42 protein-coding genes (2 of these 42 running past the window's edge) are annotated in these 57,671 nt (G+C 59.7%); 32 read left to right on the forward strand and 10 right to left on the reverse strand.

Going from position 1 to position 57,671, the window contains the following annotated elements; all coding sequences use genetic code 11:
• Positions 1 to 752 carry the 5' portion of a TetR/AcrR family transcriptional regulator gene (locus BBDE_RS00885; RefSeq protein WP_012901805.1) on the reverse strand. Its footprint begins 4 nt before the window's first position, so only the first 752 of its 756 coding nucleotides appear in the window; the start codon lies at positions 750 to 752; its stop codon lies beyond the left edge, outside the window.
• Positions 753 to 1,016: 264 nt separating this feature from the next.
• Between BBDE_RS00885 and ftsY the strand changes: the two genes are divergently transcribed.
• Positions 1,017 to 2,213, forward strand: coding sequence for a signal recognition particle-docking protein FtsY (ftsY, locus tag BBDE_RS00890; protein WP_003837815.1), 1,197 nt, complete (start codon positions 1,017 to 1,019; stop codon positions 2,211 to 2,213).
• Between the two features lie 107 nt (positions 2,214 to 2,320).
• Here the strand turns inward: ftsY and BBDE_RS00895 are convergent, their stop codons facing one another.
• On the reverse strand, positions 2,321 to 3,520 hold the full coding sequence (locus BBDE_RS00895; protein ID WP_003837813.1) for a cation:proton antiporter: 1,200 nt from the start codon (positions 3,518 to 3,520) through the stop codon (positions 2,321 to 2,323).
• 413 nt (positions 3,521 to 3,933) lie between these two features.
• Here BBDE_RS00895 and BBDE_RS00900 point away from each other — a divergent pair, with 413 nt between their 5' ends.
• The 13 genes from BBDE_RS00900 (at position 3,934) to BBDE_RS00965 (ending at position 24,991) form a co-directional block, all read left to right on the forward strand.
• Positions 3,934 to 5,229, forward strand: a complete 1,296-nt coding sequence (locus BBDE_RS00900; protein WP_003837811.1) for an ammonium transporter — start codon at positions 3,934 to 3,936, stop codon at positions 5,227 to 5,229.
• Between the two features lies 1 nt (position 5,230).
• Positions 5,231 to 5,569 carry a P-II family nitrogen regulator gene (locus tag BBDE_RS00905; protein ID WP_003828096.1) on the forward strand — a complete coding sequence of 113 codons (339 nt, stop codon included), beginning with the start codon at positions 5,231 to 5,233 and terminating at the stop codon, positions 5,567 to 5,569.
• A 183-nt stretch (positions 5,570 to 5,752) separates the two neighbouring features.
• Entirely contained in the window at positions 5,753 to 7,579 is a 1,827-nt protein-coding gene (locus BBDE_RS00910; protein WP_003837809.1) for a nucleotidyltransferase domain-containing protein, read from the forward strand.
• Positions 7,580 to 8,073: 494 nt separating this feature from the next.
• The gene (gene dnaB, locus BBDE_RS00920; protein WP_033489148.1) at positions 8,074 to 9,519 is read left to right on the forward strand and encodes a replicative DNA helicase; all 1,446 of its coding nucleotides are present in this window, start codon (positions 8,074 to 8,076) and stop codon (positions 9,517 to 9,519) included.
• 1 nt (position 9,520) lies between these two features.
• On the forward strand, positions 9,521 to 11,095 hold the full coding sequence (locus BBDE_RS00925) for a Mur ligase family protein (protein WP_003837804.1): 1,575 nt from the start codon (positions 9,521 to 9,523) through the stop codon (positions 11,093 to 11,095).
• A gap of 18 nt (positions 11,096 to 11,113) precedes the next feature.
• Positions 11,114 to 11,872, forward strand: a complete 759-nt coding sequence (locus BBDE_RS00930; protein WP_003837803.1) for a type 1 glutamine amidotransferase — start codon at positions 11,114 to 11,116, stop codon at positions 11,870 to 11,872.
• Positions 11,873 to 12,141: 269 nt separating this feature from the next.
• The gene (locus tag BBDE_RS00935) at positions 12,142 to 12,378 is read left to right on the forward strand and encodes a phasin family protein (RefSeq protein WP_003837802.1); all 237 of its coding nucleotides are present in this window, start codon (positions 12,142 to 12,144) and stop codon (positions 12,376 to 12,378) included.
• 70 nt (positions 12,379 to 12,448) lie between these two features.
• On the forward strand, positions 12,449 to 14,281 hold the full coding sequence (locus tag BBDE_RS00940) for an ABC1 kinase family protein (RefSeq protein WP_003837800.1): 1,833 nt from the start codon (positions 12,449 to 12,451) through the stop codon (positions 14,279 to 14,281).
• 147 nt (positions 14,282 to 14,428) lie between these two features.
• Positions 14,429 to 15,415 (forward strand): class C sortase, encoded by a 987-nt coding sequence (locus tag BBDE_RS00945; protein WP_003837798.1) that lies wholly within the window; start codon positions 14,429 to 14,431, stop codon positions 15,413 to 15,415.
• Positions 15,416 to 15,767: 352 nt separating this feature from the next.
• Positions 15,768 to 19,286: a SpaA isopeptide-forming pilin-related protein gene (locus BBDE_RS11510; RefSeq protein ID WP_228369728.1), complete on the forward strand. Its 3,519-nt coding sequence runs from the start codon at positions 15,768 to 15,770 to the stop codon at positions 19,284 to 19,286.
• Positions 19,287 to 19,316: 30 nt separating this feature from the next.
• Complete coding sequence (locus BBDE_RS11515) at positions 19,317 to 21,665, forward strand: Spy0128 family protein (protein ID WP_228369729.1); 2,349 nt, start codon at positions 19,317 to 19,319, stop codon at positions 21,663 to 21,665.
• 154 nt (positions 21,666 to 21,819) lie between these two features.
• On the forward strand, positions 21,820 to 23,568 hold the full coding sequence (locus BBDE_RS00955) for a SpaA isopeptide-forming pilin-related protein (RefSeq protein WP_012901810.1): 1,749 nt from the start codon (positions 21,820 to 21,822) through the stop codon (positions 23,566 to 23,568).
• Positions 23,569 to 23,926: 358 nt separating this feature from the next.
• Positions 23,927 to 24,991 (forward strand): glycerophosphodiester phosphodiesterase family protein, encoded by a 1,065-nt coding sequence (locus tag BBDE_RS00965; RefSeq protein WP_003844567.1) that lies wholly within the window; start codon positions 23,927 to 23,929, stop codon positions 24,989 to 24,991.
• A gap of 44 nt (positions 24,992 to 25,035) precedes the next feature.
• Here BBDE_RS00965 and upp read toward each other — a convergent pair whose 3' ends face one another.
• The 4 genes from upp to BBDE_RS00985 form a co-directional block, all read right to left on the reverse strand.
• A complete protein-coding gene (gene upp, locus BBDE_RS00970; RefSeq protein ID WP_003837791.1) occupies positions 25,036 to 25,677 on the reverse strand; it encodes a uracil phosphoribosyltransferase in 642 nt (213 codons plus the stop codon).
• A gap of 247 nt (positions 25,678 to 25,924) precedes the next feature.
• Positions 25,925 to 26,641, reverse strand: coding sequence for a hypothetical protein (locus tag BBDE_RS00975; RefSeq protein WP_003842843.1), 717 nt, complete (start codon positions 26,639 to 26,641; stop codon positions 25,925 to 25,927).
• Between the two features lies 1 nt (position 26,642).
• Positions 26,643 to 27,740 (reverse strand): NUDIX hydrolase, encoded by a 1,098-nt coding sequence (locus tag BBDE_RS00980; protein WP_003837788.1) that lies wholly within the window; start codon positions 27,738 to 27,740, stop codon positions 26,643 to 26,645.
• Between the two features lie 81 nt (positions 27,741 to 27,821).
• Entirely contained in the window at positions 27,822 to 30,056 is a 2,235-nt protein-coding gene (locus tag BBDE_RS00985; RefSeq protein WP_003837786.1) for an RNA degradosome polyphosphate kinase, read from the reverse strand.
• 620 nt (positions 30,057 to 30,676) lie between these two features.
• On the opposite strand from BBDE_RS00985, the gene BBDE_RS00990 reads away from it, so the two are divergent.
• The 17 genes from BBDE_RS00990 (at position 30,677) to BBDE_RS01070 (ending at position 50,275) form a co-directional block, all read left to right on the forward strand.
• Positions 30,677 to 31,312, forward strand: coding sequence for a TetR/AcrR family transcriptional regulator (locus tag BBDE_RS00990; RefSeq protein ID WP_228369730.1), 636 nt, complete (start codon positions 30,677 to 30,679; stop codon positions 31,310 to 31,312).
• Between the two features lie 181 nt (positions 31,313 to 31,493).
• Positions 31,494 to 33,656 (forward strand): glycoside hydrolase family 3 protein, encoded by a 2,163-nt coding sequence (locus BBDE_RS00995; protein ID WP_012901814.1) that lies wholly within the window; start codon positions 31,494 to 31,496, stop codon positions 33,654 to 33,656.
• The gene (locus BBDE_RS01000; protein WP_003837781.1) at positions 33,653 to 34,915 is read left to right on the forward strand and encodes an MFS transporter; all 1,263 of its coding nucleotides are present in this window, start codon (positions 33,653 to 33,655) and stop codon (positions 34,913 to 34,915) included. The genes BBDE_RS00995 and BBDE_RS01000 overlap by 4 nt, the downstream gene beginning before the upstream one ends.
• A gap of 408 nt (positions 34,916 to 35,323) precedes the next feature.
• On the forward strand, positions 35,324 to 36,151 hold the full coding sequence (locus BBDE_RS01005) for a P-loop NTPase (RefSeq protein WP_003837779.1): 828 nt from the start codon (positions 35,324 to 35,326) through the stop codon (positions 36,149 to 36,151).
• The gene (locus BBDE_RS01010) at positions 36,132 to 37,121 is read left to right on the forward strand and encodes a CpaF family protein (protein WP_003837778.1); all 990 of its coding nucleotides are present in this window, start codon (positions 36,132 to 36,134) and stop codon (positions 37,119 to 37,121) included. The genes BBDE_RS01005 and BBDE_RS01010 overlap by 20 nt, the downstream gene beginning before the upstream one ends.
• Positions 37,118 to 37,930 (forward strand): type II secretion system F family protein, encoded by an 813-nt coding sequence (locus BBDE_RS01015; protein WP_003837775.1) that lies wholly within the window; start codon positions 37,118 to 37,120, stop codon positions 37,928 to 37,930. The genes BBDE_RS01010 and BBDE_RS01015 overlap by 4 nt, the downstream gene beginning before the upstream one ends.
• A 46-nt stretch (positions 37,931 to 37,976) precedes the next feature.
• Positions 37,977 to 38,492, forward strand: a complete 516-nt coding sequence (locus tag BBDE_RS01020; RefSeq protein WP_012901816.1) for a type II secretion system F family protein — start codon at positions 37,977 to 37,979, stop codon at positions 38,490 to 38,492.
• Between the two features lie 151 nt (positions 38,493 to 38,643).
• Positions 38,644 to 38,931: a DUF4244 domain-containing protein gene (locus BBDE_RS01025; RefSeq protein ID WP_003837767.1), complete on the forward strand. Its 288-nt coding sequence runs from the start codon at positions 38,644 to 38,646 to the stop codon at positions 38,929 to 38,931.
• Between the two features lie 6 nt (positions 38,932 to 38,937).
• Positions 38,938 to 39,297 (forward strand): TadE family protein, encoded by a 360-nt coding sequence (locus BBDE_RS01030; protein ID WP_003837765.1) that lies wholly within the window; start codon positions 38,938 to 38,940, stop codon positions 39,295 to 39,297.
• A gap of 44 nt (positions 39,298 to 39,341) precedes the next feature.
• Positions 39,342 to 39,746, forward strand: coding sequence for an Rv3654c family TadE-like protein (locus BBDE_RS01035; RefSeq protein WP_228369732.1), 405 nt, complete (start codon positions 39,342 to 39,344; stop codon positions 39,744 to 39,746).
• 110 nt (positions 39,747 to 39,856) lie between these two features.
• Positions 39,857 to 41,080 (forward strand): diacylglycerol/lipid kinase family protein, encoded by a 1,224-nt coding sequence (locus BBDE_RS01040; protein ID WP_012901817.1) that lies wholly within the window; start codon positions 39,857 to 39,859, stop codon positions 41,078 to 41,080.
• 114 nt (positions 41,081 to 41,194) lie between these two features.
• Positions 41,195 to 41,911 carry a LytR/AlgR family response regulator transcription factor gene (locus tag BBDE_RS01045; RefSeq protein ID WP_003837755.1) on the forward strand — a complete coding sequence of 239 codons (717 nt, stop codon included), beginning with the start codon at positions 41,195 to 41,197 and terminating at the stop codon, positions 41,909 to 41,911.
• A 43-nt stretch (positions 41,912 to 41,954) separates the two neighbouring features.
• On the forward strand, positions 41,955 to 43,253 hold the full coding sequence (locus BBDE_RS01050) for an ATP-binding protein (protein ID WP_003837753.1): 1,299 nt from the start codon (positions 41,955 to 41,957) through the stop codon (positions 43,251 to 43,253).
• Between the two features lie 163 nt (positions 43,254 to 43,416).
• A complete protein-coding gene (locus tag BBDE_RS01055; RefSeq protein WP_003837749.1) occupies positions 43,417 to 46,554 on the forward strand; it encodes a glycoside hydrolase family 3 C-terminal domain-containing protein in 3,138 nt (1,045 codons plus the stop codon).
• Between the two features lie 11 nt (positions 46,555 to 46,565).
• Positions 46,566 to 47,024 (forward strand): hypothetical protein, encoded by a 459-nt coding sequence (locus tag BBDE_RS01060; protein WP_003837747.1) that lies wholly within the window; start codon positions 46,566 to 46,568, stop codon positions 47,022 to 47,024.
• 141 nt (positions 47,025 to 47,165) lie between these two features.
• A complete protein-coding gene (locus BBDE_RS01065) occupies positions 47,166 to 49,676 on the forward strand; it encodes a glycoside hydrolase family 2 TIM barrel-domain containing protein (protein ID WP_012901818.1) in 2,511 nt (836 codons plus the stop codon).
• An 8-nt stretch (positions 49,677 to 49,684) separates the two neighbouring features.
• Positions 49,685 to 50,275, forward strand: a complete 591-nt coding sequence (locus BBDE_RS01070; RefSeq protein ID WP_228369733.1) for a hypothetical protein — start codon at positions 49,685 to 49,687, stop codon at positions 50,273 to 50,275.
• Positions 50,276 to 50,438: 163 nt separating this feature from the next.
• On the opposite strand, the gene BBDE_RS01075 is transcribed toward BBDE_RS01070, so the two are convergent.
• The 4 genes from BBDE_RS01075 to BBDE_RS01090 form a co-directional block, all read right to left on the reverse strand.
• Complete coding sequence (locus BBDE_RS01075) at positions 50,439 to 51,425, reverse strand: DUF5692 family protein (protein ID WP_003837742.1); 987 nt, start codon at positions 51,423 to 51,425, stop codon at positions 50,439 to 50,441.
• A 38-nt stretch (positions 51,426 to 51,463) separates the two neighbouring features.
• Complete coding sequence (locus tag BBDE_RS01080; RefSeq protein WP_003837739.1) at positions 51,464 to 52,063, reverse strand: TetR/AcrR family transcriptional regulator; 600 nt, start codon at positions 52,061 to 52,063, stop codon at positions 51,464 to 51,466.
• 202 nt (positions 52,064 to 52,265) lie between these two features.
• A complete protein-coding gene (locus BBDE_RS01085; RefSeq protein WP_012901819.1) occupies positions 52,266 to 53,144 on the reverse strand; it encodes an AraC family transcriptional regulator in 879 nt (292 codons plus the stop codon).
• Positions 53,145 to 53,286: 142 nt separating this feature from the next.
• Positions 53,287 to 55,551, reverse strand: a complete 2,265-nt coding sequence (locus tag BBDE_RS01090) for an alpha-galactosidase (protein WP_003837735.1) — start codon at positions 55,549 to 55,551, stop codon at positions 53,287 to 53,289.
• Positions 55,552 to 55,807: 256 nt separating this feature from the next.
• On the opposite strand from BBDE_RS01090, the gene dnaX reads away from it, so the two are divergent.
• Positions 55,808 to 57,671, forward strand: partial view of a DNA polymerase III subunit gamma/tau gene (dnaX, locus tag BBDE_RS01095; RefSeq protein WP_012901820.1) — the 5' portion only. The gene runs 692 nt beyond the window's last position; the window shows 1,864 of its 2,556 coding nt (coding positions 1–1,864); its start codon is at positions 55,808 to 55,810; its stop codon lies beyond the right edge, outside the window.

Raw genomic sequence — 57,671 nt, forward strand, 5'->3', positions numbered from 1 at the left:
TCCGCTTCCGTCTCTTCCGGCGAAGAAGTCGCCATCGGGGATGACTGGGGGAGGGGATTCTCGGATTTCGGCCCTTTTACGGCTTTTCTTTCTTCTCTCTCCATGCGTTTTTCCGCCTCCCGTTGCGCCTTGTCCCCTTCGAAACGCAGCTCCGGCTTGGCTTCCATGCGGCTCAGGCCGTACCAGGCGAGATTCACGATGTGCGCGGCCAGCTGCTCCTTGCTGAGCTTGCGCTGGTCGGCCCAATACTGGCAGGTGTATACGGTCATGCCGATGAGCATCTGCGCATAATATGGCACGCCCTTGGCGGGTAGGTGCTGGCGTTTGAACGATTCGGTGAGCAGGTCTTCCACGCGAATGCTGATATCGCCGAGCAGTGAGCTGAACGATCCGGCCGGATCGGTTTTCGGCGAATCTCGGGTGAGCACGCGAAATCCTTTGGCGTTCTCCTCCACATAGGTGAGCAGGGCCAGTGCGGCACGTTCCACGATTTGACGAGGGTGCGCCTGTTGGTCGGACAGCGCGTTGACGAGTGTGTCGGTGAGTGCGCGCATCTCACGGTCCACCACTACGGCGTACAGGCCTTCCTTGCCGCCGAAATGTTCATAGACGATGGGCTTCGATACCTTCGCGGTCGCGGCAATCTCCTCTACGCTTACCGCTTCGAACCCCTTCGACGCGAACAGCGACCGACCGATTTCGATGAGCTGCTCACGTCTTTGGAATGACGTCATCCTGGATGTACTGGCCATGCTGTCCAGTTTTTCACGCCCCGTGGATGAGCTCCTCCGAGTGTCCGATTCTCCAGAATCGGACACATAAGGTACCCGCACACGCCCTTGCATGTCCGATTCTGGAGAATCGGACAACTGTGGGGAAGCGGAGCGTATCTGTTTGTCTGATTCTGGAGAATCGGACATGTAGGATGCCTGCATGTGCCTCTGAGTGTCTGATTCTGGAGAATCGGACAGGTGAGGATGGGGCGATGTGTCCGTTGCGGTTTTTAGGCTGGGATTATGGATACCAATGTGATTATCGCGATTGTCGCCATTGTTGTGATTGCAGCGCTGTTGCTGCTTGGTGGTTGGTGGTTCGGCAAGTCGCGCAAGAAAGCCGTAGACAAGTCCGTTGAGGATGCCAAGGCCAAGGCTGATAAGCGTCTTGCCCAAGAAGTCCAGAAAGCTGAGACGGCCCAAGAAGCCGAGGAAGTCCAGGAAGTAGCGGCCGAAGTCCCTCCGATCGCCTCGACGGAAGAGGCGAAGGCCGCGCCGGCGGTGGAAACCCCGGAGTCCACGGGCTCGCGCATTCAGCGTCTCAAGGCCAAGCTGGCCAAGTCAGGCAATCCTTTTGGCAAGGTATTGTTCAACATCCTCGCCAAGGACCATCTTTCCGAGTCCGATTGGGAGGATGTCGAAGACACCCTGCTACTTGCTGACGTCGGCGCCGAGGCCAGCGAACAGTTGGTTGAGGAACTGCGTAACGATGCCCGCATCAGCGGTCAGTCCGATCCGTCCGAAGTGCGCAAAGCCTTGAAAGACAAACTGCTCAAGCTGGTCGGCACCGATACGGATCGTCGTCTCAACGCCGACAAGGAAGGTGCGAACAAGCCGAGCGTCATCATCATGGTCGGCGTGAACGGCACCGGTAAGACCACCACTGCGGGCAAGCTGGCTCGTCTGTTCGTGGCCGACGGCAAGCAGGTGATGATGGGCGCCGCCGATACGTTCCGTGCGGCGGCCGCCGATCAGCTCGAAACCTGGGGCGCGAAGGTGGGCGTACCGGTCGTGCGCTCCGACAAGGATGGTGCCGACCCGGCGTCCGTCGCATTTGAGGCCAGTGAACAAGCCAAGGAAACGCATGCCGACGTACTCATCATCGATACCGCCGGCCGCTTGCAGAACAAGGCGAATCTCATGGACGAGCTTGGCAAGATCCGCCGCGTCACCGAAAAGAACCTGCCGGTCGACGAAGTGTTGCTCGTACTCGACGCCACCACCGGCCAGAACGGCATGGCGCAGGCGAAGGTGTTCGCCGAAGCGATTGGCATTACCGGCGTGGTGCTGTCCAAGCTGGACGGTTCCGCCAAGGGCGGCATCGTGATTTCCGTACAGAAGGAGCTCGGCGTTCCGGTCAAGCTCGTCGGCTTGGGCGAAGGTCCGGATGATCTCGCTCCGTTCGATCCGGAAGGCTTCGTCGACGGCATCCTCGCCTGAAGGACGGACGCCCCGAATGCAAACGACCGACCCTGCGTGAAGCACGGTCGGCCGTTTGGCATCTTGTGCAGTTCTTCGGAACGGCCTTGCCTGCCATGCCCTCGCTGCTATGCCTGTGCCGGTATGCGCTTGATGGTAAGTTTCAGCAACAGCGGAGCGACCAGCGTGACCAGTGAAATGATGAAGATGATCGTCGAGTAATACTCATTGCCGAGCACATGCTCGTTGAAGCCGATTTGCGCCGTGATCAGCGCCATTTCGCCACGCGGCACCATGCCGGCGCCGATCATCACCGACGAGGCCGCACCGAAGCCGGCCATTGCGCCGCCCAGGCCGCAACCGACGATTTTCGTGATCACGCCGAGAATCGTCATGATCACGATGAATACGATCATGCGTGAATCATCGACCGCGGTCGTATTCAAGCCGATGCCCACGAAAAAGACCGGTACGAACAGCGTATCCCCGACAGGCTCTATATAACGGTCCGTTTCTTCGGCATAGTCGCTGTTGCTCACCGCGATGCCGGCGAAGAATGCGCCGACCGCGTAGCTCAGTCCGGCAAGATCCGAAGCCCACGCCATCGCAAGGCAGATGATCACCGCCATCACCGCGATGCCGGACGGCGCCTTCAGCACGCCCGCAAGCGTCATGAGCGCCGGTGCGATCCATACGATCACCACCACGGCCCCTACGAAGAACGCCGCCTGCTTCAGGATGATGAGTCCCAGGTCGGCCACGTTCACGCTACCGGTGTTCACCAGCGTGCACATTACGGACAGCAGGATCACGCCGATCACGTCGTCGGCCACGGCCGCGCCCAGAATCGACACGCCTTCCTTCGAATCGAGCAGTCCTGCCTCCTTCAGCACCGCCACCGAAATCGACACGGACGTCGCGGAGAACACCACGCCGATGAACGCCGCAGGAATCGGCTCGAATCCGAACGCGAGGCTCACCCCGCCCATGACGACCACCGGGAACACCACGCCCATGCATGCGATGATGATCGCCGCCTTCGAGTATTTCTTCAGCAGTTGCAGATCACAGCCGACGCCGCCCAAGAACATCAGAATGATGATGCCGAGATCGCTGAACAGCGAAATGTAGTCGCTTGAGTGCAGCACATTCAGCAATGCCGGCCCGCAGACGATGCCTACGAGAATCTGTCCGATCACCTCCGGCAGCTGCAGTTTTCTGCAGACCAGTCCTGAACAGGTGGTCAGCGCCAACATGGCGCACAACGAGACGATGAACGTCGCCATATTTTCTCCGTCTTCCTCACGGTACGACAGTGCCTTGTGCATTGCCGTTCTTGCGGATATTCCGTGATGCCTGTCTCCCCGCAACGTATTTCGGCCATGCCGTAAACGGGGGTCTGTTGCGATGTCATGGGATTCGTGCGTACTCCTGCCCTCCGCCAGGTCACATTGTATGAGAATCCTGATTCCATACGATTGCCGATACGAAAAATAGATGAAACATTCGCTGCGGCCATGATCGTGAGGGGTTGTTCAAGGTTGGTTTTCCGCCTTTTTCGCGGTATGTTTCGCGGGGGTATGCCAAAGGTAATCTGCTAGATTGCCGTATATGGCGTTACGTCTCCGTAACACTTCGTAACGTTTTCAAAACGAGGGCGGCGTTCCATACCGTTCTGTCAACCCCACACGATGGGGTCGGAAATTTTCGAATTAGGTAAAGAAAAGAGAGGGAGGGTGACATGGGCCAGCTTGATTCTGGAAATGCTGCGTGGATTTTGACTTCCGCGTCCCTTGTGTTCCTCATGACGCCTGGTGTGGCGTTCTTCTATGGTGGCATGGTTCGTGCGAAGGCCGTATTGAATATGATGATCATGGAGGTGGCCGCATTGTCCGTTACCATGATCATGTGGGTGCTGTGGGGCTGGTCCATCGCCTACGCAGGCTCTTCGGTCGGCGGCATCTTCGGTGATCCGGCAACCGGCTTCCTGCTGAAGGACACGATGGTTGCCGATGACGGCGTCTTCGGTTCGGCCGCGCTGAACTCCAACAACTATCCGGTCAGCGTGGATGTGGCGTTCCAGTCCGCGTTCGCCATGATCACCGTCGCCCTGATCTGCGGCGCCATCGCCGAGCGCGTCAAGTACAGCACTTGGATGATCTTCGTCGCACTGTGGATTACGTTCGATTACGCTCCGCTCGCCCACATGGTGTGGAACGGTGGTCTGCTGTCCGCTGACGGCGCCATCTCCCAGGCCATCGGCGCTGCCGCCCACGACTTCGCAGGTGGTACGGTCGTTCACATCAACGCCGCAGTCGCCGCTCTCGTCATCGTACTGATCATCGGCAAGCGTAAGGGCTTCGGCACTCAGCCGTTCCGCCCGCACAATGTTCCGTTCGTCATGCTCGGCGCCTTCCTGCTGTGGTTCGGCTGGTTCGGCTTCAACGCAGGTTCCGCCTTCGCCGCCGACGGCACCGCCGGCTACGCCTGGGTTTCCACCTCTGCCGCAACCGCTGCCGCAATGCTTACCTGGGGCTTCACCGAGAAGATCCGTACCGGCCACTACACCGCTATGGGTGCCGCTTCCGGTATCGTCGCCGGTCTGGTCGCCATCACCCCGGCCGCCGATGTGGTCTCCCCGCTGTGGGCCATCGTGCTGGGCGGCATCGCGGGCGTGCTCACCTGCCTCGCCTGCGGCCTGAAGTTCAAGTTCGGCTATGACGATTCGCTTGATGTTGTCGGCGTCCACGGCGTCGGCGGCTTCACCGGCACCGTGCTCATCGGTTTCTTCGGTGAGGGCACCGGCCTGTTCGCTGGCGGTGATTGGCGTCAGCTGGTCGTGCAGCTGCTCGTGGCGATCGTGGCCATCATCTGGTCCGCCGTCATCACCGGCATCATCGCCTTCGCTCTGGAGAAGACCATCGGCTGGCGCGTCACCGAAGCCCAGGAAGTCGGCGGCATCGATCTTGCCGACCAAGGCGAACGTGCTTACGATTTTGCTGGTACCGCAAGCTCTGTTCTCAAGGAGGTGAAGTGAGATGAAGCTCATTACCGCTATCATCCAGCCGCATAAGCTTGACGATGTCAAGGAAGCCCTCGCTGCCGCAGGCGTGCACGGTCTGACCGTGTCCGAAGCCAACGGTTACGGCCGTCAGCGTGGCCACACCGAGGTCTATCGTGGCGCCGAATACACTGTGGACCTGATTCCGAAGATCCGCATCGAGGTGCTGGCCGATGACGCCGACGCCGAGACGCTGGTCGGTGTGATCGTCAAGTCCGCCGGCTCCGGCACCATCGGTGACGGCAAGGTGTGGGTTGCACCGCTCGACTCGGTGACCCGCGTGCGCACCGGCGAGACTGGCTCGGCTGCCATCTGATCCGCATCGGTTCGGATAGGCCGTATTAAAGACCCCCGGGTTATTCTCGGGTTATCAATAAGACAGATCCCCGTACGTGCTATGTGCCGTGCGGGGATTTTCGTTTCCCTCCATCCTCCTTCTGATGGCGAGACGCCGTACGGGGCGCGGCGGAGGGGCGCAATCGTCAAAAGGACTTGCACTATGACTTCTGCAGTCGATGGTCTCAAGCAACGTTTCATGGCCATGAGCCAGCCGGATGCCGACGGCGTGTACCGCGATGGTGCGGCGAAACGCAAGGCCCGTACCGATCTGGCCATGACTTGCCTCAAACAGCTCTGGCAGGAGGCTCTCGATGCGGTCTCCTTCGAAGTGCCCGCCACTGGCATCGGCCTTGGCGCGGTCGGCTCGCTGGCTCGCGGTCAGGTTGGACCGGGCTCCGACCTTGATCTGGTGGTCATTTATGAACCGCACGCCCTGACCGATCGGCAACTCAACGAGCTCGCCAACAAACTGTGGTACCCGATTTGGGATTCAGGGCTTGACCTCGACCAGTCCGTCCGCACCCGCACCCAATGCGAGGCCGTCACTGACCATGATCTGCCTGCGGCCATGGGATGGCTTGACGTGGTGCCGATTGCGGGAGATACGCAGCTCATCGAAACCACGGCCACCTCCATTCTCGAACGATGGCGCAAGGCCGCCCGCAAGCGTTTGCCGGAACTGCTCGGTTCCGCCACGTCCCGACTCAACGAATTCGGCCGTATGGCCTACATCAACCAACCCGATATCAAGGAGGCCCGTGGTGGTCTGCGCGATTCGGTGCTGGTCGCGGCGCTTGCCGCCTCCTGGCTGGCCGATCGTCCGCACGGCCGGTACGACGATGCCGTCGAACGTCTGCTCGACGTGCGCGACTGCATTCATCTGGTCGCCAACAAAGACACGAACATACTGCTTTCGCCCTATCAGGCCAAGGTGTCCGCAATGCTGGGCCTTGCCGACCCGACGTTGCCGGATGGCGAACGCGAAGCCAAGTCGATCGACGATCTGCAGACGCTGCTTGCCCGGGTCGGTCGCCAAATCGCGTTTTCCTTGGATTCCACCGCCTCGCGAGCCGAGCATTCCCTCACCCATGAGAAGCCGAGATTCGCTTTCTTCCAGGTGTTCCAGCCACGCGGCGGCGGCAGGCGGCAGGCGCCGACCTTCGATGTGATCGCCCCCGGCGTGGCCAAGCATGAGGAGGAGATCGTGCTGGCCCCCGGTGCCGATCCGAAGACCGACGCGAAACTCGCGTTGCGTGTTGCCGTCGCATCCGCCGAGTTCGGGCTGCCGATCGCACCTGGCACGTTGCAGAATCTCAGGAACTGCCCCATTCGCGACCGTGATTGGGATGAGGAATCCCGCAAGCTGTTCGTGCGCCTGCTCGCCACCGGCCCGGAACTGCTCAACGTGTGGGAGGAGATCGATTTCGTGGACATTCCCGGCCGTTGGATTCCCGAATGGCTGGGCGTGCGCAACCGCCCAAGCGCTTCGGCCGCGCACCGATACACCATCGACCGTCATATGGTTGAGGTGACCACACGCCTTGGTCGCGAAACCCCACGCGGCAACCGGTATGACGACAGGCATTACACGGCCCTGCTGCTGGCCGGCATCCTGCATGACATCGGCAAGCGCCCGGGCGTTACGAACCATGCGTCCGAGGGTGCACGTCATGCCTCCACGGTGCTTAAACGCATGGGTTTCGACCGTGACATCATCTGGTGGGTCACGTTGCTGGTCCGTGAGCATCTGACGCTCTCGGAATTCGCGACCGGGCAGAATCCCAACGATCCGACGGTCGGCGACGAGCTGGCCTCTCGCATAGATCATGATCCGGTGCTGCTCGACATGCTGTTCGACCTGACCCGCGCCGACGGCTCCTCGCTCGGCGCCACTTCGGGCGAGACCATTTCCAAACAGTACGGTTGGAGCAAGTGGCGCGAATCGCTTGTGCGCAACATGTACAACGCCACCCGCTACCACATGTGAGCCGGCAGTTTCCGCGCCGTCGCGATTCTTGATTCGAACATGACGTTTCATGACGAAGGCTTTCGTGCGTTTCGCCGTGAAACGTCGTTCAACGCCGATTCACCAAAATGTGGGGAACATAGCATCTTCCGTTCACTTCGGCAAATCGGCGCTGACGCACTCTCCAGATCCGGTGGATTGTCCCCAAGTTATCCACTCAGTTGTCCCCATGTTGTGGAAAACCATGCCGCTTGTCCACGTAGTTATCCCCAAAATGTGCATAACTCGCTGATTTTCGGATTCGTTATCCACAATACCCCTTGCATAGCGTGTCGCGGCCCCATCAGGCATGGAGACAAGGGAAACGAAAGCGCGCGCCATCCACACGCAATCGAACATGGGGAGATTCGGACGCAATCCATCCACACCACCGTTCGTGACTATGCACAGGTATTATGGTTTTCCTCGGTATCGAATCGATACCGAGGAAGCACTGATGATTGCGGTTGGTGAGCATGGCAGAAGAGACTACTTGGAACGGCGCCCCTGCACAGGGTCGGCGAAACGGCGGATTCACGCCGAGCGGAGGCAACGGCTTCAGCGGCGGCAATGCCGTACGCGACATGATTTTCGACCGCATCCCACCGCACGACGATGACGCGGAAATGGCCGTGCTCGGCGGCATGCTGATGAGCAAGGACGCCATCGGCGAAGTCTCCCAGACCATCGACGTCACCGATTTCTACCAGCCGCGCAACCAGACCGTCTACGAGGCGATCATCAGCCTGTTCGCCGCCTCGCAACCGGTCGACGCGGTGCTCGTGGCCAACCAGCTACTGAAAGACGGCGATCTCGAAAAAGTGGGGGGAAGCGACTATCTGCATAGTCTCGTCGCTTCCGTACCGACCGCCGCGAACGCGACGTTCTATGCCGACATCATCCATCAGCGCGCCATCCTGCGCAACGTGATCGCGGCCGGCACCAAAATCGCACAGCTCGGCTATACCGCGGAAGGCTCCCAAGCGGAAGACGTCGTCAATCTGGCGCAGGCCGAAGTCTATGAGATGTCCACCGGTAAAGTGCGACAGGATTATGCGGCCATCGGCCCGGTAATCGGCGACACCCTCGACCAGATCGAACGTCTGCAGAACGGTGAGGTCTCACGCGGCGTGCCGACCGGATTTCGTGACATCGACGATGTGACGCAGGGTCTGCAGCCGGGACAGATGATCGTCGTGGCGGGCCGACCGGCCATGGGCAAGTCCACGCTCGGCGTCGATTTCGCGCGTGCGGCGTCGCTGCACCACGGCATGCCCACCGTCATCTTCAGCTTGGAAATGAGCAAAACCGAACTGGCGCAACGTATCATCGCCGCCGAAGCGAATATTCCGCTGGCCGCCATGCGCCGCGCCGACGATATCACGCCGGAACGCTGGAACATGCTCAACAATCTGCAGGACGCCCTGCAGAACGCGCCGCTGTTCATCGACGACAGTCCGAACATGAGCCTGATGGAGATCCGTGCGAAATGCCGCCGCCTCAAGCAGACGAACGATCTGAAACTCGTCGTGATCGACTACCTGCAGCTCATGACCTCCGGCAAGGCCGTGGAAAGCCGACAGCAGGAGGTGTCCGACTTTTCGCGTGCGCTGAAACTGCTCGCCAAGGAGCTTGAGGTGCCGGTGGTGGCGCTGAGCCAGCTGAACCGTGGCCCGGAAATGCGTAACGACAAGAAGCCGCAGCTGTCCGATCTTCGTGAATCCGGCTCCATCGAACAGGATGCCGATGTGGTGTTCCTCGTGCACAGGCCGGACTTCTACGACAAGGAGGACCGCCCGGGCGAGGCCGACATCATCATGGCGAAGCACCGTAACGGCCCGACCGACACGTTCCATCTGGCGTTCCTTGGCGCGTATTCGAAGTTCAAGGACATGCCGCAGGACTACCAGCAGGAGGTGTGATATGGCTTGGAACTCCTTTGCGACGCCATTGATCGGCAAGGCCGTTCGCGCGGCCTCCCGTCTCGCACATGGTGGCGGCAGCGCGTTCCCGGGCAAGATCGTCGAGCGGATCGACCCCGGCTTTCTGGCACGTACGCTGGACCGCCTGCCGCTCGGCGTGGTGCTGGTCTCCGGCACGAACGGCAAGACGACCACCACGCGCATGGTGGCGAGCATGCTGGAATCGTTGGGATTGAAGGTATTCACGAACCCGACCGGCTCGAACTTCACACGTGGTGTGGTCTCGTCGCTGCTGAGTGAGGTCTCGCTTTCCGGCAAGCTGGATGCGGATATCGCGGTTTTGGAACTCGATGAGGCGTATGCCGTGCATTTCGTCAGGCAGGTGCAGCCCGATTACTGTCTGCTGCTCAATGTGATGCGCGACCAGCTCGACCGCTTCGGCGAAATCGACAACACCGCACGATTGTTGAGCAAGGCCGCGGAAGCGACCACCGGAACCGTCGTACTCAATCGCGAGGATCCGCGCATCGCACGGCTTGCGGACGTCGTGCATGCCGAAGACGGTGTGGAAGTGCGCTATTTCGGTCTTGATGCGTCATTGCGCGGCTTCTTTCCGTCCGATGACGACATGCAGACGACCGTCGACACGGAAAGCGGGGAATCCGCGGCGAACGCAACCCACATCAATCCACCGCAGGATGTGGATAAGTCGGTTGCGTCATCCGTCGAGTCAACCGAAATCGCAGACTCTGCCGAACCATCGGCGGACGTGACGTTGCTCGCCGTCGGCGACCACCGCGCAAGTTTCGGCATCGACGGCAAAACCTACGAAACCGACGTCAGGCTGGAAGGCGTCTACAACCTGTATAACGCGGCGGCAGCGCTTGCCGTCGTGCGTGCCGTCGCCGCCGATGCGAACGCCATGTTCCTGCCGTTCCTCGGTGCGGATGCCAACGACTCCGGGGATTCAGCCGCAGACTTCGCCACGCAGGCCGTCTATTCCACCGGCCCAATCGAGTCGCCGGAAGTCGACGTGCCGTCTGCCAAGACCCTGCGCAAGCTTGGTATTTCGCCGCGCATCGTAGATTTCGCACGGTCCACCACGCAGGCCATGATCGACGCGGCGGCGCAGGTCACGCCGGCATTCGGCCGCGGCGAAGTCATCGATGTGAACGGCTCTCCCGTGGAACTGCTGCTCGTCAAGAATCCCATGGGATTCCGCCTGTCGCTCGCCTCCTTCAAACCGGAAGGCTGCGACACCATGATCTGCATCAACGACGAATACGCCGACGGTCGCGACATGAGCTGGCTGTGGGACGTGGACTTCACCTCCTTGCGCGGCACCGGCGTCAGGATGGTTTCCGGCGTACGCGCATGGGACATGGCCCTGCGTCTCGAATACGATCAGGTGCCGGTCGAGGCCGTCAGCACCGAGCTCGAAGAGTCCGTCACGGCATTCGTAAACGCGAACCCCGGTACGCGCAAGCACATCTACTGCACATACACCGCCATGCTCAAGGTGCGCGCTGCCCTGGGTAGGATCGCCGACGTCTCCGACGCGGGCGTGGGCAAATAATAAGGGAAGGCGAGGAATATGAGTCAGGCAATCGACATCGTGTCGCTGTACCCGAAAGACATGAACATCTACGGCGACTCCGGCAACGTGCTCACCATCCAGCGGCGTCTCGCGCTATACGGCTACGAACCGCACGTGCATGCCTACAATCAGGGCGACGAGTGGCCCGAGCACGTCGACATGATTCTCGGCGGCGGCGGCCAGGACACCGGTCAGAAGAAAATCATCGGCGACTTCTTCATGCGCGCCGATCTGCTGCGCTCACTTGCGGCCGACGGTATGCCGATGCTCATGATCTGCGGCCTGTACCAGTTGTTCGGCGAATATTTCGAGACGGTCGACGGCTCCCGGCTGGACGGCATCGGCGTGATCGGCGCCTATACGGTCGGTCGGGAAGTGCGTATGATCGGCAATCTGACCGAAACGTCCGACGACTTCGGCAAGATCGTCGGCTACGAAAACCATTCCGGCCAGACGTTCCTGCGCGAGGGGGTGCAGCCGCTCGGCCATGTCGAAGCGGACGGCACCGGCAACAACGGTGAGGATCATACCGAGGGAGCCCGCGTGAACAATGTGATCGGCACATACATGCACGGTTCGTTGCTACCGAAGAATCCGGCCATTGCGGACTTTCTGATTCGTACCGCGGTCGAGCGCCGCTACGGCACGTTCGATCCGGTCGCGGTCGGCCAGACCTCCGCACAGAAGGCTGCGCTGAACCGTATCAACGAGGTTGCGCAACGTGCGCGCCGCGTGGCTATGTCCCGCCCGCGCTAGGTGGCGGTCGGTCTGACGGTTCGGGCTGGTTCCTACGGAAGCTCGCTGGTTCCCACGAAAACCGGCTCATTTCCACGTGAAACCGCTCCGTTCCCACAAATACCAATCTATCTATGACACCCAGCCATCATAAACAGGCCAGTATTTGTGGAAATGGAGCGTTGCTTGCTAGAAATAGGCCGTAATCAGGAGGATTGGCCAGTTTCATTCAATGCGGGTGTGAAGAAAGTGCGATAGAGTGGTACCACCATCACCCAAGGGAGGTAATCATGGCTGATTTTGATTTTGGTGACGGCCTGCGCAAGGTTTTTCTCGCCGGCGTCGGTGCTCTGGCGACCACCGTTGAAAAGAGCCAGGAGATCGTAGACGATCTTGTCAAGAAGGGCGAGCTGACCGTGGAGCAAGGCAAGGCCCTCAACGCCGAACTCAAGCACAAGGTCCAGGAGGCCAAGGAAGCTTCGGAAGAGGCCAAGCCCGAAGCCGAAACGGAAACCAAGGCCGAGTAGCATTCGTTCGATTCGCCGTCTGCCGCGCATAGGCGCCCGGACGGCGAAGTCGTGTTGTGCGAGTGGTGATATGTCTGTGAATGCCCAGTCAGATAGATCGGATAATGCGCGTCCGGAAAGCGTGGAACCGGTCACCCTGTCCGACCGAGTCAACGCGGTGATCAATCCCGCCGCCGACCCGTCGCCGGATGCGGCCGCGACGGCTGCCGCAAAGTCGGGGGTTTCGCAATCCACGCAGTGGCAGACGTCCATCGAAACGATCGGACTGTTCGGTCCACGCAAGGACACATTTTCCACGCGCTATCATCTTACGCGGCGCGGCAAGCTGAAGCGACTGAAGCAGATTGCGCAGATCGCCAATCATTTTGATGTTCTGCATGGCCTGACGCCGGTCAAAATGCGGCTTATGCTGGAAGCGCTCGGACCGACGTTCGTGAAGGTCGGCCAGATTCTGTCGATGCGTTCCGAGATTCTGCCGCAGCCGTTCTGCGACGAACTTGCCAAGTTGCGTGCCGATGCCGATCCGATGCCGTACAGTACGGTGTTGCAGGTGCTTGAAGACGAGTACGGTCGGCCGGTCGACGAGATCTTCGACCATATCGATGCCACGCCGCTTGGTTCGGCCAGCCTTGCACAGGTGCATCGTGCGAAGCTGACGTCAGGTGAAGACGTGGCCATCAAGGTGCAGCGTCCGGGCGTGCGCGAAACCATGGCGCAGGATGTGTCCATCATGCGTTCCATCGCCAAAGTGGCCACAAGGACCATGCACAGCGCACAGGTGGTGGACCTGTCCGGCGTGGTCGAAGAGCTGTGGGACACGTTCGAATCCGAAACCGACTTCTTGGTGGAAGCGAGGAACCTGAGCGAATTCAACCGTTTCTGCGAACGGTACAAGTACATGGATTGTCCGAAGCCATACATTGACCTGTGCACCGAGCATGTGGTCGTGATGGACTATGTGGAGGGCATCTCCGTCTCGCATCCCGACCAGTTGCTCGAGGCCGGCTACGATCTGAAGGAGATCGGCACCAAACTGGTCGACAACTATGCCACGCAAGTGCTTGACGAAGGCTTCTTCCACGCGGATCCGCACCCCGGCAACATCATGGTGAGCGGCGGGCGGATCGTGTTGCTCGACCTTGGCATGACCGGCCGGCTGAACGCAAAGACCCGCTCCGTGCTGAAGGATATGATCTTCGCGGTGGCCGAACAGGATTCGCCCGCGCTCGCCGACGGTCTGCTGCGTTTCGCCGGCGCGGAGGCCGATCCGGAGGATTACCCGGCGCTGCTTGCCGATTTGGATGTGATCGTCAAGGAATTCGGCACCGTTGATTTGGTGGAGCTCGATATTGCCGCGATGCTGACCGCGCTGACGCAGATGGCGCAGCGTCACGGCATCGAGGTGCCGAGTACCGTCACTACGGTCGGCCGTGCGCTGGTCACGTTGGAGGGATTGCTGGACGAGTTCATTCCCGACGTGAACATGATTCAGATTATTTCCGACCATATTGCGGCGAGTACGTCGAAGAAGGATTTCATCAAGGAGGAGACGAAGTCGCTGGCGATTGAAGGACATCAGGCGTTGCATAGCCTGCTTGCCGCAGCCAACGAGCTTAAGGTCGCCTCGCGTATGCTTACGCGCGGCCAGTTGCGTGTGAATATGGAGATGGTCGGTTCTCAGGAGCCGATTCACCTGCTTGCCAACATGGTGAACCGGTTGACGATGGCTCTGATTGTGGTCGGCCTGTTCATCGGTTCGTCGATTGTGTATTATGCGGGCATCAAGCCGGTGATTTTCGGCATCCCGATCGTAGGCTTCCTCGGGTACGTGATCGCCTTCATTCTTTCCGTCTGGATTGTCTTCGACATTTACTTCAAGGGCCGTAACTCAAAGAAGCGGTAAGCGGCCCTGCGCATTACCGTTCCCCATGCCTCCCCTGTCGGTGGCCTATGCCCCCGCTTCATCCCCTCCGAACGCTATTGTGTACCCCATGCGTCATGCCTGGTGGGCGTAGTGACCCACAAGTCGCGATCCCGTAGGAGGTGCCATATGGCCGAAGCCGAACCTTGGCGTCCTCTGCCGTTTGATGAGGTGATTGACATTTCGGCGGGTGAGGCGCGTAAGCGCCGGTTGCGCCGGCAGTTGCATGCATGGTATGCGTTTGTGATCACGCTGGTGATTGCCGCAATCAATATCGCCGGATTCCCCTACGTGCTGCAGTGGCGGGCCTCGTTGCGCACGGCGCAGACGGCCGATGCGGCCGCGCAGCATGTTGAGGGTTGGCCGTATCCGCAGGCCGAGGAGGCATTTGCTGCGGCGAAACGATATAACAGGAAGATTGCCGCTTCTGATCAGACCGTTCTTGGAGAGGCCGAAGACCCGTTCACCAGTACGGCGGGCGGCTCGCATGCCTCCGGCAAGGATTCGCTGGCCGCCAAAGATAGTGAGTATCAGTCGTTGCTGGATTCCGGCGACGGCGTGATGGGTACGATCCGTGTGCCGAAGGTATCGATCAAACTGCCGATTTATCATGGCACGTCGGATGCTGCGCTTGCTTCCGGCGCGGGGCATCTATATGGCACAAGCCTTCCGGTGGGAGGGAAAAGCTCGCATGCGGTGATTACCGGGCATCGTGGCTTGGTGGAGGCGGCCATGTTCACGAGGCTTGATGAGATGCGCGAGGGTGACTTCTTCTACATCGAGGTGATGGGGGAGACCCTCGGGTATGAGGTGGATCGCATCGATGTGATTGAGCCGTCGGAGACGAGCCGGCTGCGTGTGGTCAAAGGCGAAGACCGTGTAACGCTCATGACCTGCACGCCATATGGCGTGAACACGCACAGGCTGTTGGTCTCCGGCCATCGCGTGAAGATCCCGGTGCCCGCACCTGATCCGAACGCCATGCATGATCCCATGCGGATGGGGTTATACGCCGTACTGGGTGTGCTTGTTCCCGGCTGGCTGTTCTTCCTTATTCTGGGACGTCGCCGCAATCCACGGCCTCGCATCATGCGGCATGCGGTCGTTCACCTTTAGTTGTGTCGCGCAGATGCACTGCCCGTCATCCCGCCCCCCCCCTATTAACGAGGGTATTTTGTGTGGTTTTGGGGTTGTTGTAAGGAGGGTGTAGACTTCCGAGCAGCATGTCTTTGTAAGGTATGGATAACGATTTGTTCTACCAGTGTTTACGCGGCAAATAAGGCTAAGGATAAGGTTTATAATGGGTGGGTTCTCTTGTTTGCCTGGAGGGGCGAACAAGGGTGCTCTGAGTAATGTTCCGCAACCCGTTGCTGCCGTGGTGGCCGTTGTGATGCTCCTCGTCACGGTGATCGTGGCGCCTTCCGCACAAGCCGATGAGACTTCGAGTGTCCCTTTTTCGGATCATGTGGTGAGTAATACCGTGAGCCCGTCCGGCACTACCATCAATTTGTTCGATTATTGGGTGCAGCCGTATGGGTGCGCGGATATTGATGATAGCTACTGCAACGGTCAAGCGTTTAACCACTCCGACACGGGAATCAATGCAGGTAAACAGCTACGTTTCACGTATAACGGCGAAAGCCAAAACACCATCAACAAATGGACGGGAAGCGCCTCGCCGCGCAAGGGAATGGTCAAGTCGCTGCTGCAGGACGGCTATCCGGTTATCGCGGCAGATCAACTGTATTCCTGGGACGGCAAGATAACCGACGGTACGCAATCGCTGGCATACCTGTTCGATACCGAGAATACCGAGAGCGATTCCAGGAAGGTCTATCCGAACGTAACCGGCCTACTGCAGCTGCAGAACGGCTACTATGTGTACGATAGCACCAAGAATTTCGCTACATTGAACGACAAGTCCACGTCGGGCAAATCGTCATATTCCATGACCTTGTACGACACTCCGGGTGTGCGGGCGGAATGGGGCAGCTCCGTTGGTGAGTTTTTCCCCTTCAACTCTGCCGAAGACGTGTTCGAGGACTCCAACGGGTCGTTGTCGAACAAGGTTTCGTCGAGGAACTCCGTGCTGAACCATTACTTCGGCGTGCATTCCCAATCGGAGTTCATGCAGCCGGTCAACGGCATCATCAACGACGAGGCGATGACCTTCGACTTCCAAGGCGACGATGACGTATGGGTGTTCATCGACGGCGTGCTGGTCGGCGATGTCGGCGGCATCCACAACAGCGCCGCCTTGCACATCGACTTCCAGACGGGTTCCGTGAAGGTGACGGACGCATCCGGCAACAGCACCTACACCAATACGACGATTCGCGAGATGTTCGCCAACGCGTACGGTGGTGAGGATTCCGACGAATTCCAATCCGTAGAATGGTCACAGACCAACACGAGCACCTTCGCGGATAGCACCTACCACACGCTGGACTTCTTCTATCTGGAACGCGGCAACAATGAGTCCAATCTAAAACTCAAGTACAACCTCGCCGACATTCCCGAAAACAACCTGGTCAAACTCGACCAGCAAGGCAACCGCGTGGCCGGAGCGAACTTCGAACTGTACAAGGCGGGCAGCGACTATTCCTACACTGCCGCCGACCTGATTAGCAAGGGCACCACCGATAAGGACGGCGTCTATACGTTCACCAACCACGAGACCGGCAAGCCAGTGAATTTCGCCGATCTCGCCCGTAACGGCCGGGGCATCACGCATTACGTGCTGAAGGAGACCAAAGCTCCGCCGGGGTACCGCAAATCTTCGGATATTCATTTGCGCTACCAGATCAGTCCCGCAGGAGACGGCGTGCTGCTCTGTAACGATGAGAGCGGCAAATGGGATTCAGGCGCGTGGTCGGTGGCCCACGAAACGATGACCGTGGCCGACGGCGCCACCGTCTACGACATGAACGGCACATCCCATGACGTTACTCAAGGCAAGGTCTTCGCCGTCATCATGCACAGGGATAAGACGGCCGCCGGCACGCTGGAGTCCGATGCGTGGAGGGCGGTTTCCGGTAGCGCATTGGAAGGCTGGAACCTATCGTCCGATGCGGTGAATGGTATGGCTGACGTCGTCCAGCTGGCCAAGTCGGATGGCGCCGGAAGCACGAACTACCTGCATTTCTTCGGCCTGGATTCCGAAGGCAAGTATTCGGCCTCGATTTCCAGCCTGCCCGGTGACATTTTCACCTACTATTTCATGCGCTCCGACGCAGAAAAGGCTGATTCGCTGTATGCCATGGGCGTGTACTACACCACGGCCGATTCCACGGAAGGCATCAATGCCTCGAACACCGTTCGTCTGGACACTACGGAGACGGGCGCATACGGCCGGCAGTTCCTGCGTAATTTCGGCGTGCAGATCGCCATCACCGATGTGCGCAACGATCCGATCGTGCAGAAGGTCGATGATGCCGGTAACCCAGTGGAAGGTGCGGAATTCAGCCTCTATGCCGCGGATCAGGTCAATGCGGACGGCACGAGCCTGCTGGAGGGAGCGACCGCATTGCAGACCTGCGTCACGGCGAATACGAGCTATCCGTACGAGATGAAGGGCTCGTGCATGTTCGGCATGGCGGGCTCGTCTTCCGAAGGTGTGCAAGGCAGTGGCGTCGATCTGGACAACGGCACCTATTACGTCAAGGAAACCAAAGCGCCTGAGGGTTATGAGATCAATGACACGTTGGTGAAACTGCTCATCACCGATAACGGCATCTTCGCAGACGCCGGCACCGAAGATAATGGTGTCTCCACCATGACTCATATCGGTACGTTGAATGAGGCGCTGAAACAGTTCGCGGCCAATCGCGATATCAATCGCACGCTTTCCGATCTGAAGGTCACGCAGTTGCGTTGCGCGGATGAGGAATGTGTGACCAATGGCAGCTGGTCCGAAACCATCGGCTCCGAACATGGGAAGTCCGTGGACGTCAGTTGGACCGGCGACTACAAGAATGGCTACTACACGCTGACCGATCAAAGCACCATGACGGATAACGGCTTCGTCAACACGACCGGTTGGACGTACTACAAGGTCAGCCAGGCCGAAGACAAGGACGATGGTTCCCAAGGGAAGGGCGTTCGTTTCAGTCTGAAGAATTCCAACCTGGCGCATATATTCACCGGCGCGAACGTGATTCGCGTGCAAGATAAGCGCAAGGCCAGTCTGACGCTCACCAAGAAGGTTACGGTGGGTGACGGTTATGACAAACCGGATGATTTTGACACGCAGCGGTTCTCGTTCGACGTCACGTTGAGCGCAGATGACGCCGCCACATTGCAGCAGGATGGCACAACCGACTATTATCATGGCACGATTTCCGGCGGTACCGGCGACGGCAAGAAGGACGATCGGCAGATCGTCATGAAACTGCATCGCGATTCCGAATCCGCTACTTCCGGCAAGCTCCTCCAGTGCGTTGCGGATGGCGACACCGATGCGGAGAAGTGTGCAGAGACCGCATCGATCACGCTTTCCAACAAGCAGACGCTCAGCATCGCCAATATTTCGGACGGCGTCACATACACGATTAAGGAAACGGGCCTGCCGAACGGTTACGTGTTCGAAAGCGCGCAATCCAGTAACCTGACCGGTACCATTCAGCGCTCCTCCGGCATTGCGGCCGCGGTGGTGGGCAACGTGTACCAGCCGAACAGCATTACGTTGGTTGCGGGACGGTTCGTCACGGTCGTGAAGAAAGTGGTTGGCAGCGCAACAGGCTCATATCCGTTTGAATTCCAGCTACAGGCCGCGCAGGGCACGCCGCTGCCTACCTGCGGTACCGCCGATACCTGTTCCGTTTCCGATGTGGACGCCAACGGCAATCATGTCATGAAGAAGACGTTGACGTATCAGACTTCGGGTGAGCAATCGCAGAGCATGACGTTCGGTGACATCACCTTCACAAAGCCGGGCACGTACACATATTCGTTGTCTGAGATCACGCCGTCTTCCGGCGCTCTGTAAGGGTTCAACTATTCGCGTGCGCAGTACGTGGTGACGGTCACGGTTGCGGTTGAGGATGGCAACCTTGTGGTGGCCGGCGTCAAGACGGTCCGAACATATGACGATTCCGGCGCCGCCGTGACCGGGACCGATGCAACGGCTACTGAGAACCAGGCCGTATTTACCAACAACTACAGCAAGGGCCCACGAGCCGTCACCTTCTCCGCCACCAAGAACTACACGGAAAACGGTTACCCGTATCAGGCCGGCATGTTCAGCACGAAGCTGACGGCAATCGGCAGCTATGCGACCGCCAGCGAAGCCAAGACGACGGTGGCGGAGCTGCCGAATAATGCGGATTCGGTGCCGATGCCTACCGGTAGTTCCACGGGCAGCATGGATGCCGACTTCGATGATTTCCACACGGCCAGCTTCCCGCGGATCTCATTCGATGGCGGTACCGGCAACAACACCTACGTGTACAAGATCACGGAGAACAGCGGAACCGTGGCCGACGCGACCGCCATGACCTACGATTCGACTGAATATTACGTGTTCGTGGCCATCACCGTCACCGACGATATGGTGAACGCCGATATTTCGTACTACAAGAACGAAGCCGGCACCCTGACCAAGGTGGAGATTCCTGCGGACGGCTCGAATCCGGTCCGGTTCACCAATACGTATGCGGCTTCGGCGGTCTCCGCCACTCCGCAGGGCAGCAAGACGCTGACCGGGCGCGCACGCACAGCCGGCGACTCCTTCTCCTTTGCACTGACCGCGGCGGACGAAGCCACCCAGGAAGCCGTGACGAATGGTACCGTCAGCGGCGCCGCCTGCGCAGACGACTGTACCGTCGAAAGCATTCTCGCCAGTGCGACCTCAACGAATGTGACGGCGGAATCCGGTGAAGCGCAATCATTTGAGTTCACGCAACTCACGTTCGGAAAAGCCGGAACCTACACCTTCAACGTGGCGGAACAATCCGGCAATGCCGGTGGCATTACCTACGACACCCATATATCGACGGTCACCTACGTCATCTCCGATACCGATGCCAACGGCAAGCATACCGGCAGACTGAACGTGGCGAAGGTCAGCTACAGCAACGCCACCGCCACGACCGAAGCCGACCGCAAGGTTACGGATGCGGCCGCGTTCACCAACGCGTATCACGCCATCGCAACGTTTGCCGGTCTCACCGTAACCAAGGAACTGCACAACAGGAACGCCGGCACTACACGCAACCTGTATGCGGGCGAATTCACCTTCACCATCAGTGGTGACGATGAAGCGTCGGCACAACGCATTTCGGCTGGAACGTTTGCGAGCGACCGAAAATTCTCCAACGGGTACGCCGCTGGCCGTGAGGCACAAAGCGCAACGAAATACGGCAATGCCGTGAGTGGCATGACCAAGCTTTCCAATCTGGTGTTCAACGAATCCGATGTCGGCAAGACCTACCGTTTCGTGGTCAAAGAACTAGCACAACACACCAATCCGAATACCGGAGCGGTGAATACAAAGTTGGACTCGGATTCTACGAAGCTGACAGGCGAAACGGCCACGGATGTGAAAATCGACGGTATCTGGTTCAGGCAGTGGACGTACCTGGTGAGTGTCACGGTGAGTGACAACGGCGACGGCACACTGAACGTGAGTACGTCCAAGAGCGTGGTGAAAGGCGACGGCTCGACGTCGACGGCTGATGACATCACATTCGTCAATACGTATGAAACGCTGAAATCGACGGAAATCGACGATACTTCCGCATCCGCACCGCTGTACAAGCAGCTCTCCGGCCGCGACTGGGCTGATTCCGAAAAAGACCGGTTCACGTTCACGGTGGAGAAGTGTAACTACAGCACCAACGCCGGTTCGTTCAGCGATGCGAGCTCCATCGTCTGCACGAGTGACGGCACTACGCTGAGCACGCTTCCCTCGCCTTCAAGAAACTCTTCAGTGACTATAGGCAAGGACCAAGTGGTCCCGACCAAGGCCGGTAATTTCGCCAAGATTGGGTTCGGCTCATTCAGCTTCTCCAAGCCGGGTGCCTACGTGTACAAGGTGACGGAAGTCGCCGGTGACGATACCACGCTCACTTACGCCGCCAACGTGCGTTATCTGCGATTCCGTGTTGAGGAAAACCAGATGAAGGGCGTGTATTCCGTAATCGTTACCACGCCTGGATATGATGCGCCGACGGCTACCGACGCCAATGACGGTGCCGCATTCGTGAATGTGTGCAAGAGCGCGGAGCGTCTGCCGTTGACGGGTGGCCTGACGACCAGAAACTTCCTGGTCGGAGGATTTGTGGTCGGACTGCTGGCGGTGTTCGCCGGACTGGGCATTCATGAGTGGTGGAACAAGCAACGGCGAAAGGAGCAGCTATTGGAATAGACGTAAGGCATCCCGTAGCGGCTCCGGCAGGTGTTTGCTGCGGAATCCCGGAATGAAGACTTCATAACTGAAATACCGAATCGATTGAAATTTGTGGCGTCCTAACGAAATGGATCGGCGGGACGCGAACAACCGAACGAGAGAAGAAGGACTCATGAAGATGAGAAAACTATTCGCCGCGGTGGCCGCAGCAGCGACCCTGATCGGTGGCATGGTTCTGAGCGCGAGCAGCGCCCAGGCCGATGGTGTTGCAGCCGGCACGACCATCACCGTGAACAATCCGCAGGTCGGCCACACCTATACGGCGTACAAATTCGCGAATTTTACGAGCGTGACGGCTGGCGAAGGCGCTAATGGTTCCAAAATCGCCCATGTCGAAATCACGACCGAGTCTGCTTGGGTGAACGTCGTCACCGCAGCGGCAGAGGCCGCTACCGGTGCAAGCATTCCTGCCGAGTATACGCAGAATCCAGCAGCCTATGTGGCGATGTTTGATGCCGCCACTCTGCGTGAGTTCGCCGATGCGCTGACGATTCCGACCGGTACCAGTGCGGCAGGAACACCGCTCTCCGGCACTACGGAGGGTGCCGCTTCCGGTACTATCAGCGGGCTGACCGCAAGTAGCTGGTATTTGGTGAAGGACACCGTCAAGAGCAACAACAACGACGTGCAGGGCGGTCCGGAAGCCATTGTCGCCACGCAGATCATTGATGGCAATGGCGTGACTTATGGTGAGTTCGTGAATGGCCTGAAGGCGGATGCTAAGCAGAATGCCATCACCGCCATGGGCGAGTTCAACGCCAAGGCGACCGTTCCGTCCGCTCCGGTAGAGACCGTGACTTCCCTGACCGACTGCGCTGCAAACAACAATACGAATACGAAATGCACTGTGCGAGTCGGCCAGACGCTGTCCTACAACGTAACCGCCAAGGTTCCTACCGACTACGCCTCGTACGATGCGTATACCTTCACCTTCACCGATACGCCAGGTACGGGCCTGACCGTTTCCTCTGCGAACATCAAGGTCAATGGCACCAAGGTCTCCGCCGTCAGCGGCATCACCATTACCGGTTTCACGAATGGCGACCTTGTCGGTAACGGTAGCGCGGCATTCACCGTGATCTTGAGCAAGACCGCACTGGATACCGTGCTCAACGGTAAGACCGCGACCAATAACTATTATGACATCGAACTCACCTATGATGCCGTTGTCAACGGATCTGCCGAAAACACGGTGACGAACACCACCACCGTTACCGATCCCTCCGGCACATCTGAGCCAGGCAAGGTCGAGAAGAACGTCGGACAGTTCTCCATCAAGAAGGTCGGCAAAGACGATAACGGTGGTTGGACGACGGCCCTCGCAGGTGCCGAGTTCTCCATCATCCCGGCTGATGATGACACCGCACGGCGTTATGACGCCAACGCTACGGCTGAGACTGCCACCGCTCTGAAATTCACTGAAATCACCGGGGGTAACAAGGGAAGCTACACTCTCAACGCTGACCAGTCGGCGACTTCTGGCGTGACCTCCGCCCTGGCCACTTCTTCCGATAGCAACAACAAGGGCCAACTCAAGCTCAACGGTCTCGCCCAGGGTACCTACACCGTGAAGGAAACCAAGGCACCGGCAGGTTATTCCAGCCAGTTCCTTCCGACCTTCACCGTTACGGTCAATGCTGACGGAACCGTCACGTTCTCCGATCTGGGCAATCTTGATCTGGTCGCCGGTGATGCCACTGCCAAGACGGCAACGGTCAGGAACGTGAAGTCCCTCACGCAGCTGCCGCTCACCGGTGGCGCGGGCATCATCCTGTTCTCCGTGATCGCGGCGTTGCTTATCGCCGTCGCGGCAATCGCGACCGTGCGTATTCGCGCCGTCAAGCGCGAGTTGCAGGCCTGAAGGTTTCCCGACTCCGACCTGTGAAGGCTGCTCCGATTCGTGAGTGCTGATCGCCCGAGGGCGATACGCAAAGCCATTCGGCAAGCGTATCGCCCTCGTCGCGTATCAACGGGCTCTACGTAACCTCACATCTCATGTAAGGGTCCGAGAGATATTGCCGACTGTCTTCCGCATTTGCCGGAAGGCGGCATACTGTCTGGCCCTAGCACCCCCGACATCTCTCGATTTGCTGAATTTCAGGTAAAAACCGGGCAGAGTGCGTGAATCTGGGATACTCTCATAGAGAATGCCCCGTGCGCGAGACCAAGCGAATTCGTGCAGGGGAATGTTGTCGGGCCAATCGTGAAGGAGCATGCCCATGTCCAGTTCGTTCTTCAAGAAGGCGTTGATCGGCGGCGCAGTGGCCGCAGGAGCGGCGGTGTGGGCCATTGCGCCGCGCACCTTTTCCGACAAGCGTCGCAACTACGTGCCGGCCATTCCGGACGTATGGTACGCCCATCGCGGTCTGCATGACGCCGGTTCCGGTCTGACCGCGCAATACGCCGCCGAAAGCGGCGAGTACGTGGCACTCGCCCGCCGCATGGCCATGAAGGCCGGCTATGGCAATCCGAGCGTGCTTGGCGCCATCGCGCCGGAAAACTCCCTAGCCGCTTTCGCTGCCGCTTGCGAAGCCGGTTACGGCATTGAGCTCGACCTGCAGATGACCGCCGACGGCGAAGTCGTAGTGGTGCATGATGATGACCTGATGCGTGTTGCGGGGGATCCGCGCCGCATCAAGGATCTCACCTATGACGAGCTGACCCGCATCCCGCTGTTCCCGACCGACGCTCCGGGTGCTTCCAAGGCCGCACCGTTGCCGGGCTCTCTCGAGAAGCCTCCGCTGGTCACCACGCCGGACCATGCGCCGGAAGGCTACTACCAGCATGTGCCGTTGTTCGCCGACGTGCTCAAGGTGGTCGCCGGCCGTGTGCCGTTGATTGTGGAGTACAAGTTCGAAGACAATTCCAAGTGGGATCCGCGCGACGTGGAACTCATGGAAAAGGGCGACGCGTTGCTGCAGGCCTATTCCGGCGCATATGTGGTTGAATCGTTCAATCCGGCCGCCGTGAATTGGTATAAGGAAAACCGTCCGGAAGTATGCCGCGGACAGCTATCTTGGTGGCCGGAAGGCAAGGACGCGCCGACTGATCCGGTGGCATTGGCCAAGGAGTATGCGGCCGGAGCGCTGGTCTTCGATTGGATTTCCCGCCCTGACTTCGTAGCCTACGATTGGAAGGGCGGCAATAGCCCGCAGGTGCGTCTGGCCCGTTTCATGGGCGCGGTGCCGGTCTCATGGACCGTGCGCAGCCGTGACGAGCTCGCGCAGTGCGACGATTGGTTCGACCACCACATCTTTGAGGCGTTCGTTCCCGACGAGCGTTGATGCAAGGCCCAATCCAGCCGATCAGGGCTGGATTGGGCCGGCAATCAGTCGATTACGCCATAGAGGCGATCGCCGGCATCGCCCAGACCCGGCACGATGTAGCACTTGTCGTTGAGCTTCTCATCGACGGCGCACAGCACCAGCTTGAATTTGATGGACGGGTCGAGATGCTCCTCAACGAACTTCAGGCCCTCCGGAGCGCCCAAAATGCACACGGCGGTGATGTCTTTGGCACCGCGTTCGGCCAGATAATGCGTGGCGGCAACCAGCGTGCCGCCGGTGGCGAGCATCGGGTCGATCAGGAAGCACTGACGGCCGGTCAGATCCTCCGGCAGACGGTTCGCGTAGGTAATCTGCTGGGTCGGATTCTCCTCGTCGCGTTTCATGCCGAGGAAGCCGACCTCTGCGGATGGAATCATCTTGGTCATGCCGTCAAGCATGCCCAGGCCAGCGCGCAGCACGGGCACGATGAGCGGAGCCGGAGAGGCGATATGCTTGCCGATCATCGGGGAGACCGGGGTCTCGATCGGCTTGTCGACGACTTCGACGTCGCGAGTGGCTTCGTAAGCCTCGAGCATCACGAGTTCGGAAACGAGCTCGCGGAAGGTGGAAGAGGCGGTGTTCTTGTCACGGAGAACGGTGAGTTTATGGTCCACCAGCGGGTGGTTCAACACATGAATATCCATGCTTTCCAAGATTAGTGCATGATAACGAAGAAATGCGCCGAACCACGAAAGCGCCTGTCGGCGCAAAGGCCGCTCGCAGCGGCAAAAAATGGAGCCCGGGGCTATGCATGGCCCGGCGCGAATCCCATTGTACAGGCGTGGAGGACGGGGTGTGAACACGTGTCGCGTTCCCCCCGCAGGCGTTGGATCGCTTCGGTTTCGGGCTTGTGGGCTCCACTCCGGTATGACGGCGGCAGTTCGAGGAATCCTACTCCAGTCGTCCGCGCCGCCAAAGGCTCGCACCATGGCGGAAATCCTTGGCGGTGGCAAACAGGTTGCCGGCGGTGTGTAGCAGTCGTGAGGCCTTTGCCCGGGCGGTTTTTTCGGCATCTCCAGCGGATTGCGCTCCGCGCGAAGTCAGTTTCTTCGCCTCGATGCGCAATCCCAACGCAACCACGTCGGTAAAGGCGGCGGCACGTTCCAGCGCAACGGCGAAATCACCTGTAAAAGCGCCGGCCAGAATGGAATCCGCGGTGTGCGCGATATCCTCTTCCGTCGGGGCCTGATCGACTCCGGCAATCGCGGAAGCGGTCGTCGCAACCGGCTCGCCCACGCGCCACAACCGCGCAATCGACTCCCGGTTCTTGCGCATCCACGTACGTAGCAGATACAGACGCCACAGAATGCCCGGCAGTGAATCCGGCTCGGCGTGGCTCCACAGTTCCGCGATCACGTCAACGCCTTCGCGGTCGACCAGCGTAAGCACACGTTCCACCAATGCCGCATCCTGCGTGTGATGCACGCGATCAAGCAAAGCCGCCGCCGAAGCGTGGCTCATCTCGTTGATCTGCGCCGGATCCGCACCGCCCGCGATATTGTCGGCCATCATCTGGTCGAGCTGGCCCGGGCGTGAGGGGCGTGGCGAACCGGTATTCGTGAAACCGGCGGTACGGCTGGGAATCACGGAACCGGAGCCGTAGTGCATGTTAGTAGACAAGTGGCGTGACCTTTTGAATATCGATGATGTTGGGACCTTGCGGTGTATCGATTATAAACATTGCGATGGCCGTACCGGTAGGCATATAGGGAGACTTGGCGATGAGCTGTTTGGCGAGCTGCTTGCGCGAGCACATGCCACGCAGATGGTCGAACATGCCGCCGATCACCGGCCGATGCATGCAGATGGCCGTGGTCTGTCGCGTGTTCAACGTCTGCCTGATCTGGTCTAGAAACGCGAGCCAGGCCATGGTCGGATGATCGGCGAATGCGTCTTCCGTCAACGCATCGATATGCTCCATCGGCCGGTCGGTCTGCCAGCTGAGGACCTGTAGCGTCTCCTGACAGCGCATCCACGGCGACGTGGCCAGTCGGGTGGGATTGTAGCAGGCGAGCTCGCGGTTGAGCGCGAACGCCGCGGCCGCACCTTTCGGCGTGATCGGACGATTCGCGTCGGTGCCCTTCCATGATTTGCGTGATTCGGCCTTCGCATGGCGTACGATCAGCAGATTCTGCGCGGTCGCGGCGCCCTCCTGCACACGGTCGACGAACGCCGCGAGAATGTCCTTATCGGTGGAATGCGTCAGGATTTTGCGTGCCTCACGTACCGACACCCACACGATATCGTTGATTTCGCCCACGTCCGCGCGATGCACCGGGCCGAATGCGTCGATGAGATGCTCGGCGTCCTCTCCGGTGATGGGACGTGCCATCCAGTACAGCGTGTGCTTGGTGTCGACGGTGCGGTCGTGCGAATGGCGGGTCTTCTTGCCTTCCTCGGACAACGGGTATTCGACCTCGCCCAAGTATGGACCGAGCGCAATGCTTACGCCCGTCTCCTCGCCGATTTCGCGAACCGCCGCATGACGGTGTGATTCGCCCTGCTCCAGCTTGCCTTTCGGCCAGCTCCAATCATCATATTTCGGTCGATGCACGATGCAGACTTCAATGTCGTCGAGCAGTTCCTTGGCTGTCTTCCGCGTTGCGATCTGAGGATTGTCGGCGATTTGCCCGCCGACCTTCCAGCGGTAGACGATACCCCCCGCAGCTTCCACGATACGTCTCATCTTCTCGCTCATGCCTTTCATTGTAAGCGCGACGAAAGTGGCCGACTCTGCGATGTGCAGAATCGGCCATCTTCTGATGGTCCCTCAACGGAACGGTGCGACTCAGTGCGTTGCCGGACGGCGCGTATGGCGCTTGATCAAGTATTCCTGGCAGTCAACCAGCGGGCGGCCTTCGGCATCCTTCGAATGACGGACGTACGTGCCATCGGCCTCCATGTGCCAGGAGGCGGTAGAATCGGCCATCTGCAGGTCGACGTACTTGATCAGCTCGTCGATCTGCTCCGGTGCGGTGATGCGGACCAGTGCCTCGACTCGGCGGTCGAGATTGCGGTGCATCAGATCGGCGGAACCAATCCACACCTCAGGGCCGGCGGCCGGGCCTTCGCCGATCTGCGGGCCGTCGGAGTTGGCGAAGGCGTAGATACGGCTGTGCTCGAGGAAGCGACCGAGGATGGAACGCACGCGGATGTTCTCGGAAAGGCCCGGAACGCCCGGCTTGAGCGCGCAGATGCCACGTTCGACGATGTCGATCTTCACGCCGGCCTGGCTGGCACGGTACAGCGCATCGATGGTCTTTTCGTCGACGATGGAGTTGACCTTGATCTTGATCCATGCCTCCTTGCCGGCGCGTGCGGCATCCTCCTCGCGGCGGATGCGCTGGATCAGGCCGGAACGTACGGTGCGGGGGGCCACCAGCAGGCGGTGGAAACTCGACTTCGGAGCGTAGCCGGACAGCTGGTTGAACAGACGGGTCATATCCTGACCGACCACCGGATCGCAGGTCAGCAGACCCAGATCGGTGTAGATTCGTGCGGTCTTCGGGTTGTAATTGCCGGTGCCCACATGGCAGTAGCGGCGCAGGCCGTCGGCTTCCTGACGTACCACGAGGCTCAGCTTGCAGTGGGTCTTCAGGCCTACGATGCCGTACACCACGTGCACGCCTGCACGTTCGAGCTTGCGGGCCCACGCGATGTTGGCATCCTCGTCGAAGCGGGCCTTGATTTCGACCAATGCCAGCACCTGCTTGCCGGCATGCGCGGCGTCGATCAGGGCGTCGATGATCGGCGAATTGCTGGACGTGCGGTACAGCGTCTGCTTGATGGCGAGCACCTTCGGATCGGCGGCCGCCTGCGCTAGGAACGCCTGAACGGAGGTAGAGAACGAATCATACGGGTGATGCAGGAGGATATCGCGTTCGCGAATCGCTGCAAAGATGTCTTGCGCGCGGGATGACTCCACCTCGGCGATCTGACGGTTCGTAGTCGGTACGAAGGAGCGGTATTTCAGGTCCGGACGATCGATGCCGCCGAGCTCGAACAGTACGGTCGCGTCGAGCGGTGCCGGCAGGCGGTACACCTCGTCGGCGCTCACGCGCAACTGGTCGGCGAGCAGCTGGGAGAGGAACGGGCTGGTCTCGTCGGAGATCTCCAGACGGATCGGCGGTCCGAAACGACGGCGCAGCAGCTCCTTCTCCATGGCGTTGAGCAGGTTCTCGGCATCATCCTCTTCCACGTCGATGTCTTCGTTACGAGTCACGCGGAAGGAGCGGGCTTCCTTGATGATCATGCCCGGGAACAGGGATTCCAGATGGGCGATAATCAGGTTCTCCATGGTGATGAAGCCGTAGCGAACATCGGTGGTCTCGTCATCGGTCAGGTCGTCGACCGGCACGAGACGGTTCAGGTTGCCAGGGATCTTCACGCGTGCGAAGTGGGACTTGCCGGAGGCGGGGTTCTCTACGAGCACGGCGAGGTTGATGGAACCGCCGGAGATATATGGGAACGGGTGGGCCGGATCCACGGCGAGCGGCGTCAGCACGGGAAAGACCTGCTGGCGGTAGTAACGCGAAAGGCGCTCCTGCTCGGCCGCGGTGAGCTTGTCCCAGCTCAGCAGCACGATCTTCTCCTTGGCCAGGTCGGGCAGGATGTGATCGATCATGTAGTGCGCATGCTCATCCTGCAGGCGGTGGGCCTGCTCGCTGATGGCGCGCAACTGCTGTCGGGGGCTCAGGCCGGAGGCCGCCGTGACGGCGATGCCGGTGTCGATGCGGCGCTTCAGACCTGCGACGCGAACCATGAAGAATTCGTCGAGGTTGTTTGCGAAGATCGCGGCGAAGCTGGCGCGCTCGATGATCGGCAGATCCTCGTCCTGAGCAAGCTCGAGGACTCGCTTGTTGAACTTCAGCCAGCTCAACTCGCGGTCGAAGAAGCGGTCGTTCGGCAGCGGTTCTTCACCGGCCTGCAGCTCCCGCCTGTCGTTCTTATCGGTCTCGGCGATGTGCTCAGCAATCTGGCTGCGCAGAATCGCCTTTGAGGGTGCGTCAAAAATCTGTGCCATAGCACACTACTTTAAGCGGTGTTCGTCGTGACATTCCACAAAACGACGCAGAATTTAGCCGGAGTTTACATTAGTTTGATGGATTTGCGAAGGGCACACCGGTGAATGTTCGATTTTCGATTGGGAAAAGGGGTGATTGCGACGTGTCAGGTGGACTTCGGCGTCATTCGCCTGATGGTTGGCGTTCCGGCGGTTCGACGTCGCCGTATGGTGGGTTGCGTACGACACGCCGGAGTACGGCATGAAGCGCACGCAATCGCACAATCCTCAGGTGAGAATCGCACAAGATAATGCAAATCTCCGATTATGGCGATCGGAAGGGAACAGTTTGGCAAATAACGCAACATAGGCCCGTTTCGGTTTGCATAGCCGCCGATGCTGAGCATAATTACGAAGTACAAGAACAACTTAACAGAGCAGAGCCCACAAAAAGTGTATGACCGAGATAGGTTGTTACGTTGAACGGGCATTGGATAGACTTACCGTTACAACGAGGATGTTGTGCTGCGATTCTGCTCTGAAGCTTCTTGTAGAGAAGGCCCGCTTCGGCGGGTCTTCTTTTTTGTTGCTCCTTCGATATGATTGCTATGCCGAATCAGTGGACGCGAGTGTGGAAAGCGATGATGGTTATGGTGGCTGCCAGGAGTGAGAAGGAACCGGAGGAGTCTCTTGCCCATCCTCGGTTGGGGCCTGCGCAACGGCGGGAGCAGATCATCGATGCTGCCTCGCAGCTTATTTCCCGCAACGGATTTTGGGGATTCTCAGTGCGTCAGGTGGCTGCGCAATGCGATCTGACCGAACCCGCGGTCATCTACCATTTCAAGAACAAGGTCGGCCTGCTGATTGCGGTGCTGGAACGTCGTGATCGCGAAGATATGGCGCAGTATTCGCATTCTCTTGGCGTGGAACCTGAACAGATTTGGAATGGCGATGTGCGGTTCGGCATTCGGGATATCTGCGATGTGCTGATGGCGCGCAATGCCAAGCAGCCGGAAATCGTGAGGTTGTACACCATTTTGCAAGGAGAGTCGCTCAGCGATCATCACCCGGCATATGAGTACTACCAAAAGCGCGAGCGGCGTGTGATTGCGATGCTGACGCGTGCGGCCGAGCATGATGGTCTGGAACATCCTCAACAGGAGGCACACCTGGCTCTTGCCATGATGGATGGTGTTCAATTGCGATGGCTCCGTAACCCCGAAGACGTTGATCTGATGACGTTGTGGCGTGCCTATGCCGATGCTCGCTGGTGGTGATGCGTGTTCGGCGTGTCGTGCCGAATGACGTGATTCGCCAATCTTTCCGATCGCTGCGTAAGAGCGGCATGTGCCGATAATTAACTACGTAGTTAATTCATGCTATAGTGGTACTTACATAATTAACTATGTAGTTAATTAATGGCATACCTTGGCTCGATGATGAGGAAGGGAGAACCTGATGACGGCATTCGATCAGGCGGTCGAAACAATCCGACGGGGCTCAGATAGCGCAACTCTCGCCGCACAACTCTATGGTGAGCTCACCGATGACGAGCGGATGAATCTGCTGGACGGTGACATCTACTACTGGCAGGGACGACTGGATATTGTGCGGCATGGCTACAATATCGCGCCATACGTCATGGGGGCCGTGAATCGGCTCGGCATTCCGGGCATACGGTTCGTGGATGGTCCCCGTGGGTGCGTCAGCGGGCATGGCACCGCATTCCCGGTGTCCATGGCACGCGGCGCGACATGGAACGAGGCTCTGGAGGAACGCGTCGGCGAAGCCATCGGAGAAGAGGTACGCGAGCAAGGAGGCAACCTTTTCGGTGGCGTATGCATCAATCTTCCGCGGCATCCCGCTTGGGGCCGCATTCAGGAGACTTATTCCGACCAACCGGTGCTGCTGGGATCGCTGGGTGCGGCGCTGACGCGCGGCGTACGCCGGCATGCCATGGCCTGCGTCAAGCATTTTGCCTGCAATTCCATGGAAAACGCGCGTTTCAAGGTCGACGTGAAGGTTGATGAGGCCACATTCCATGAGGTGTACGGGCCTCATTTCAAAACGGTGATTGATGCCGGTGCGGATGCGGTCATGACCGCATACAACTCCGTGAATGGCGAATACTGCGGGCAGAACGCATGGCTCATTCGGCAGACACTGCGAAAGGACTGGGGCTTTACCGGTATCGTCGCCTCCGATTTTGTATGGGGGTTGCGTGATGTGACGAAATCGGTGAAGGCGGGTCTCAATACCGAGGAGCCGTTCCATCAACAGCGGTACACCAAGTTGCGTGCGGCTCTCGGCCGTGGCGATGTGACCTGGGATGACATTCGCGAGCTTGGCGAGCGCATCCTCGATACGCAACTGAGATTCTATGCACAACGGGATATGCGGGAACCTGCCGGAACCATGGCCGGCGCGGAGCATGCGGCGCTCGCCCGTGAAGTGGCGGAGCAGTCCATGGTGCTGCTGAAAAACGATGCGCGGGCACTGCCGCTCGATCCTGCCGCCGTCTCACGTATTACGGTAGCCGGCAGGTTGACGGATGCGGCGAACACCGGTGATCAGGGCTCTTCGAACGTAAGGGCTCCGTACACGGTGACGCCATTGGAGGGGCTGCGCACGGCATTCGGCGACGATGCGGTGGATTACGCGGAAGGATGCGACCCCGCAGAGGCTGCGCGTCGCGCACGTCATGCCGATGCCGCGATCGTGGTCGTCGGCTACACGGCGAATGATGAGGGCGAATACCTCAAGAGCGTGGTCTCCCCGGATATGCTGCCGTTGCTGCCGGAACCGGTGACTGCGGAACAATGCGCGGCGAAGCAGGCCTGCCAAGCCTACATGAAGGAAGGCGTAAGCACGTTCGGTGGCAATGCGGAAGGCGGCGATCGCGCAAGCCTGCATCTGAATCCGGAAGACGTGGAACTCATCCACGCCGTCGCCGAAGCCAATCCGCGCACGATCGTCGTAGTGGTCGCCGCTGGTGCCGTGCTGATGGACGAATGGGTGGACGAGCCTGCCGCAGTGATGATGGGTTGGTATTCCGGCATGGAGGGTGGGCATGCGCTTGCCGACATCATTACCGGCAAGGTCGACCCGTCCGGACGGTTGCCGTATGCAATCGCGCGATCGGAACACGATCTGCCCCCATTCGACCGTGAGGCGACCAGTGTGCGGTACACGCGCTGGTATGGCCAACGGTTGATTCAACACCGCGGTTCACAAGCATTGTTCCCTCTGGGGTACGGCCTGTCATACCAGTCATATGGAATTGGGGAACCTGCGATTGCGGATTCCGATAGGGAGCGGCAGACGGCGATCCTGCACGTTCCGGTCACCAACGAGGGCGGTCATGCCGGCCGCCATGTCGTTCAGGTATATGGCAGTTTGCAGGAGGGCGAGCGCGCAGGCGAACGTGAACTGCTCGGTTTCGCATCGGCGTCCATTCCCGCGCGACAGACTGTGGACGTCGCAATATCGCTGGATTTCTCGGCGTTGGGCCGTTGGAATGCACAGGAGCGCAAAGTCGCGCTCGAAACAGGAAAAATCCGCATCGAGGCGTCCTCGTTCTGGGGCGATCCCGATGCTTCGACAATGGAGGTCGAACTATGAATACAGCACAACCGACCGTGTGGACGGGAACGGTGAGTGACGAACAACAGGCAAAGGTGCCTTGGGTCGTCGGAGTGGCGCTCGTCTTGGGTGTATTCCTATGGATGGGACCATACATGGGCGTAAACGTGGTGCTGCTCCCCGCGAAGACGGCGCTGCTGGCGGGAGATGGCAAGGCGAGTGTCGTCGCAGTGCTGTCCACCAGCGCCATGATCGTCGCGGCCATTGCCAATATCATTTTCGGTGCGCTTTCCGATTTGACCCGTTCCCGCTTCGGGCGTCGTTCCCCCTGGATCATCGGTGGTTCGGTTCTTGCCGCGGCGGCCATGATGTTCGTGAGCTGGGCGCCGACCGTACCGTTGCTCATCGTGGGATGGTGCGTATATCAGTGCTTCCTGAACGCCATCGTCGCGCCGTTGATCGCCGTGATCACCGACCGTACGGCACCGAAGTTCCGCGGTACCATCAGCGCCATGTATGCGCTTGGTTACTCGGTTGGCATCTACGGTGGTCAGATGATCGGCGCCCGATTCCTTACGGACCAATCCATGGGCTTTACCGTACTTGCCGTGCTTACGCTGATCGGAGGTCCTCTCGCCGCTCTGATCATGCGCGAAGGTTCCAGCCTGGCCATGCCGAGGAAACGATTCACCGCGCAGATGTTCTGGGAGCATTTCTCCTTCCCGACGAGACATTGCCGTGACTACTATCTTGCATTGTTCGGCAAGTTCCTGATCGTCGCGGCCAAGTTCGCCATCTCCGGTTTCCAGCTGTACATCCTTACGGATTACATGATGCAAAGCGCCGATGGGGCCAAACACTACGTTTCGGTGATTTCCATGTGCATGATGGTGACCGCCATCGCCATGACGGTGATCGCAGGGCCGATTTCCGACAGGATCGGCAGCCGTAAGATTCCGGTGATTGCATGCTCCTTGCTGGTTGCCGTAGGCTCCATCATTCCGTTCTTCTCCAACGATCCGAAGATGATGATCGCGTATGCATTGGTCGCGGGTACCGGTATGGGCGCCTACAACGCCGTGGATCAGGCGCTGAATGTGGAGGTGTTGCCGTCCAAGGACACCGCCGCCAAGGATCTGGGCATTCTGAACCTTGCCAATACCGGTGGCCAGGTGCTCGGTCCGGTGCTTGCCGCCACGCTGATCAATATGTTTGGCTACCATGCGCTCTTCCCGTTGGCTGCCGTCTGTTCGCTGCTCGGCGCGCTGTTGATCGTCTTCATCAAGTCGGTGAAATAAAAGCCCCGGACGCCATGATCGATGCTTCGATCAATCAGGGTGCGGGCGGCGAGACATGGTCCTGGAAGCTGCGGACCGGTCCTTGCCGCCCGCGCCCGGACGCGTTGCGTGGGCAGAGTGGCGGGAGGTGGTCGGTGGACGGCGGTGGATGACACGCCGGGGGTGTGGATAACCTGGCGTCCTTCGACCACAGGGGTCGGTTTCGCTTGCGGATTCACCGTCGAATGATTTTCAATCGGCGGTATGAACGCTGTACCACCCATTCCCACCGAGGTGCCGTTGCCTCCGCAAGCGGCGACTTCGCGGCAACCCATATCGCCGCAACGTTTCTACACTCCACCCGGAGTGGTCGGCGACGGAAACGATGACACCGTTCCGCCGTGGTCTGAAGCCGATTCGAGCCAGCCTATGTCCGTGCACGGTACCGTGGCACGCCTGCATGCGGCGCATCCGGTGGCGGAGCATGCCGATATGGACGGCGTGGTGGTGCTGAGCTCCGCAGTCGCCGGTGTGGGAGTCAGCACGTTGGCGGCCATGCTTGCCCGCACGCTGACGCAGCGTGGCGTCAAGTGCGTGCTGGTGGATGCGGACCTGCAGGGTGGCGGATTGGATGTGCTGCTCGGCATCGAAAATGAGGATGGTTCCCGATTCGGTGACATCAATGCGCCGCTTGGCAACGTCGATGGCAAGGCGCTGTTGCGCGAGCTGCCGGTCTGGGATGGTGTGCCGGTACTTTCCTGCGATCCATGGAAGATCGAAAATCCGCAATGGTGGGAGATCCAAGCCTGCATTCGTGCACTCGCACAGACACGCAGGACGGTGATCGTCGATATGGCGAACCATGTCGGTCTTGACAGTCTGAAGGATTGTGCGGGAGCCTTGCATATCGTTGCGGTGGAGATGACGGTGCTCGGCCTGGCCCGTGCGAAAACCTGGCTGAAGTCACTCGTAACGGTTGACGGCAATGGCGGATCCTCGCCGATTCTGGTCGGCATCGAACCTCGCGGCACCATACGCAATCGTGGAACCACTGGTGTTGCCGAAGCGTGCGAGTATTTGGAATGCGAAATCGGCATCGTCATACGGTCGGATGGCAAACTGTGCAGTGCGCTCCTGGAAGGACTGGGATTGCGCAAGCCGAACACGACTATGCGCAAAGCCTTGGAACGATTGGCCGATCGCGTACAGGAAAGGCGTGGCGGAAAGCGGGCGGATCATGGAACTCGGCCCTCTTAGCGAAGTGGCCCGCGAGCCGGGAGTCACCGATATCGCCGTGACCTGCGACGGTTCCGTATGGGTGGATGGCGGCGATGGCATGCGATTGCGCAGATTGCGTGTGCCGTTCGACTCCGCGCAGTCCATTCGGAACTTCGCGGTACGACTATGTTCCCAACTTGGCCGCCGTCTCGACGACGCCTGTCCGATAGCCGACGCCTCCACTGTTGACGGCGTGCGCGTGCATGCCGTGATCGCACCGTTGGTCCCGCAAGGTGCGGCCATCAGCATCCGCCTGCCCGACGCCACCGCACCCCGGTTGGAATCCTTGGCGCACCACGGCATGTTTCCGGTGGCTTGGCTGCCATTGTTACGTGGATTGGTGCGCCGCAAGGCGACGATGCTGGTCACAGGCGGTACTGGAGCCGGTAAAACCACCATGCTCAAGGCGTTGCTTATGCAATGCCCGCCGACGGAACGCATCATCACCGTTGAAGAGGTGCGCGAACTGGGCATGTTCCATCATGCCAATCATGTGTCGTTGGTCACCAGAGAGGCCAATGTGGAAGGCGTCGGAGCCATAGATCTGTCGCAATTGATCGCAGCGACCCTACGCATGCGGCCGGACCGTGTGGTAGTGGGCGAATGCCGAGGTGCGGAGATCGCGGATCTATTGAGGGCGCTCAACTCCGGGCATCGTGGTGGCATGACCACCCTGCATGCGAACAGTGTGGAAGCCGTGCCATCGCGTTTGGTGGCGCTTGGGCTGCTCGCCGGTCTGGATCCGCGTGCCACCGCCGCACTTGCGGAAAACGCTTTCGATGTGGTGCTGCATGTGGAACGAACGCAAGGATATCGCAGAATCTCGCAGATCGGTCAACTTACCGTGCGGGATGGAAGGCTGCAAGGCAGCCCTTTGGCATTTTGGAATGGCGGGCAGGTGCGAACGAACGAGCGATGGGTGGATTTCATGCGGCGATGGGGCGTATGAGAGCGTGCCGGTACGAGGCCGGGCGATGGCGAGATTCGGAAACACACAAGGAGTCTGTGATGAAATGGTTGGCATGGTGTGCCGCAGTGATGGCTACGCTCGCCGTGTGGCTGTGGCTGCGCCGCCATGAGCCATTCGGGCAATCCCGACTGTCGGACCTGCACGGGTGCGTCGATGGCGGTGCAGGACCGAAGGATCAGACGCCGGCAGGGCAGAGGCCGCAAGCCGATGGGCGGGAGGGCAGCGTTGTCGGCGAGCCGACCGGAAACGCAGTGGCGAGCGCGCCATTGCCCCATATGGCAAGCGTGGCATGTGTGGCGGCCCTGCAGGCTTCCGTACGTAGCGGCGCCACGTTGGTGCAGGCTTTCGAAGAACTGGGAGGCTACGCGTTTGCCACTCCTGAACTCACTCGCTCGCGCATCGAGATGGTGTTGCGATGCCGTTGCCCGCCCGAAGAACAAGGTGGACAGATGCGCCGATTGAGTGCGGAACTTTATGCGGCCTGCCAGCTCAGCATGGCGTTGGGCTGCGAAACGTCACGTTGCCTGGCTGCAGTTTTGGCCTCCCTGAAAAGGCAACGACTTCTGGAAGACCTGCACAGGAACGCCTTTGCCATGCCTCAGGCCACGGTCAAACTGCTGATGGCATTGCCGTTGCTTACGGTATTGCTGGGCGAAGGCATGGGCGCCCGCCCTTTGGCCTTCCTATGCGGTGATGCCAGGGGGCTGCTGTGCTTGGGATTTGCCTTGGGATGCTATGCGATCGGCCTGCTGTGGATTCGGGTATTGCTACGGGAGAATCATCCGTGACGGATCGGGAATGGTGGGCGAACCGAAGCGGAGGAAGGGAGCGACCATGCTGGAATCGTGGGCGATTGCCTCCGCATGCTGTACATCCGGGGCCGTCTGGTTGTGGTACTGGAGCCCTACACGGGTGTTGCCGGGTGAAGAGGCCGCTCATGAACTGCCGATGCCGCTGGTGCTTGAAATGCTGGCCGTCGCCATTCGACGGGGTGCCTCGATACCGCATGCGTTGATTGTCGTGGGGCGGATTGTCGGCGGGGATTTTGGCGAAGGACTCTCGTCCGTCGGAGGTGCGCTGAACCAAGGCGTCGACTGGGATCAGGCGTGGCCGTCAGGCGATGACATCGCATTGGTGCGTGACGTCTTCGCCGCTTCATGGTCAAGCGGGGCCTCGCCGCTGAACCGATTGGATGCCGCTATCGAACAGTTGGATTGGGATGAGCGCTCGCAGATCGAGCGGGATGCCGCGAAACTGTCGATTCGACTGCTCTTGCCGACGGGATTGTGTTTTCTGCCGGCGTTCATTGCGATCGGTGTCATTCCGGCGATCGCCTCCTTTCTTGGATGACTGTGGATAGTGGTGGATGACACGCCGAGGGTGTGGATAACTGCCCATCCTCCGACCACAACCCTCGCGTTTGCGGCATAGGCATCCCGGATTCCGCGACACTGAAGCCACCCGGTCATCCGGTCGGGCCGAATCAAACGAAAGGAACGCGATGAACGCCGAAATGTCAATCAATGTCGATGGCCGTCCCGACGTATTGGGGCGGGTGGGTCGCAGAATGTTCGCACTGCGAGAGCAGGCCGACCGCATGGTCTGCCTGCTCGATGCTCGTATACGGACGCTGACGTCCGAGCCCGAAGAGGGGGCGGCAACCGCCGAATATGCAGTGGTGTTGGTGGCCGCGACCGGTTTCGCCGCGGTGCTGGTCGGCATCATGAAATCCGATGCCGTCAAGACGATGCTGACCAACATCATCAAGAAAGCGCTCAGTGTGGGGTGACGGCCCATGCTGACCTCATGGTGGAAACGCCATGCGGATGAGGGATCCGCCACCGCGGAATTCGCGGTGGTGCTTCCCTCCGTTGCCGCAGTGGCGATGTTGATGCTATGCCTTGGACGGGCCGTGGTGGTGTCCATGGATTGCCAGGATGCGGTCGCCGTCGCGGCGCATGCGATGACGATTGCCGGTCGTGATGGTGAATCCCGTGCACGGAGCGCCGCCTTGGCGGCTGCCGGTAATGATGCGCGGGTGTCGTTTTCTCGAAATGCCGACAGCGTCACGATCACCGTGCAATGCCCGGTGATTCCGGATCCGGTCGGTGTCCTGCCAACGCGCGTGACCGCCAAAGCAACCCGATATCTCTAGGATTTGCGCGGCGGGATTGCCGCGTACGCAAGGAGACGGAGATCGTGAAACAGTTTGTGAAACAATGGTGGACGACCAGATGCGGGCGATTCATGCGGCTATTCGCAAAGGCTGATGAAGGTTCCGGCACCGTATCCGGAATCGCCCTGATTGCGGCAACGGCGGTGATGCTGGGTGTCGTCGCGGCCGCCGGCAATCTGCTGATTTGCCTGCATCGGGCGCAACATGTTGCCGATCTGGCCGCAGTGGCTTCGGCGACGGCGCTGCATGAAGGGTCGGCAGTGCCGTGTGAGGTGGCTTCGCGAACGACGCGCGGTAATGGCGCCGAGCTGCAATCCTGCGAAATCATCGGAGAAGATGCACGAATCACAGTCGCAGTGGGTACGAACGTGCCGTTTGCGTCTCAGGTGATCAAATCCTCCCGTGCGGGGCCGGTCGCATGCGAGTAGGAGTGCGTTTGGCCCGCATGCCCGTGGCGGTGATGCAGTAGGCCATGCCGATTGCGCCAAATCGATATCGCTGATAGCGTGTGGCGGTCAAAGGCGGTTATCGTAACGGTATGAACGAATCGTCACATTCGAATATGACCGTTGCCGTGGTGGGGAACCCGACATCGAACAAAGGCCGTGGAGCAAAAACCGGTGAACAGGTGATCGGCCTGCTGCAATCCGCCGGGGACAGGCACGGTTTCGAAGTCATCGATGTGACGGGCACGAGTTTCGAGGACTCCTTGGTTAAGGCGAAAAGTCGTCGGGACGAATACGACTATCTGGTGGTGGTCGGCGGCGACGGCATGATCGCACTGGGTACGAATGCGGTCGGTTGCAGCGGCAAGCCACTGGGCATCGTAGCTACCGGTTCCGGCAATGACTTCGCGCGTGGACTCGAGCTGCCGGTCAATCGTGTGGAAACCGCCGTCGACGGCATCGTCGGCGCCATGATGCGAGGTTCGCATATCGACGTGGACATGGGTCTGGTCACATCGTTGCCAGGTGGCTATGCGGTCGATTCCAGCACCGGTGACGAACTGCCGAGAGTGCAGGAAGCAGCCGTCACCGCACATACCGTACGAGGCCTTCTGGCCGTTGATCCGCTGCAATCGAACATGGGACTGGATTTCACCGACGAATACCTAGGCGAGCCGAACAGCCTCGATATCAACCGTTACTATGCGGGCATGCTGTCGTGCGGTCTGGACGCCAGCATCAACGATCGTGCCAACCATTCGCATCTGCCGAACGGTACCCTACGGTATTTTGCGGCCGTGTTGGTGGAACTGACCCACATGAAACGGTATGGCTACCACATCAAGGCAACGCTTGCCGACGGTTCGGTGGACGAGCGTGACATCATCTCTCCGCTGCTTACGGTCGCCAATTCGCGACATATCGGCGGAGGCATCGAAGTTTCGCCGTATTCGCGATTCTCGGACGGCTTGCTTGATCTGATATGGATGGATCATGTGCCGAACTTCGTCGAATGCGCGGAGGCCATCTCGCACGCCTACAATGGCAGGCTTCTCGCCAGCAAGGTATTTGGGTGGCAGCGCATTCGCGAAATCGAGATCAGTCGTGCCGATGACGGTGACGAGCCGCCGGTGTTCATGGCCGATGGTGAATACATCGGCCATCTGCCGGTCAAGGTCACCGCGCAAAGCCGGGCATTGCGTGTGCTCGTGCCGCCGGCGGTCGCCGAGGCGCAGGCTCGTGACGGCGAAGAGCAGACGCTCGAAGCCATTGCGCGTGACCATCGTGACCCCCTCACCGGAAATTTTCTCGATTAGGAAGGCTTGATGGGTATGCCGATAGCGCCTGCCGCCCGCGGAACCGGAATATGGAGACACGGTATCCTGTGAACAGGGAGAGGTTCCGGACGGTACGAACGAAGAGGTGTGTGGATGTTCACGGTGGCGGTCGTCGAGGATGAGGCCGATGCTGCGCGCAGGCTTGAGGCGTGTCTTGCGCGTTATTCGCGGGATCATCCGGGTGTGCGGTTCGATGTGACGGTGTTTTCGGAGCCGACGCGTCTGCTTGAGGGGTACCGGCCGGTGTGGGATGTCGTGTTCATGGACATCGAGATGCCGAACATGGATGGCATGGCCGCCGCGCGCAGGCTTCGGGCCCTTGACGGGCAGGTCGCCTTGGTGTTCGTGACGAACATGGCGCAGTTCGCGGCCAAGGGGTATGAGGTGGATGCGTTGGATTACGTCATCAAGCCGTTTTCCTACAACGACTTCGAACGCAAGCTCCGCCGTGCCGTGGCCATTCGCGGTGAGGAATCGGCGTCCGTCATGATCATGCAACGAGCCGGAACGCAACGTGTGCTCCTACGCGACATCGAGTATATCGAAGTCAAGAATCATAATCTGCTCTACCATACCGAGCGCGGCATTCTGACCGGTACCGGCACCTTGCAGGATGTGGAAGACAAGCTCGGCGACCGTGGATTCCTGCGCTGCAGCAAGGCGTTCGTGGTCAACGGTCGTCATGTCGTCGCCGTCAAAGGCAACGAGCTGACTCTTTCCGGCGGTGAAAACGTGACCATCGGCAGGACATACAGAAAGGCCTTCATGGTGGCGCTCGCCGCAAGCATGGGCGATGGCAATGTGATGTAGCGGCATATTGCAGTGTGACGCGGGTCAACGGAATGGATGAACGATGGTGCAGGCGATCGACGTGATACTGGCTTTCTTCACCGACAATGGCATGGTCGTGGAGCTGATGGTCTCCACGCTGCTGTTCACCTGGTGGTTGGAACGCCGTGACATGTTCTGGTGGCGTGCACTGACCGGTGCCGCCGTGATGCTTGTCGAATCGATGCTGTGGCATGGCTATGTGCCGGAGAACCTGTGGACCGTCACCGTGCAGAACATCATCGTGTTCGCATTATTGATCGCGTGGATCGGCGAATGCTGGAAGGTCAACATCCGTCAGGCGTTGTTCTACTTCGTCATGTCCGGCGCCATGCAGCATCTCGTCTACCGCGGTGCACGTCTGCTGTCGGTGGGCCTGCACCGTTGCTGGCCGGATGGTGCATGGATCGACACCTATGCGTATTCGTTCGTGCAGATCCCGCTCTACTGCCTTGCCTATGCCGTATTCGCCCGACCGATGGCGAAAAAGGACATTTCGATGGTGGGCGGTCGATCGGTGTTCGCCATGATGGTCGGCATGATGCTGTGCGTCAGCGTATTCACCAACATGTTCAACTTCCTCGCCTTGCCGGCATCCGGCGCGGCGGCATTCACCGTGTTCAGCCTGTTCGATTTCGTCACCTGCGTGTTCATGCTCGAACTCGCCATCGAACTCGTCTCCAAACAGCGCGCCCATGCGGAAGGGGAGGTGCTACGTCATCTGCTGCGACAGCAGAAGCAGCAGATGGAAAGCACGAAGGAGACCATCGATCTGATCAATGTGAAAACGCATGATCTGAAAAAACAGATCGTGCAACTTGGCCCCGCCATCTCGCAGGAGCAGGCGGGCGAGCTGCAGCAACTTGTTGAAATCTACGATTCTTCCGTGCGTACCGGCAATGAGACGCTGGATGTGCTGTTGGCGAGCAAATCATTGCTTTGCGAACAGCGCGGCATATCGTTTGACCGCATGATCGACGGCGGTCTGCTCGACTTTATGAAACCTTCCGACATCTACTCGCTGGTCGGCAACGCGCTCGACAATGCGATGGAGGCGGTATCGGCATTGCCGGACGATGCGGAGAAATACATTGCCGTGCGGATATGCGAGAGCAAGGGGATGGCGATGATTCGCGTCGAGAATCCATTTGCCGGGGAACTTGCGTTTTCCGACGGATTGCCGGTCACCACCAAAGGCGATACGCAATATCACGGTTTCGGCACGCGGTCGATTCGTATGATCGCCCGGCAATATCACGGGTACATGTCGATTTCCGCGCGCGACGGCATCTTCAGATTGACGGTGATCCTGCCACTTCAGTAACGCCGTCTGCAGGCCATGCGCGGACTGCGGTGTCGTTCGGCGCGTTTCGCCGACCGTTCACGAAGCGACGCTTATGCGCCGCCGAATGTTCAAGCACACTGGAGGCACGGGATTTTCACCGTCGAAGATTCCTGCAGAGATGCTGAAACTCAAGGAGTAAGAGATGCATGAGCGTACAGGCCTGTGGCGCGGTATCACCGCTGTGGGCGCATTGCTTCTCGCCGTCGCCATCATGGCGGGAACGATCATGGAGACGTACCGTACGTCCCTTGACGCGTTCGTCGGTACCAGAAGCCAGAGAACCGTAACGGACCAGTCCGCCGACAACGGCGATAGCTGGACGTACAAATCCGAATACAAAACCGCCAAGGAAGCGTACGAGGGCTTTAAGAAGACGGCCATGGACGAGGCGCAGGAGACCTACGTGCTGCTGAAAAACAGCGATAACGCCCTGCCGCTTTCCAAGAGCGCGAAAATCACCATGTTCGGCGTGCGCAGCTATGCCCCGGTATATGGCAGCTCCGGCGGTTCCGTGACCGACGGCAATTCCACCGTCGAAATCACCAAGGCGTTCGAGGAGGAAGGCTTCCAGATCAATCCCTCCATGCTCAAGGCCTATCAGAATTATTTCAAAGACAAGAAATGGACCACCCCGCAGTTCGGCGGCGGCATCCTTCCCGAATATGAGGACATCACCAAGTACAACGACCCGTGCGAGCTGAGCCTCGACGAACTGGCCAAGCTCAATCCCGAATACAAGTCGCAATACGGCGAATATCAGGATGCCGCAATCGTGGTCGTCGGCCGCCCCGCTGGCGAGAACGGCGACGGCTACTATCCGGGCCAGGACGGTCTGGCCGACGGCGTGAATACCGTGACCGGCAACATCCTTTCCCTGAGTGATGAGGAAATGGCATTGGTCAACGAGGCCAAGGCCAATTTCAGCAAGGTGATCGTACTCGTCAACTCCACCAATCCGATGGAGATCGCCAACCTGCAGGACGATCCGGACATCGATGCCATTATGTGGATAGGCTATCCGGGCGCATACGGTTTCTATGGTGTGGCCGACGTGCTCAACGGCACGGTTTCCCCTTCAGCCCACCTGGGTGACGTGATGGCCAAGAACAGTGCCGTCGCGCCGGCCATGAGCAACTATGGCAACGTGGCCTGGAAGAACGCCTCCGACTTTTCCGAAGATGCGGCCGTCAACTCCTATCTGATGGAGGCCGAAGGCATCTACACCGGTTACCGCTACTACGAAACCCGTTACGCCGACATCGTCATGGGCAATGGCGGTGATACGGCTTCGGCCGGAACCTATGCCGCTTCCGACGGCACGGTCGCGACTGCGGATGGCACATGGGATTACGCCAACGAAGTGGTGTATCCGTTCGGCTACGGCCTGAGCTACACGACGTTCGAACAGAAGCTTGACGGTGTCGAGATCAAGGGCGACAAGAAAACCGCCGTCGCCACGGTCACCGTGAAGAACACCGGTTCCGTGGAAGGCAAGTCTGTGATCCAGCTGTACGCTTCCGTGCCATACACCGATTACGACAAGAAGAACGGCGTGGGGAAGTCCGCGATCCAACTCATGGATTTCGAGAAGACCAACGCCCTCAAGCCGGGTGACTCGCAGACCATCACCATGACGGTGGACTTGTCAAACCTTGCCAGCTATGACTCAAACAAGGCCAAGACCTACATCGTCGATCCGGGTGACTACTACTTCTCCATCGGCGACGACGTGCATGACGCCCTGAACAACGTGCTTGCCGCGCAAGGATACTCCGAATCCGACGGCATGACCGCCGCCGGAGACAAGACCAAGACCTATACGTGGTCGTGGGACGGCGGCGTCGATGCCGATACCTTCGCCACCTCCAGCACCGGAACCAAGATCACCAACCAGCTCTCCGACGGCAAGTACGCCACCGATTACAACGCCTTTGACAAGGGCGCGGTCACGTATCTGACCCGTTCCGACTGGAACGGCACCTTTCCGAAGACCTACTCCGGCATCAGCGCCAATGAGGAAGTCTCCAAACTGCTGAACAACGATTTCATCGACCTGAAGTCGGACGGCGACGTCTCCGACATCACGATCGGCGACACCTCAAGCAGCCTGACCCTCAACGATATGAAGGGCGCTTCCTACGATGACGAGCGTTGGGACGAGCTGACCAGCAAGGTTTCCGTCAAGGAGTTCATGCATTTCGCGGAGACCGCGTTCCACGCCATCGGCGCAATCGATTCCGTTGGCCTGCAGGAAATGACCACGGATGACGGTCCAGGCGGATCCGACTCCCATTATCTCAATGAGGGTCAATATCAGGGGAAGGCCTATGCGGATGCCGACGATTACGCCGACAAGAGCTCCCGAGTGGCTCCTTCTCCCACCAACCTGGCCTACAGCTGGAACAAGGAGCTCGCCTACCGCAACGGCGAAGTGATTCTGGGCGAAAGCAGCCTGGTATTCCGTCTGCCGATCATGATCGCACCGGCCATGAATCTGCATCGTCACGCCTATAACTCCCGTGGCGTCGAATACTATTCGGAAGATCCGATCCTATCCGGATACATCGGCTCCGCCGTGGTGCAGGGCGCGCAGTCCAAGGGCGTGCTGGTGAACGTGAAGCATCTCGCATTCAACGATCAGGAGATCAACAGGTCCGGCATAGCCACGTTCATGAGCGAGCAAAAAGCCCGCGAAATGGAACTACGCAACTTCCAGCAGGCCTTCGAAGCCAACGGCAAGCCGGCTTCCTTCGAATCCGACGATGCCAAGAAAAACACCTACACCCAAGGTGCGCTCGGCGTGATGACCTCCTACAACCGCATCGGTGCGGTCGCCTCCAGCGCCAACGCCGCGGTCATGGTCAACATCCTGCGCGACGAGTGGGGCTTCACCGGCTACAACGTCACCGACTTCACCTCGGTCTCGCCCCATGCGGCGCCGAAGGAATCCGTGCTCGCAGGCACATCAGCCTTCTGCGGCTTCGGCAATCAGGGTGTGAAGTATTGGGATGCCGCCACGCTGAGCAAGGACCGTGACATGCTCCTGGCCATCAAGCAGAACATGCACTATTCGCTCTGGGCCATCGCCAACTCCAACGCGATGAACGGCGTGAACTCCAGCACACACACCGAAAACGTCATGACGTGGTGGCGTGCGGTCTATCTCGGCGTGATCGCCGCCTCCGGCGTGGTCACCCTGATCGGCCTGGCCGGTTATACGACGACCCGCATCCGTCCCGCCCGCAATGCGGACAACGGTCCGACGGCGGCTTCGAAGTGAAAGGAACGATCATGGCAACGACAATCAAAACCCATGTTTCCGAGCTTGCGGCCGCAGCGGCGACGCTCATCGGACTGATGGTCTACCTCGTCAATTCGACGACCGGATACATGGCCGGCCAAGGATTGAGCGCGCTGGTCATCGCGCTGAGCGTGGTGGCGATCGTGGCGCTCGCCGCCCGTGCGTTCGCAGGCAACCGTCTACCGGCGGTGCTGAACGACGTACTGCTGATCGGAGCCGAAGTGCTGTTACTGGTGAGCTTCGCGCAGTTCGTGCTTGAACGCGTGCGCCTTGCCGCCGACATCTACTTCATTCCGGTCAACTATCCGGCATCGGAGCAGACCTCGCTCAATGTCGCACTGATCGGTGTGGCATGCTACCTCGTGGCCATCCTCCTGCTCGTCGTCAAGGCGTTCACCGCCAAAGACGCACAACATACGGCGGTCATGCTGGAACCGGCCGCCGAATAACGACCATATGCCGTTCGTATGAGCGGCACCACCATCAGGCCATCCGGCGGCGAGCGCCAATCGCAGTGATTGCGATTCGCAAAGACGTCGCCGGTGGCCATGCCATACGTTGCAATTTCAGAGGAGATTTTAGGAATCATCATGCAGGCAGCAGATTTCAATGCAGGCTGGGCCTATCGCCATCTTGACGCCGATGAGGATTGGACCGCCGTTACGATTCCACATGATGCGATGCTGTATGAGCCGCGCCATGCGCTCGCGGCAAGTGGATTGAATTCCGGCTGGTTCGAAGGTCGCGATTATGAATACGTCAAGCATTTCATGCCGGAACGGGATATGGCCGGCAGTCGGATGCTGCTTGAATTCGAGGGCGTCTATCATCATGCCGAGGTGTGGGTGAACGGTGAGAAGGCGGCGTTTCGCCCATACGGATACACCAATTTTTACGTTGATCTGACCGGCCGCGTTCGTTTCGGTGAAGACAATGAGATTCGCGTGATTGCACGCAATGCCGATCAGCCGAATTCCCGTTGGTACTCCGGAGCTGGTATCTACCGTCCCGTCACGTTGTGGACGTCGCCCGCCGAGCATATCGCCGTGGACGGTCTCTTCGTGCGTACTATCGCCGCGGATCCGGCGAATGGCACCGCACGTATCCGCGTCGAGGTCGAAACGACTGCGGAAGGCAGTGTGCACATTGAAATCGCCGACATGGCGGGTGGGATCGCAGCCAGTGTCACGCAACCATGCGAGGCTGGGGTAAACAGGTATGAGCTCGGCATTGCCGACGCGAAACCATGGTCCGTGAACCGTCCGGAACTGTACGTGTGCACCGCGCGTTACACCACGCAACATGGGGATTCCGACGAGGCTGCGACCACGTTCGGTATCCGTACGCTCGAATGGGGGAGCGGGGGACTGCTGATCAACGGCGAGCGCGTGATCATCCAGGGCGCGTGCATCCATCATGACAACGGCGTGCTTGGCGCATGCGCGTATGCCGACGCCGAGGAGCGCAAGATTCGTCTGATGAAGGCGAATGGCTACAATGCCATCCGTTCCGCGCACAATCCGTGTTCGAAAGCACTGTTGGAGGCGTGTGACCGACTTGGTGTGCTGGTGATGGATGAGTATATCGACCATTGGTATATTCATAAGACGCAGCATGATTACGTTGATTATTTCGACGAATGGTGGCGTCGGGATCTTGCCGACATGGTGATGAAGGATCGCAACCATCCGAGTGTGATACTGTACTCCACCGGTAATGAGGTGTCGGAAACGGCGCAGAAGCGCGGTATTGCGCTCACGCGTGCGATGACTGAATATCTGCATGCGCTTGACGACTCCCGTCCTGTCACCTGCGGTGTGAACATCTTCTTCAATTTTCTTTCGTCGATCGGCTTTGGCCAGTATTCCGACAAGAAGGCCGCGAAGGAGGCCGAGGCCGCCGAGAAGCGCCGTGCCGCAGGACAGGCCGCCGACAAGCATAAGGCTGTCGGCAGTGAGTTCTTCAACAATATGGCCGGCGTGCTGGGCGCCGATTTCATGAAGACCGGTGCTGCGCTGCCGTTTTGCGATTGGGTGACGCGAGATGCGTTCGCCGCGATGGACGTGGCCGGCTACAACTATGGCATCAAGCGATATGTTCACGACCTGAAGAAGTATCCGGATCGACTGATTCTCGGCTCCGAAACCTTCTGCAACGATGCATACCGCTTCCGCGAGCTCGCCAAACGCGAACCGCGGCTGATTGGCGACTTCGTATGGGCGGGCATGGATTACATCGGTGAAACCGGCGTGGGGGCCTGGGAGTACGAGGATTATGCGACCTTGAACATCGAATACGGCTGGCTGACCGCCGGTTCGGGACGGGTGGACCTGACCGGCCGCGCATTGGGTGAGGCATATTACACGCGTGTGGCGTTGGAGGAGGCTTCCGGACCATGGTTGGCTGTCTGCCCGGTGAACCATACGGGAGACAAGCATTCGCCGAGCGCGTGGAAGATGAGCAACGCCATCGACTCGTGGAGCTGGAATGGCTGCGAAGGCCGCAAGGCGAACGTTGAGGTCTACGCGAGGGCCGCGTCCGTCTCCTTGGTGCTCAACGGCCGTGAAATCGGACGCAAGGCAATGCGCAACGATTGCATCGCCTGTTTCTCATGCACATACGAGCCGGGCACGCTGGAAGCCGTGGCCTACGATGAATCCGGCCGTGAAATCGGCCGCAATCAGTTGGTCAGCGCTTCTGCCGAAACACGATTGAACGCATCCGTGGAATATACGGGTCGTGAACTTGCGTACGTGCGCGTGCGCTACACCGATGGGCACGGCGTGACCAAACCACTTGAGCGAGGCACGTTACGTGCGACACTGATCGGTCCCGACGGCAAGGGAGGCGGGGCCGGCGGAGACGCTGACGAAGCTGTCGGCGGAGCGAAACTGCTCGGTTTCGGTTGCGCCGCACCTTGCAACAAGGGCAGCTTCGTCACCGGCGAAACCGGCACCTACTATGGCGAGGCGCTCGCCGTGGTGAGGATGCCGCAGTCGCAAGAAGGTACGGCGGTGCTGCACATAAGCGACGGCAGGCTATCGGCGCAGGTGAGCGTCGAGCCGATCGGCATCGTGAATCGTGCGGATTCGACGAGGTAGGAGGGATGATGCCCGAACGGACTGAAATCATCAGTGGGCACGGCGGCGGTCCGATTGCCGTGTGGTGGCGGCGCTTCGCGGCGAAGCATAGGCTGATCGCGCAGTTCGTGATGTTCTATGCGTTCTCACTGTTCGTCACCATACTGCAGTACGTGATGCTCACGTTCCTGCCCAACCTGTTCTACGCGAACACCAACTGGTGCGATATACCATGCCAACTCATCCATCTGACTCTTGGACCGGTCGATACGTACGTGTTCGACTATCCGGTCACTGGTGATGCGACGGGCGGCATGGGGTATTTCGCGGCGTTCGCCATCACGCTGTTCATGGCGCAGTGCGTGAACTTTCCGATGCAGCGCAACATCACGTTCAAATCACATGGCAACGTGTGGTTCCAAATAGCCTGGTATGTGGTGGCGTTCGTGCTCATCACCATTGTGTGCAGCTTCCTGATGGGCCTGTATGTGCCATTGTGCAAGCGGTTTTTCGCGCCGGCCGTGTACAACATCCTCATTACCGTCATCAATGGCGGCGTGCAGATGGTGATTTACTTTCCGATCTACAAGATCATCTTTCCGGAGGGTGAGGCGAAGTAACCGATTCGACGGTCGGTGAAGGCGCCGGATATGGCGTCCGTCTATGTGCACCGGAAGCTTGTAGCGGACTGCGAAAGGACTGTACCCGACGCTTTCGCCATTGACAAGGCGAAGTTCGGGTACAGTCGTCGGATTGGCATTATCGCCATGCAGGCCGCACGGTTCAGGCCGCCAGATCTTCGCGGCGGGCCATGGCCTGCTCAAAGTCCTTGGTGCCCGTGAACACCTCCTGCAGCCACGGGTTCACGTGCTGCTTCCTGGCACGGTACATGATATAGCCGAATGCGAGCACGTTCGCCACGAGTGCGATGATCGACACGGTCAGGTTCACGTTCGGGTTGTTCACCGACTGCACGGCGAACTTGGACTCGTCCTGGAAGGCAGGGAACACCTGCGCGAACATGCACCAGATGGCGAGTGTGTTGGCGCGGTTCTGAATCCAGCCGCCCTTGTTCCAGAAGAAGTTGGCGACGGTCGGTGCAAGCAGCAGCGCCAGACCGCAGTACCACGAGTGGGTGGGCAGGCAGTTGTAGGTGTAGCAGAAGTTCCACAGGTCGTAGGCTACGATGAACACCCACGTCATGTCGGGCCAGAGCATGTCCTGCTTCCTCTTCGACACGTAGATGCCGAACCATCCGGTCATGCAGGCGATGTTGATGAGGCCCGCCACGCCGTTGAACACGTTGTGCCAGCCGCCCATGAGCGTCACGCCTTCGGTGGAGACCCAGGTGGTGCCCCATGCGCGGATCGCGGATTCGAAGTCGGAAACCACGGCGATGAGGATGTTGATGGCCACGATTACGAACGGGAAGCATTTGAACCATTCGGATTTGCCGATGGCGCCCCACTTGTACTTGAGTGCCATGAAGCCGATGCATCCCGCGGTCGCTGCGTACAGTTTCGCATAATGGAACCAGCTGGTCATGTGCACGTAGGTCGGGTTGGTCAGCGCCCATTCGGCGCCGGCGGCAGCGGCTACATAGATGGTGATGAAATAGACGGTCAGGATCGCAGGAACGACCAGGAACGCCACGATACCGCCGGTCTTGGTGCGGCGGGCCAGCTCATTGGCGCCGATCAGGCAGCAGAAGACAAGGATCCAGCCGATCCACTGATATACGGCGGTGTCGCCATAGACTTGGAACAACATCGCTTTTCCTTTCACTCGGGTACATGCGTGAGCCCCGCTCACTCAATGTACGGGTCCAGGTGCAGCGTCTGCGCCGCAACCTGTCTGACAACGGTGTCATCGGTGTCGGGATGCAACCTGATCAGTGAAATCAGGCCGACGATCAGCGTGTAGAAGGTCTCATGCACGTTACGGATCGGCATGCCGTGCAACCGTTCGAAATCACGCACGGTTGAGGCGCAGATGTATTCGGCGATGCGATCGGCGGCGCGGTCGATGAACTTGATGTACAGTTCCGCGTTGCCGTCTGCGATCATGCGCTGACTGAACGGTCCCTCATCGTTGATGAGGCCGCGCGTCAGGCGCACCACGTCGTCGAGTGCTTTCGAGATGTTGCCCACTTCGCGGTTGCGATTCCACTCCTCCAAAACGGTGATGACCTCATCGATGACGTCGTCCAGTACGGCGTCGGCGACCTGGTCCTTGTCTTGGAAATAGTGATAGAAGAGCGATCGGGTCATGCCGACACGGCCTGCGATATCGCTGACCGTAATCTTCGAGAAGCCTTTTTCCAGGCAGATTTCGCGTGCCGCATGCACGATTTGCGCGCGACGTGCGTCTCCTGCCGTTGCAACGGAAATCTGGTTCCGTCCGTTCATTGCGCTCTCCTCACGTTGAGTGGCGGTCCCATCGATGCGACACGTTGACACTCTGTCAATTTTTTGACGCGACCAAGTCTAAGCCCAATATTGACACAGTGTCAAACCGAGGTGGGTCGGTGCCGCTCACATGGCGATTACTGGTATGACAACAGGTTACGCAACCGTCGGTCATAGGGGTCGTGCGGCGTCTATCGGCGTGTCATGTTCCGCTTCTGAAACGGGCCGGCGAAACCGACCGCGCCATCTTGAACTTGCGTGAGAAGACCTCGAGGCTGGAAAAGCCGCAGGCACGCGCCACCTGCGCCACCTCCATGTCGGTCATGCTCAGCAGATCGCAGGCCTTAGCGATGCGGATGTTGTCGATATAGTCCTTCAACGTCAAACCGGTCGCGCTTTTGAATCGGCGGGACAGATGGCTGCGGTCGGTGTGCAGTGCCTCTGCCACACGGCCCACATTGATGGATTCGGCATAATGTTCGGCGACGTATTGCGCTGCGGCGGTGGCGAGCGCACCGCCGGCACCCGCGTCATCAGGCCGTGATTGCGTGGTGGCGCCACCCGCCGTCGCCATGGCGAGCGCCAGCCGGTGCAGGAACTCCAGGGTGATGGCGTTGAGCTTGATCTCGTCGGCGAAACTGCCGGATGTGTAGTCGAAACAGGATTGAATCAACGCCAGGAACGCCGAGGTGTCGCCGACATGGAACGCGTTGCGGTCGTGGGCCAGGCCGATTCCCGCCAGGCATCGTTGCGCGCCGTTGCCGCCCAGTCCCAGCCATAGGTAGGTCCAGGGATCGGTTGCGCAAGCCTGATAGGTGACCGGCGAATCCGGCCGGATGATGAACCCGTCGTGGGCTTTCAGCCGGAATACCGCGCCTTGGCTGTGCAATTCGCCGCTACCGGACAGCACCAGATGGATGATGGTGTGATCGCGCAGTGCCGGGCCTACGTCGTGGCCCGGTTCCGTTCTCGAGATGCCGCAGAACGCGAACGATACGCCATTCGCCGATGAGGGCGGGTCCGTATGGCCCGATGTGAACGGGCAGAAGGAGGGCAACGTGTAGACCTGTGCGTGCTCCATGTCGCCTCCCTGCGGTCTCAATGCGCCGGCCGACCGGATTGCCGGCCGTTTGAAGACAGTAGAAGACAGTATAGGCGGACCTGCCGTGCCGGCCACCGGTCGGTCGCCGGTCGACTGACTGGCCGACAGCCGGCAGCGACGCTCAGTCGGCGGTCAGCACGAACAACCGTGATGAGAAGTCGGTGGTGACGCCCAGCGGGTTCACGTCATCCATCTGCCCGCAGGAGGCATCGGAATCGACCAGACCGATGCGCATGAGTTCGGCACCGGTGAACGACCTGCCGGCAATGCTGGAAGCGCCGGTGCAATCCACCTTATATGTCAGTCCTGCATCCAAACCGCGCAACGCAAGTCGTGTGAACGCACCGTTCGGCGTGATCAGCAGACGGTAATCGCCGACGATCGCGGTATGCCGATCACGGGAAACCACCATCCAAGCGGCCTTCTCATTGCCGTACGGGGCGATCAGCCGGTGGAAATCGCCGGTATGCAGTATTTCGCGGTATCGCTTGAACCATGCGACCTGCCTGTGGACCTCATCCAACTCGGCGTCCGACAGACGCCCCAGATCAAGTTCATAGCCGAACGTGCCGAATGCGGCGACGTTCGCGCGCGTGGCAAGCGGCGCCGAACGCATCGTCTGATGGTTCGGCGTGATCGACACATGCGCGCCCATCGTGCTCAGCGGGTAGAACATGCTCGTGCCATACTGGATCTTCAGCCGTTCGATGGCGTCCGAATCATCCGAACACCAGATCTGCGGCGTATAGAACAGCATGCCCATGTCGAACCGGCCACCGCCCGACGCGCAACCCTCGATGATGAGCTCCGGGAAGGCCGTGAGCAGCCGCTCCAGCAAATCGTAGACGCCCAGAATGTAGCGATGGTACGCCTCGCCCTGATGTTCGGCATCGCGCGACAGGTCGTAGCCTTCCGAGACGAAACGGTTCATATCCCACTTGATGTATGAGATGTTCGCGGAACCCAGCAGCGCGCTCATCTGCTCGAAGATGTTGTCGACCACCGCGGCATCCGCGAAATTCAGCAGATACTCATTACGGCCATGGCTGGGCTTACGGTGGGGAGTGCGAATCGCCCAATCCGGATGCGCACGGTACAGGTCGGAATCCGCATTCACCGCCTCCGGCTCGAACCACAGGCCGAAACGCATGCCCAGATCGTTGACGCGGCGGGCCAGCGAGGCCAATCCGTTCGGCAGACGCCGCGGATTCGGCCGCCAATCGCCCAACCCTGCGGTATCGTCATTGCGTGCGCCGAACCAACCATCATCCAGTACGAACAGTTCGATGCCGGCATTCCGTGCGGTCCGTGCGATGTCGACCAGCCTGTCCTCATTGAAATCGAAATACGTCGCCTCCCAGTTGTTGATGAGCACCGGTCGCTCGCGTCGCTTCCAAGGACCGCGCACGATATGCTCCAACACCGTACGGTGGAAGGCATGGCTCAGGCCGGTCAGGCCCTCGGCCGAAAACGCGAGCAACGCCTCCGGCGACTGGAACGTCTCGCCCGGCGCAAGGCGCCATGAGAAGCCGAAATCATTGATGCCCACTTGCACGCGCGTCACGTCGAACGTGTCCACTTCGGCATGCAGATCGAAATTGCCCGAATACTCGAAGGCCACGCCGATCGCCTCGCCCTGCGACTCCGTGGTGGCCGGGCGCGCGAATACCGCGCACGGGTTCAGAAAATGCCCGCTCGCATTGCGCAACGATTCGATCTGCTGCACACCGTAATGCAACGGTTGCGTATGCGGATGGCGCTCGCGGGCCCATGCTCCGGCGAATTCGGTCATCGTGTAGTTACGGTCGGGCAGGTCGAGATTGAGACTCATCACGCGTTCGAGGCTGACCGGCTCGCCTCCGCCATTCGTGATGCGCACGCTGCGCGCGATGACCGGCTGGTCGCGGAAAATCGTGTATTGCAGGATTACGGTGAGACCTGTCGGCCGGTCGATGAGCTCGATTTCCAACGTGGTCGCCTCATCGTCATGCTCCACATACGTTGCCGGCAGTCCCGCAAGTCGTGGTTTGCCGGCGATGATGCGATAGCCGCCTGCATATGTCAGATCGGTGAGGGTCGATCCGTTGCCCTGCCGGACTTCCAGCGCCGGCCGCCGGTAGTCGCCGCCACCGTATTCGGGGAATTCCTGACGCATCCTTTCCAGCGTGTAGGTGAGGTTGCCGGGAATGCGGCATGTGGTGGTGGGCGAATGCGTCACCTCCGTCAGATAACTGAAATCCTCACGGTCCGGTACGGCTGCGCCGAAATACAGATTGATGAGCTTGCCCTGCCCGTCGGCGTGGAAGACGTAGCTGATCCGACCGTTGGTCAGATGGAACTGCCGAGTATGCTCGTGCACGATGATGGCGGCGGTGTTGTCGGTCATGATGGCCTCGCTGGTTCGTTTGCTGATGGTCGATTGGGATTGGTTGGAGGTCAAGTGTAGGGAGCGCACGCGTGCGATGCCGCGCCGGAAACCGGCGGTTTGTGCGCTGTCGATGACGATTTGTGGCGAGGCTCGCGCTTCGTCGGTGCGCCCGCCCGCGAGTCGAGCGAGACGGCTGGAAAACGGACTGTGCCTGGGGCGTATCGTGTCGTAAGAAATCGGTAGCCTAGTGACATTACGGCGGAAGGATTTTGCTATGGCATTGGCACTGTACAGAAGATATCGCCCCGATACGTTCGACGGGGTGATCGGGCAGGATCAGGTCACCGTTCCGCTCATGCGCGCGCTTGACGAAGGCAAGCTGACGCACGCCTATCTTTTTTCCGGCCCGCGCGGTTGCGGCAAAACGTCGTCCGCGCGTATTCTGGCCCGATGCGTGAACTGCGAGAAGGGGCCGACCTCGCATCCGTGCGGCGAATGCGAGAGCTGTCGCGATCTGGCCACCGGCGGTCCCGGTTCCATCGACGTGGTCGAAATCGACGCCGCCTCGCACAACGGCGTGGATGACGCCCGTGAACTGCGCGAACGCGCCGGTTTCGCCCCGGCCCGCGACCGCTACAAGATCTTCATCCTCGACGAGGCCCACATGGTCACGCCGCAAGGCTTCAACGCACTGCTCAAAATCGTGGAGGAGCCACCGGAACATGTCATGTTCATCTTCGCCACCACCGAACCCGACAAGGTGATCGGCACCATCCGCTCGCGCACCCACCATTATCCGTTCCGTTTGGTGCCGCAGGAGGTCATGGGGCCTTATCTGGAGCGAATCTGCAGCGACGAGCATATCGAGGCCGAGCCGGGTGTGCTGCGGCTGGCCATGCGTGCCGGCGGCGGCTCCGTGCGCGATACGCTGTCCGTGCTCGACCAGCTCATGGTCGGTTCCGTGGATGGTGTGATTCCCTACGATTCCGCCGTGGCATTGCTCGGTTTCACGCCCGAGGCGCTGATCGGCGAGGCGATCGATGCCGTGATCGACAAGAACGGCGAAGCGTTGTACGGCGTGGTGCAGAAGGTCGTGGTCGGAGGATTCGATCCTCGTCGTTTTGTGGAGGATCTGCTCGCTCGCGTACGTGATCTGCTTGTGCTCACGTTGGGCGGGGAACGTGCGGAAAGCGTGCTCTCCGACGATTCCGCCGCCGAAGACATGGACGATTTGCGCCGTCAGGCTTCCGCGTTGGGCTTGGCCGCGTTGACGACGATGGCCGATACCATCAACGCCACGTTGGGCGGTATGACCGGTGCGATTTCGCCGCGCATGCGTTTGGAGCTGCTTGCCGCGCGCCTGCTCGCCGGACGTGAGACCAACGGCTCGTCCGGAGTGGCCGGTGATGCCACGGCCCCCGATGCGGCAGCGCAACCATCCGGCGGTTCCGCGCGTTACGGCATGGCCGGATCGCGCCGCCGTCCGGCACAGGCCGAGACCCAGCCATCGCAACCTGCGCCAAGCGTGCCGCAACAATCCGTGCAGGCTTCCACGGCACCGAAAAGTTCGGCGGATGCCGTGACTTCCGGCATGGCATCCACCATGGCCGCCTTCGAACAGGCCATGAACGCGCCGCTGGGAGATGGGGAAGCCAAGGCACCGTCGCAGACGGCCGCGCCTTTGCCGGCAAACGACAACCGCACGCCCGATCAGAAGTGGGACGCTCTGGTGGCAAGTCTGCCGGACGACGTACGACGCTACATCAATCGTGAGAAGGTGCCGCGCATCATGCTCGACGAGCAGGCCCAAGGCGGTCCCAAACTGTGGATCAAATTCGACAGGTCCCTGAGCAAGTACGCCTTCGCCAAGGCCGTCGCCTCCGAATCGCTGAATGGCACCAACAACGTGGTGAGCATCGTGCGTGCCGAAGTGCATAAGGTGTTCGGCCCGAGCGTCACGCTTGCGCCTGCCAAGAAGCTGGCCGATGGGGAAGTGGCCGTGCCGTGGAGCAAACTCAGCCCCGAGGAACAGCGCAAGATCAACGCGCAGCTCGTACAGGAACAGCTCAAGGCGGCAACCCTGCTGACGCAGAATCTGGGTTCCGATTCCGCCGCCGGCAAGGAGCCGAAAGACGGCG

Origin of the sequence: Bifidobacterium dentium JCM 1195 = DSM 20436 (assembly GCF_001042595.1) — a bacterium.
In the GTDB taxonomy this organism is placed as follows: domain Bacteria; phylum Actinomycetota; class Actinomycetes; order Actinomycetales; family Bifidobacteriaceae; genus Bifidobacterium; species Bifidobacterium dentium.

Excerpts from the sequence above, each read along its gene's own strand:
- ftsY (WP_003837815.1), top strand. The coding sequence starts at position 1,017 with ATGGATACCAATGTGATTATCGCGATTGTCGCCATTGTTGTGATTGCA.
- BBDE_RS00895 (WP_003837813.1), bottom strand. The coding sequence starts at position 3,520 with ATGCACAAGGCACTGTCGTACCGTGAGGAAGACGGAGAAAATATGGCG.
- BBDE_RS00900 (WP_003837811.1), top strand. The coding sequence starts at position 3,934 with ATGGGCCAGCTTGATTCTGGAAATGCTGCGTGGATTTTGACTTCCGCG.
- BBDE_RS00905 (WP_003828096.1), top strand. The coding sequence starts at position 5,231 with ATGAAGCTCATTACCGCTATCATCCAGCCGCATAAGCTTGACGATGTC.
- BBDE_RS00910 (WP_003837809.1), top strand. The coding sequence starts at position 5,753 with ATGACTTCTGCAGTCGATGGTCTCAAGCAACGTTTCATGGCCATGAGC.
- dnaB (WP_033489148.1), top strand. The coding sequence starts at position 8,074 with ATGGCAGAAGAGACTACTTGGAACGGCGCCCCTGCACAGGGTCGGCGA.
- BBDE_RS00925 (WP_003837804.1), top strand. The coding sequence starts at position 9,521 with ATGGCTTGGAACTCCTTTGCGACGCCATTGATCGGCAAGGCCGTTCGC.
- BBDE_RS00930 (WP_003837803.1), top strand. The coding sequence starts at position 11,114 with ATGAGTCAGGCAATCGACATCGTGTCGCTGTACCCGAAAGACATGAAC.
- BBDE_RS00935 (WP_003837802.1), top strand. The coding sequence starts at position 12,142 with ATGGCTGATTTTGATTTTGGTGACGGCCTGCGCAAGGTTTTTCTCGCC.
- BBDE_RS00940 (WP_003837800.1), top strand. The coding sequence starts at position 12,449 with ATGTCTGTGAATGCCCAGTCAGATAGATCGGATAATGCGCGTCCGGAA.
- BBDE_RS00945 (WP_003837798.1), top strand. The coding sequence starts at position 14,429 with ATGGCCGAAGCCGAACCTTGGCGTCCTCTGCCGTTTGATGAGGTGATT.
- BBDE_RS00955 (WP_012901810.1), top strand. The coding sequence starts at position 21,820 with ATGAAGATGAGAAAACTATTCGCCGCGGTGGCCGCAGCAGCGACCCTG.
- BBDE_RS00965 (WP_003844567.1), top strand. The coding sequence starts at position 23,927 with ATGTCCAGTTCGTTCTTCAAGAAGGCGTTGATCGGCGGCGCAGTGGCC.
- upp (WP_003837791.1), bottom strand. The coding sequence starts at position 25,677 with ATGGATATTCATGTGTTGAACCACCCGCTGGTGGACCATAAACTCACC.
- BBDE_RS00975 (WP_003842843.1), bottom strand. The coding sequence starts at position 26,641 with ATGCACTACGGCTCCGGTTCCGTGATTCCCAGCCGTACCGCCGGTTTC.
- BBDE_RS00980 (WP_003837788.1), bottom strand. The coding sequence starts at position 27,740 with ATGAAAGGCATGAGCGAGAAGATGAGACGTATCGTGGAAGCTGCGGGG.
- BBDE_RS00985 (WP_003837786.1), bottom strand. The coding sequence starts at position 30,056 with ATGGCACAGATTTTTGACGCACCCTCAAAGGCGATTCTGCGCAGCCAG.
- BBDE_RS00990 (WP_228369730.1), top strand. The coding sequence starts at position 30,677 with ATGATGGTTATGGTGGCTGCCAGGAGTGAGAAGGAACCGGAGGAGTCT.
- BBDE_RS00995 (WP_012901814.1), top strand. The coding sequence starts at position 31,494 with ATGACGGCATTCGATCAGGCGGTCGAAACAATCCGACGGGGCTCAGAT.
- BBDE_RS01000 (WP_003837781.1), top strand. The coding sequence starts at position 33,653 with ATGAATACAGCACAACCGACCGTGTGGACGGGAACGGTGAGTGACGAA.
- BBDE_RS01005 (WP_003837779.1), top strand. The coding sequence starts at position 35,324 with ATGTCCGTGCACGGTACCGTGGCACGCCTGCATGCGGCGCATCCGGTG.
- BBDE_RS01010 (WP_003837778.1), top strand. The coding sequence starts at position 36,132 with ATGGAACTCGGCCCTCTTAGCGAAGTGGCCCGCGAGCCGGGAGTCACC.
- BBDE_RS01015 (WP_003837775.1), top strand. The coding sequence starts at position 37,118 with ATGAGAGCGTGCCGGTACGAGGCCGGGCGATGGCGAGATTCGGAAACA.
- BBDE_RS01020 (WP_012901816.1), top strand. The coding sequence starts at position 37,977 with ATGCTGGAATCGTGGGCGATTGCCTCCGCATGCTGTACATCCGGGGCC.
- BBDE_RS01025 (WP_003837767.1), top strand. The coding sequence starts at position 38,644 with ATGAACGCCGAAATGTCAATCAATGTCGATGGCCGTCCCGACGTATTG.
- BBDE_RS01030 (WP_003837765.1), top strand. The coding sequence starts at position 38,938 with ATGCTGACCTCATGGTGGAAACGCCATGCGGATGAGGGATCCGCCACC.
- BBDE_RS01040 (WP_012901817.1), top strand. The coding sequence starts at position 39,857 with ATGAACGAATCGTCACATTCGAATATGACCGTTGCCGTGGTGGGGAAC.
- BBDE_RS01045 (WP_003837755.1), top strand. The coding sequence starts at position 41,195 with ATGTTCACGGTGGCGGTCGTCGAGGATGAGGCCGATGCTGCGCGCAGG.
- BBDE_RS01050 (WP_003837753.1), top strand. The coding sequence starts at position 41,955 with ATGGTGCAGGCGATCGACGTGATACTGGCTTTCTTCACCGACAATGGC.
- BBDE_RS01055 (WP_003837749.1), top strand. The coding sequence starts at position 43,417 with ATGCATGAGCGTACAGGCCTGTGGCGCGGTATCACCGCTGTGGGCGCA.
- BBDE_RS01060 (WP_003837747.1), top strand. The coding sequence starts at position 46,566 with ATGGCAACGACAATCAAAACCCATGTTTCCGAGCTTGCGGCCGCAGCG.
- BBDE_RS01065 (WP_012901818.1), top strand. The coding sequence starts at position 47,166 with ATGCAGGCAGCAGATTTCAATGCAGGCTGGGCCTATCGCCATCTTGAC.
- BBDE_RS01070 (WP_228369733.1), top strand. The coding sequence starts at position 49,685 with ATGCCCGAACGGACTGAAATCATCAGTGGGCACGGCGGCGGTCCGATT.
- BBDE_RS01075 (WP_003837742.1), bottom strand. The coding sequence starts at position 51,425 with ATGTTGTTCCAAGTCTATGGCGACACCGCCGTATATCAGTGGATCGGC.
- BBDE_RS01080 (WP_003837739.1), bottom strand. The coding sequence starts at position 52,063 with ATGAACGGACGGAACCAGATTTCCGTTGCAACGGCAGGAGACGCACGT.
- BBDE_RS01085 (WP_012901819.1), bottom strand. The coding sequence starts at position 53,144 with ATGGAGCACGCACAGGTCTACACGTTGCCCTCCTTCTGCCCGTTCACA.
- BBDE_RS01090 (WP_003837735.1), bottom strand. The coding sequence starts at position 55,551 with ATGACCGACAACACCGCCGCCATCATCGTGCACGAGCATACTCGGCAG.